Annotated in this window: 60 protein-coding genes (1 of these 60 cut by a window edge); 37 read left to right on the forward strand and 23 right to left on the reverse strand. The window is 36.1% G+C overall.

All coding sequences use genetic code 11. The annotated features are described in order from the left end of the window. Window positions 1-739, forward strand: partial view of a thermosome subunit beta gene (gene thsB / locus VEU72_01265; GenBank protein HYL65763.1) — the end only. It extends 905 nt beyond the left edge of the window; the window shows 739 of its 1,644 coding nt (coding positions 906-1,644); the start codon falls outside the window, past its left edge; the stop codon is at window positions 737-739. Between the two features lie 298 nt (window positions 740-1,037). Here the strand turns inward: thsB and VEU72_01270 are convergent, their stop codons facing one another. Then, entirely contained in the window at window positions 1,038-2,204 is a 1,167-nt protein-coding gene (locus VEU72_01270; GenBank protein ID HYL65764.1) for a CBS domain-containing protein, read from the reverse strand. Window positions 2,205-2,429: 225 nt separating this feature from the next. On the opposite strand from VEU72_01270, the gene VEU72_01275 reads away from it, so the two are divergent. From VEU72_01275 to VEU72_01290, 4 genes are all read left to right on the forward strand, one after another. Then, window positions 2,430-2,855, forward strand: coding sequence for a universal stress protein (locus VEU72_01275; GenBank protein HYL65765.1), 426 nt, complete (start codon window positions 2,430-2,432; stop codon window positions 2,853-2,855). A 9-nt stretch (window positions 2,856-2,864) separates the two neighbouring features. Next, complete coding sequence (locus VEU72_01280) at window positions 2,865-3,260, forward strand: toll/interleukin-1 receptor domain-containing protein (protein ID HYL65766.1); 396 nt, start codon at window positions 2,865-2,867, stop codon at window positions 3,258-3,260. 113 nt (window positions 3,261-3,373) lie between these two features. Next, window positions 3,374-3,799 carry a universal stress protein gene (locus VEU72_01285; protein ID HYL65767.1) on the forward strand — a complete coding sequence of 142 codons (426 nt, stop codon included), beginning with the start codon at window positions 3,374-3,376 and terminating at the stop codon, window positions 3,797-3,799. Window positions 3,800-3,849: 50 nt separating this feature from the next. After that, window positions 3,850-4,701: a lactate dehydrogenase gene (locus VEU72_01290; protein HYL65768.1), complete on the forward strand. Its 852-nt coding sequence runs from the start codon at window positions 3,850-3,852 to the stop codon at window positions 4,699-4,701. A gap of 6 nt (window positions 4,702-4,707) precedes the next feature. On the opposite strand, the gene VEU72_01295 is transcribed toward VEU72_01290, so the two are convergent. Beyond that, the gene (locus tag VEU72_01295; protein ID HYL65769.1) at window positions 4,708-5,196 is read right to left on the reverse strand and encodes an Hsp20/alpha crystallin family protein; all 489 of its coding nucleotides are present in this window, start codon (window positions 5,194-5,196) and stop codon (window positions 4,708-4,710) included. A 168-nt stretch (window positions 5,197-5,364) separates the two neighbouring features. On the opposite strand from VEU72_01295, the gene VEU72_01300 reads away from it, so the two are divergent. The 6 genes from VEU72_01300 to VEU72_01325 all read left to right on the forward strand — a co-directional run bounded on the left by VEU72_01300 (window position 5,365) and on the right by VEU72_01325 (window position 9,906). Then, window positions 5,365-5,853 carry a universal stress protein gene (locus VEU72_01300; GenBank protein ID HYL65770.1) on the forward strand — a complete coding sequence of 163 codons (489 nt, stop codon included), beginning with the start codon at window positions 5,365-5,367 and terminating at the stop codon, window positions 5,851-5,853. Window positions 5,854-5,999: 146 nt separating this feature from the next. Further along, window positions 6,000-6,269 carry a hypothetical protein gene (locus VEU72_01305; protein HYL65771.1) on the forward strand — a complete coding sequence of 90 codons (270 nt, stop codon included), beginning with the start codon at window positions 6,000-6,002 and terminating at the stop codon, window positions 6,267-6,269. Window positions 6,270-6,459: 190 nt separating this feature from the next. Next, window positions 6,460-6,807, forward strand: coding sequence for an ArsR family transcriptional regulator (locus tag VEU72_01310; GenBank protein ID HYL65772.1), 348 nt, complete (start codon window positions 6,460-6,462; stop codon window positions 6,805-6,807). 87 nt (window positions 6,808-6,894) lie between these two features. Beyond that, a complete protein-coding gene (locus tag VEU72_01315; GenBank protein ID HYL65773.1) occupies window positions 6,895-7,758 on the forward strand; it encodes a CBS domain-containing protein in 864 nt (287 codons plus the stop codon). 93 nt (window positions 7,759-7,851) lie between these two features. Continuing rightward, the gene (locus tag VEU72_01320) at window positions 7,852-8,280 is read left to right on the forward strand and encodes a universal stress protein (protein ID HYL65774.1); all 429 of its coding nucleotides are present in this window, start codon (window positions 7,852-7,854) and stop codon (window positions 8,278-8,280) included. 768 nt (window positions 8,281-9,048) lie between these two features. Then, the gene (locus tag VEU72_01325) at window positions 9,049-9,906 is read left to right on the forward strand and encodes a CBS domain-containing protein (GenBank protein ID HYL65775.1); all 858 of its coding nucleotides are present in this window, start codon (window positions 9,049-9,051) and stop codon (window positions 9,904-9,906) included. 101 nt (window positions 9,907-10,007) lie between these two features. Here the strand turns inward: VEU72_01325 and VEU72_01330 are convergent, their stop codons facing one another. Together VEU72_01330 and VEU72_01335 are read right to left on the reverse strand one after the other, a co-directional pair. Then, a complete protein-coding gene (locus VEU72_01330) occupies window positions 10,008-10,169 on the reverse strand; it encodes a hypothetical protein (GenBank protein HYL65776.1) in 162 nt (53 codons plus the stop codon). 81 nt (window positions 10,170-10,250) lie between these two features. Next, window positions 10,251-10,388 carry a hypothetical protein gene (locus VEU72_01335; protein ID HYL65777.1) on the reverse strand — a complete coding sequence of 46 codons (138 nt, stop codon included), beginning with the start codon at window positions 10,386-10,388 and terminating at the stop codon, window positions 10,251-10,253. A gap of 253 nt (window positions 10,389-10,641) precedes the next feature. Here VEU72_01335 and VEU72_01340 point away from each other — a divergent pair, with 253 nt between their 5' ends. Beyond that, window positions 10,642-11,928, forward strand: coding sequence for an MFS transporter (locus VEU72_01340; protein HYL65778.1), 1,287 nt, complete (start codon window positions 10,642-10,644; stop codon window positions 11,926-11,928). A gap of 121 nt (window positions 11,929-12,049) precedes the next feature. Here the strand turns inward: VEU72_01340 and VEU72_01345 are convergent, their stop codons facing one another. The 4 genes from VEU72_01345 to VEU72_01360 form a co-directional block, all read right to left on the reverse strand. Further along, complete coding sequence (locus tag VEU72_01345) at window positions 12,050-12,877, reverse strand: ATP cone domain-containing protein (GenBank protein ID HYL65779.1); 828 nt, start codon at window positions 12,875-12,877, stop codon at window positions 12,050-12,052. Between the two features lie 7 nt (window positions 12,878-12,884). Beyond that, complete coding sequence (locus VEU72_01350) at window positions 12,885-13,667, reverse strand: ABC transporter permease (GenBank protein ID HYL65780.1); 783 nt, start codon at window positions 13,665-13,667, stop codon at window positions 12,885-12,887. Continuing rightward, complete coding sequence (locus VEU72_01355) at window positions 13,645-14,607, reverse strand: ATP-binding cassette domain-containing protein (GenBank protein ID HYL65781.1); 963 nt, start codon at window positions 14,605-14,607, stop codon at window positions 13,645-13,647. The genes VEU72_01350 and VEU72_01355 overlap by 23 nt, the downstream gene beginning before the upstream one ends. A 62-nt stretch (window positions 14,608-14,669) precedes the next feature. Beyond that, window positions 14,670-15,446: an ABC transporter ATP-binding protein gene (locus VEU72_01360; GenBank protein ID HYL65782.1), complete on the reverse strand. Its 777-nt coding sequence runs from the start codon at window positions 15,444-15,446 to the stop codon at window positions 14,670-14,672. A gap of 123 nt (window positions 15,447-15,569) precedes the next feature. On the opposite strand from VEU72_01360, the gene VEU72_01365 reads away from it, so the two are divergent. Both VEU72_01365 and VEU72_01370 read left to right on the forward strand, forming a co-directional pair. Then, window positions 15,570-17,111: an AMP phosphorylase gene (locus VEU72_01365; GenBank protein ID HYL65783.1), complete on the forward strand. Its 1,542-nt coding sequence runs from the start codon at window positions 15,570-15,572 to the stop codon at window positions 17,109-17,111. 123 nt (window positions 17,112-17,234) lie between these two features. Further along, a complete protein-coding gene (locus VEU72_01370; protein HYL65784.1) occupies window positions 17,235-17,576 on the forward strand; it encodes a hypothetical protein in 342 nt (113 codons plus the stop codon). A 39-nt stretch (window positions 17,577-17,615) separates the two neighbouring features. Here the strand turns inward: VEU72_01370 and VEU72_01375 are convergent, their stop codons facing one another. Further along, window positions 17,616-18,086: a universal stress protein gene (locus VEU72_01375; GenBank protein ID HYL65785.1), complete on the reverse strand. Its 471-nt coding sequence runs from the start codon at window positions 18,084-18,086 to the stop codon at window positions 17,616-17,618. A 172-nt stretch (window positions 18,087-18,258) separates the two neighbouring features. On the opposite strand from VEU72_01375, the gene VEU72_01380 reads away from it, so the two are divergent. From VEU72_01380 to VEU72_01395, 4 genes are all read left to right on the forward strand, one after another. Beyond that, entirely contained in the window at window positions 18,259-19,104 is an 846-nt protein-coding gene (locus VEU72_01380; GenBank protein ID HYL65786.1) for a dienelactone hydrolase family protein, read from the forward strand. Continuing rightward, window positions 19,104-19,766: a phosphoribosyltransferase family protein gene (locus VEU72_01385; GenBank protein ID HYL65787.1), complete on the forward strand. Its 663-nt coding sequence runs from the start codon at window positions 19,104-19,106 to the stop codon at window positions 19,764-19,766. Before VEU72_01380 ends, VEU72_01385 begins: the two co-directional genes overlap by 1 nt. Before the next feature lie 10 nt (window positions 19,767-19,776). Continuing rightward, window positions 19,777-20,214 carry an MgtC/SapB family protein gene (locus VEU72_01390; protein HYL65788.1) on the forward strand — a complete coding sequence of 146 codons (438 nt, stop codon included), beginning with the start codon at window positions 19,777-19,779 and terminating at the stop codon, window positions 20,212-20,214. 81 nt (window positions 20,215-20,295) lie between these two features. Next, window positions 20,296-21,576 carry a divalent metal cation transporter gene (locus VEU72_01395; GenBank protein HYL65789.1) on the forward strand — a complete coding sequence of 427 codons (1,281 nt, stop codon included), beginning with the start codon at window positions 20,296-20,298 and terminating at the stop codon, window positions 21,574-21,576. A gap of 26 nt (window positions 21,577-21,602) precedes the next feature. On the opposite strand, the gene VEU72_01400 is transcribed toward VEU72_01395, so the two are convergent. Next, window positions 21,603-23,477, reverse strand: coding sequence for a heavy metal translocating P-type ATPase (locus VEU72_01400; GenBank protein ID HYL65790.1), 1,875 nt, complete (start codon window positions 23,475-23,477; stop codon window positions 21,603-21,605). A gap of 187 nt (window positions 23,478-23,664) precedes the next feature. On the opposite strand from VEU72_01400, the gene VEU72_01405 reads away from it, so the two are divergent. Together VEU72_01405 and VEU72_01410 are read left to right on the forward strand one after the other, a co-directional pair. Further along, a complete protein-coding gene (locus VEU72_01405; protein ID HYL65791.1) occupies window positions 23,665-24,354 on the forward strand; it encodes a hypothetical protein in 690 nt (229 codons plus the stop codon). Between the two features lie 13 nt (window positions 24,355-24,367). Beyond that, complete coding sequence (locus tag VEU72_01410) at window positions 24,368-26,110, forward strand: hypothetical protein (GenBank protein ID HYL65792.1); 1,743 nt, start codon at window positions 24,368-24,370, stop codon at window positions 26,108-26,110. 35 nt (window positions 26,111-26,145) lie between these two features. On the opposite strand, the gene VEU72_01415 is transcribed toward VEU72_01410, so the two are convergent. Both VEU72_01415 and VEU72_01420 read right to left on the reverse strand, forming a co-directional pair. Next, complete coding sequence (locus VEU72_01415; protein ID HYL65793.1) at window positions 26,146-26,271, reverse strand: hypothetical protein; 126 nt, start codon at window positions 26,269-26,271, stop codon at window positions 26,146-26,148. 106 nt (window positions 26,272-26,377) lie between these two features. Continuing rightward, window positions 26,378-26,620 (reverse strand): hypothetical protein, encoded by a 243-nt coding sequence (locus VEU72_01420; GenBank protein HYL65794.1) that lies wholly within the window; start codon window positions 26,618-26,620, stop codon window positions 26,378-26,380. Between the two features lie 185 nt (window positions 26,621-26,805). Here VEU72_01420 and VEU72_01425 point away from each other — a divergent pair, with 185 nt between their 5' ends. Together VEU72_01425 and VEU72_01430 are read left to right on the forward strand one after the other, a co-directional pair. After that, window positions 26,806-27,084, forward strand: coding sequence for a hypothetical protein (locus VEU72_01425; protein ID HYL65795.1), 279 nt, complete (start codon window positions 26,806-26,808; stop codon window positions 27,082-27,084). A 92-nt stretch (window positions 27,085-27,176) separates the two neighbouring features. Beyond that, a complete protein-coding gene (locus VEU72_01430; protein HYL65796.1) occupies window positions 27,177-27,341 on the forward strand; it encodes a hypothetical protein in 165 nt (54 codons plus the stop codon). A 65-nt stretch (window positions 27,342-27,406) separates the two neighbouring features. Here the strand turns inward: VEU72_01430 and VEU72_01435 are convergent, their stop codons facing one another. Then, entirely contained in the window at window positions 27,407-27,721 is a 315-nt protein-coding gene (locus VEU72_01435; GenBank protein ID HYL65797.1) for a winged helix-turn-helix domain-containing protein, read from the reverse strand. A 159-nt stretch (window positions 27,722-27,880) separates the two neighbouring features. Here VEU72_01435 and VEU72_01440 point away from each other — a divergent pair, with 159 nt between their 5' ends. Next, on the forward strand, window positions 27,881-28,042 hold the full coding sequence (locus VEU72_01440) for a hypothetical protein (GenBank protein HYL65798.1): 162 nt from the start codon (window positions 27,881-27,883) through the stop codon (window positions 28,040-28,042). 49 nt (window positions 28,043-28,091) lie between these two features. Here the strand turns inward: VEU72_01440 and VEU72_01445 are convergent, their stop codons facing one another. Continuing rightward, window positions 28,092-28,352: an Lrp/AsnC family transcriptional regulator gene (locus tag VEU72_01445; protein HYL65799.1), complete on the reverse strand. Its 261-nt coding sequence runs from the start codon at window positions 28,350-28,352 to the stop codon at window positions 28,092-28,094. 120 nt (window positions 28,353-28,472) lie between these two features. Here VEU72_01445 and VEU72_01450 point away from each other — a divergent pair, with 120 nt between their 5' ends. Further along, window positions 28,473-29,327 (forward strand): hypothetical protein, encoded by an 855-nt coding sequence (locus VEU72_01450; protein ID HYL65800.1) that lies wholly within the window; start codon window positions 28,473-28,475, stop codon window positions 29,325-29,327. An 84-nt stretch (window positions 29,328-29,411) separates the two neighbouring features. Here VEU72_01450 and VEU72_01455 read toward each other — a convergent pair whose 3' ends face one another. Genes VEU72_01455 through VEU72_01465 form a run of 3 tightly spaced genes read right to left on the reverse strand, consistent with a single transcriptional unit; the run spans window position 29,412 to window position 31,607 of the window. Beyond that, on the reverse strand, window positions 29,412-29,714 hold the full coding sequence (locus tag VEU72_01455; protein HYL65801.1) for a hypothetical protein: 303 nt from the start codon (window positions 29,712-29,714) through the stop codon (window positions 29,412-29,414). Next, on the reverse strand, window positions 29,711-30,874 hold the full coding sequence (locus tag VEU72_01460) for a metallophosphoesterase (protein HYL65802.1): 1,164 nt from the start codon (window positions 30,872-30,874) through the stop codon (window positions 29,711-29,713). The genes VEU72_01455 and VEU72_01460 overlap by 4 nt, the downstream gene beginning before the upstream one ends. Beyond that, complete coding sequence (locus VEU72_01465; protein ID HYL65803.1) at window positions 30,864-31,607, reverse strand: hypothetical protein; 744 nt, start codon at window positions 31,605-31,607, stop codon at window positions 30,864-30,866. Before VEU72_01465 ends, VEU72_01460 begins: the two co-directional genes overlap by 11 nt. 461 nt (window positions 31,608-32,068) lie before the next feature. On the opposite strand from VEU72_01465, the gene VEU72_01470 reads away from it, so the two are divergent. Together VEU72_01470 and VEU72_01475 are read left to right on the forward strand one after the other, a co-directional pair. Further along, on the forward strand, window positions 32,069-33,214 hold the full coding sequence (locus tag VEU72_01470; GenBank protein HYL65804.1) for a PAS domain-containing sensor histidine kinase: 1,146 nt from the start codon (window positions 32,069-32,071) through the stop codon (window positions 33,212-33,214). 171 nt (window positions 33,215-33,385) lie between these two features. Next, on the forward strand, window positions 33,386-33,772 hold the full coding sequence (locus VEU72_01475; protein ID HYL65805.1) for a response regulator: 387 nt from the start codon (window positions 33,386-33,388) through the stop codon (window positions 33,770-33,772). Window positions 33,773-33,917: 145 nt separating this feature from the next. Here VEU72_01475 and VEU72_01480 read toward each other — a convergent pair whose 3' ends face one another. Together VEU72_01480 and VEU72_01485 are read right to left on the reverse strand one after the other, a co-directional pair. After that, window positions 33,918-34,700 (reverse strand): hypothetical protein, encoded by a 783-nt coding sequence (locus VEU72_01480; GenBank protein ID HYL65806.1) that lies wholly within the window; start codon window positions 34,698-34,700, stop codon window positions 33,918-33,920. 179 nt (window positions 34,701-34,879) lie between these two features. Further along, window positions 34,880-35,104 carry a hypothetical protein gene (locus VEU72_01485; protein HYL65807.1) on the reverse strand — a complete coding sequence of 75 codons (225 nt, stop codon included), beginning with the start codon at window positions 35,102-35,104 and terminating at the stop codon, window positions 34,880-34,882. Between the two features lie 237 nt (window positions 35,105-35,341). Between VEU72_01485 and VEU72_01490 the strand changes: the two genes are divergently transcribed. The 4 genes from VEU72_01490 (at window position 35,342) to VEU72_01505 (ending at window position 41,035) form a co-directional block, all read left to right on the forward strand. After that, window positions 35,342-36,334, forward strand: a complete 993-nt coding sequence (locus VEU72_01490; GenBank protein HYL65808.1) for an alcohol dehydrogenase catalytic domain-containing protein — start codon at window positions 35,342-35,344, stop codon at window positions 36,332-36,334. Window positions 36,335-36,498: 164 nt separating this feature from the next. Next, the gene (locus tag VEU72_01495; GenBank protein HYL65809.1) at window positions 36,499-37,467 is read left to right on the forward strand and encodes a trypsin-like peptidase domain-containing protein; all 969 of its coding nucleotides are present in this window, start codon (window positions 36,499-36,501) and stop codon (window positions 37,465-37,467) included. 243 nt (window positions 37,468-37,710) lie between these two features. After that, complete coding sequence (locus tag VEU72_01500; protein ID HYL65810.1) at window positions 37,711-39,285, forward strand: fibronectin type III domain-containing protein; 1,575 nt, start codon at window positions 37,711-37,713, stop codon at window positions 39,283-39,285. A gap of 169 nt (window positions 39,286-39,454) precedes the next feature. Then, window positions 39,455-41,035, forward strand: a complete 1,581-nt coding sequence (locus VEU72_01505; protein HYL65811.1) for a pyridoxal-phosphate dependent enzyme — start codon at window positions 39,455-39,457, stop codon at window positions 41,033-41,035. Between the two features lie 29 nt (window positions 41,036-41,064). Here the strand turns inward: VEU72_01505 and VEU72_01510 are convergent, their stop codons facing one another. The 3 genes from VEU72_01510 to VEU72_01520 all read right to left on the reverse strand — a co-directional run bounded on the left by VEU72_01510 (window position 41,065) and on the right by VEU72_01520 (window position 42,515). Beyond that, window positions 41,065-41,481: a DoxX family protein gene (locus VEU72_01510; protein ID HYL65812.1), complete on the reverse strand. Its 417-nt coding sequence runs from the start codon at window positions 41,479-41,481 to the stop codon at window positions 41,065-41,067. Window positions 41,482-41,665: 184 nt separating this feature from the next. Next, window positions 41,666-42,148, reverse strand: coding sequence for a hypothetical protein (locus VEU72_01515; protein ID HYL65813.1), 483 nt, complete (start codon window positions 42,146-42,148; stop codon window positions 41,666-41,668). A gap of 82 nt (window positions 42,149-42,230) precedes the next feature. Further along, a complete protein-coding gene (locus VEU72_01520; GenBank protein ID HYL65814.1) occupies window positions 42,231-42,515 on the reverse strand; it encodes a hypothetical protein in 285 nt (94 codons plus the stop codon). Window positions 42,516-42,879: 364 nt separating this feature from the next. On the opposite strand from VEU72_01520, the gene VEU72_01525 reads away from it, so the two are divergent. From VEU72_01525 to VEU72_01535, 3 genes are all read left to right on the forward strand, one after another. Then, complete coding sequence (locus VEU72_01525; GenBank protein HYL65815.1) at window positions 42,880-43,149, forward strand: Lrp/AsnC ligand binding domain-containing protein; 270 nt, start codon at window positions 42,880-42,882, stop codon at window positions 43,147-43,149. Window positions 43,150-43,251: 102 nt separating this feature from the next. Beyond that, a complete protein-coding gene (locus VEU72_01530) occupies window positions 43,252-43,509 on the forward strand; it encodes an Lrp/AsnC ligand binding domain-containing protein (GenBank protein HYL65816.1) in 258 nt (85 codons plus the stop codon). Window positions 43,510-43,902: 393 nt separating this feature from the next. Next, window positions 43,903-45,336 carry a hypothetical protein gene (locus tag VEU72_01535; GenBank protein HYL65817.1) on the forward strand — a complete coding sequence of 478 codons (1,434 nt, stop codon included), beginning with the start codon at window positions 43,903-43,905 and terminating at the stop codon, window positions 45,334-45,336. 6 nt (window positions 45,337-45,342) lie between these two features. Here the strand turns inward: VEU72_01535 and VEU72_01540 are convergent, their stop codons facing one another. Continuing rightward, complete coding sequence (locus VEU72_01540; protein HYL65818.1) at window positions 45,343-45,645, reverse strand: hypothetical protein; 303 nt, start codon at window positions 45,643-45,645, stop codon at window positions 45,343-45,345. A gap of 629 nt (window positions 45,646-46,274) precedes the next feature. Here VEU72_01540 and VEU72_01545 point away from each other — a divergent pair. The 4 genes from VEU72_01545 to VEU72_01560 form a co-directional block, all read left to right on the forward strand. Next, window positions 46,275-46,745, forward strand: a complete 471-nt coding sequence (locus VEU72_01545; GenBank protein HYL65819.1) for a VOC family protein — start codon at window positions 46,275-46,277, stop codon at window positions 46,743-46,745. A gap of 121 nt (window positions 46,746-46,866) precedes the next feature. Beyond that, entirely contained in the window at window positions 46,867-48,951 is a 2,085-nt protein-coding gene (locus VEU72_01550) for a fibronectin type III domain-containing protein (protein HYL65820.1), read from the forward strand. A 142-nt stretch (window positions 48,952-49,093) separates the two neighbouring features. Continuing rightward, a complete protein-coding gene (locus VEU72_01555) occupies window positions 49,094-49,669 on the forward strand; it encodes a type VI secretion system tube protein Hcp (protein HYL65821.1) in 576 nt (191 codons plus the stop codon). A gap of 205 nt (window positions 49,670-49,874) precedes the next feature. Next, a partial coding sequence (locus tag VEU72_01560; protein ID HYL65822.1) for a hypothetical protein occupies window positions 49,875-50,226 on the forward strand: 352 nt, incomplete at its 3' end.

A 50,226-nucleotide genomic window follows, 5' to 3' on the forward strand; every position in this document is an offset into this window, starting at 1 on the left:
TGATATTGCACAACATTATCTTTCCAAAGAAGGAATAGTTGCGGTGAGACGAGTCAAAGAAAGTGACATGTCCAAACTTGCAAAAGCAACAGGTGGTCGAATCGTAGGAAGTGTCCATGATCTGACTGGAAAGGATCTAGGTCAGGCACAAAACGTTGAAGAAAAAACAATAGAAAACGATAATTGGGTTTTCATTGAAGGTTGTAAAAATCCAAAAGCTGTTACCCTACTTCTTCGGGGCGGTACTCAGAGAGTAATCGATGAAGCAGAAAGATCAATTCATGATGCGTTGATGGTTGTAAAAGACGTAATTGAAAGACCTTTGATAGTATATGGCGGCGGTGCTCCTGAAATCTATGTTGCAACAAAATTAAGAGCATGGGCGCAATCCTTGTCAGGAAGAGAACAACTCGCAGTTGAAAAGTTCGCCGAAGCTTTAGAATCAATACCAATTGCACTTGCAAGAAATGCCGGAATGAATACAATAGATGCCATAACTCAACTTCGTGCAAAGCATAATGCAGGAGAAAAATGGACTGGAATTGCAGTTATAGACGGCGGCGTGGTAACTGATATGCAAAAATTAGATATTGTTGAACCAGTTAAGGTAAAAGAACAAGTAATCAAGTCAGCGACTGAAACTGCCAACATGATACTTAGAATTGATAATGTTGTAGCATCATCCAAATCCAATATGCCCAACTCTTCTCCTGGGCAAATGCCAAACATGGGCATGTAGTAATTAGTTGAATCTTATTCTCTAATCTTCTTATTTTCGTGACGTCGTTTCACTATTGAGAATAATGTCTGCTATTCTTATACCATAAAGACTGTTAAATGATTATGACAATATGGAAATGTTATAGATGCGGTCTGACATTTAAAGAGGAAAATCACGTGATTATACACAAAGATATATCAGCACATAATCCAAGAAAACTATAATTGGTAATGCGTTAACTCAAAAGATTTTCTATCAATTACTCTGTATATGGTTTGATTTAACAACGATTTTACGATTGATATTTGAGTTGTAACTAGAATATTTGATTCTTGTCTATTTTTCTAATAGACATCTTCCAACGTTTTTTACTTCGCTTTGACAGATTTCGAATTATTTTTTGTCCTAATATGTCAAACACTTTTGAAAGATCCCATCCCATTTCTATATAGCTATGAGTATTATACGGTGTAATTATTCTCACAGCAACTTCGTAATTCTTTCTTTCTCCACGAGCATCATGAATTATCTTTATTGATGCTCTTGCCTCTTCAACTTCAGGAAAGACTTTGGTTAGATTCCTGATTATTTTTTGAAATTTAGTCTTCACAATCTCAGCATTATTCAAATCTTCTGGAAGTCCCATGACGTAGAGTGGAACATCACTTGAAATTTTTTTCTCAAGTAGGCCAATTATGTCCTTGTATGTTATTATTCCATGGAGATTTCCCCACAGTGTTAATAAACAACAGGTTGTGTTTGCTTTTAACATAGATTCTATTACCGTGCTAAGCGAGTCATTTGTATTGCATTGAGGAATGCGTGCACTTCCGATATTACCTATTTGTGATGCCATTCTTCTTGAGGGATTGACTCCTCTTTGATCACTACCTATTCTTTCTGATGGAGTTAGCAATGGAAGTATGTGCATTGATGTCAGAACATTTGAGACTTTACCCTCATCAAGTACAGGTATGTGATCTATCCTTTTTGACATCATTATTTTTTTGGCTTTGACAAGTTCTTCCTTACCATCTACTGTGATTGGATTTGGTGTTAGAATGGTATTAGCTTTAATCCAATTCAAGCTGTGTCTAGACAATAATTCTATAATTTTTTTTGCTGTAACTACTCCCACTATCTGATTTTTATCAACTAATGGAACTGCGCGCATTCTATAATGTGCAAGCATTGTAGCTGCCTCTCCAACAGTGGCATTTTTTGATAGGGGTGTAATTCGGCGTAATAATGAATCAACTTTCATCTGAGGAATGTCTCTTGTTGCTAAAAGATCCCGTGCATTAATTGTGAAAACTGAGTTACCCTTCATACAAAAGACATCATAAGCATCATTTTCATTCATGACACTGATGACCCGAGAGATCGTAGATGAAGGATCTATAGTTACAGCTTTACTTAATAGCTGACCTGCTTTGGTCTCACGAACTATCTTTAGATGATCATAAGTTACATTTGCATTCATCTAGTATGCACCTTTGAGTTTTGGTTTAAAATGCTTGTCATATTGTTCTACCTGAATGGCTTTTGTCTACTATAAAAGAGGTTAAACTGATTTTCAAGAATAATAATTAGGTTCGATAATTGTATTTTGTAGGGATTAGAAAGTTATCTGCAAAAAACGGTGTATAATTATCAACGGTGATATTGTTGATAAGATATTAAATCAACCATTTTGAGGTAATATTTTATGATCAAGGAAAAAATTAAGAAGATCCTAGTTCCCTTGGATGGCTCAAAGAACTCGTTTAGAGGACTGGATACTGGGATATATCTTGCAAGACAGTGCGGAGCTACACTTACAGGACTGTTTGTTATGTCAATCTATCCAAGATCATTTATGCCAATAACATATGATAAGAAATACCTGACAAAAGCTACCAAGGAGTTTATGGAGAATGCAAAAAAACGGGCTGCTCAAAACGGCATTGTCTTTGTCGGAAAAACAATTGTTGGAAATGAATCGTCTGAGATAGTTGATTTTGCTGCGAAAAACAAATTTGACATCATAGTTATAGGAGCACGAGGTCTTGGCAGTGTAAAGGAAGCATTTCTTGGCAGCGTATCACATGGAGTGGTTCACAAATCAAAGATTCCTGTCTTGATTGTCAAATAGCAGAATATCATGATACATAAAATCTTCATAAGTTACGCAACTGGAGATGAGTCTCATATAAGAGAACTCTATGACGCACTTTCAAAATTAAGGAAAGTCGACGTTTACATTCCTGAATGGGATCACGCTATTGATGTAAGTTATGAATCTAAAGTTAAAGAAGGAATTAATTCTTGTAGTGCAGTAATTGTTCTTTTAACTTATAACAGTACAAACACAATATGGTTAAACCAAGAAATTGGTTATGCGACAGCCAAGAACACTCCGATAATTCCTATAGTAGAACAAGGAATTGATGTTTTAGGATTTTTAGAGGGGAAAGATTTTTTTGTTTTCAACCGCGGCGATTTTAGTTATAATGTACAACAAGTACTTACAAGACTACAGTCAATTCTAACCATCTGAATTTTATTTTCAAATTAAAAGATGATTTTATTGACAAAAATAATGAAATTAGATATTATCAATAATGGTATTATGAGAAATATATTAAATGAGCGACTTCCCAGTTTGATCTTATGATTAAACCAATTAAAAAAATACTAGTACCAATAGATGGTTCCAAGACCTCTTTTAAAGCATTGAATGAGGCGATTTATCTTGCAAGGCAATGCGGAGCTACAATAACTGGGTTGTGTGTAATTCCTCTCTACACAATAAACTTGGGCAGGTTGCTGACATCACTTAAAAATCAATCAATTAAAGAAGCAAAAAAATTCATGGCTAATGCAAAAACCATTTCTGCACAAAATGGTGTTGTATTTAATGAAAAAATAATTTATGGTAATGAAGTATGGGAAATAACTGAATTTGCCAGTTACAAAAAATTTGATCTTATTGTCATTGGTTCTCGTGGGATTGGACCTATAAAAGAGACGTTTCTTGGTAGCGTGGCAAACGCCGTTGTCCATAAATCTAAGGTACCGGTGCTTTTAGTCAAGTAGAGTGAATTGACATTTTATCTATAATAGGAACAGGACGAGTAGGTTCGGCCATAGGATTTCTTGCTGCATCTACATCTCTTGATGACATTGTTTTGGTAAATAGGACTAGGAATAAGGCCATAGGGGAGACACTAGATATTGTAAATACAATTCGGGATTCATCAATAACTGTAATTGGTACGGATGATTTTGCACATATTGCTGGTTCTGATGTAATAATAATCACTGCAAGCGCTGGTCAAATAATCACTAGTAGAGAAGATTTGCTACCATACAATATTCCTATTGCAAAGGAAATTTCAAAAAATATTAAAAAATATGCTAATAATTCCAAAGTCATAGTGGTGACAAACCCTGTTGACGTAATTACTTATTGTATCTTAAAAGAAAGTGGTTTGCCAAGAAAAAACGTAATAGGTGTAGGTTCTAGTCTTGATTCTAGCAGATTCAGGTACTTGCTTTCTAAACTGTTACGAACAAATCATTCAAAGATAGCTGGAATGGTACTAGGCGAACATGGAAATTCTATGGTTCCAATATTTTCAACGGCAAAGTTTAATGGAAAACCAATCAATCTTGAGAAAAACCAAATTGACCAAACTACTTCTGAATTGAGAAATTATTGGAAGCCTATGCAGGAATTCAAAGGCGCATCTGTTTTCGGAGCTGCAAAACATTCCTATGATATTGCAAAAGCAATAATAAACAATGAAAAATTAAAAGTTTCGTCTTCAGTATTAGTGAATGGGGAATTTGGTTTGTCAGATGTTTGTATTGGAGTGCCTGTAATCATTGATAAGAATGGTGCATCAACAATTGAGGAAATAAATCTCGATAAATCAGAATTAAAGTCACTTGATACATCAGCTGAAATAATCAAAAAAAATATTAAAAAAATTTGAGAAGAGTTATTGTACTGGTATTGACGCGCTTTTAGGCTTGGGGGTCGGTGTTGTTTTTGGAATTTCTATATTTAAAATTCCGTTGTTAATCTTTGCTTTTGCCTTGGACGAGTCTACTTTTTCAGGAATAGGCAGTGTTCTATAATAGGACACTTCTTTTCGTTCCTTTCGTAGATAGTTTTTCTTCTTTTCTTCCTCTTCTTCTTTGTGTTGTGCAGAAATTTCTACTGCATTATCAGTTACATTCAACTTGACGTCTTCTTTCTGAATACCTGGCATGTCTGCGTTTATGACATACTTGTCTCCTTCATCCATGATATCACATGACATTGAGGATGTGGGAAGGGATGGAAAACTTATGGCAGGAAATGAGGACAGGGTGCGCTCAAAGTCTCTTCTAAAATTGTCGAACACTCTGTCTAGATCTGACCAACCAGTTTTCCAAAAAGGAGTTATCTCGTGTGATGCCTCTGATTTTTTTTGAGGTTTATCCATGACTTTTTTTACACTGAGGTCTATTTGAGTATCTGAGACGATTCTCTTTCATGATAATCATCTTAGAATATTCAAATTGTCTGTTCTGGTTTTGATAATGACCTTTGTTTGATTATCAGACATGAAATTTACAAGTTAATTTAAGTACGTTTTATTCAAAAACAGAGTATGGCTAATATTTTCAAACCTACTATTTTCAAAAAGATACTGGTACCTTATGACGGTTCAAAGTACTCAAGGCACGCCTTAATACATGCTATTCATGTAGCAAAGAAATTTGGTTCAAAAATATTTCTAGTTACAGAAGTTGACACATCTGATTTTCCACCAGGTATGTTACTTGGTTTATTAAAAAAAGATAAGAGGCTGGAGCAATCAATTAGCGAATTTATGGTTGCAATAAAATCTCAGACTAGAAAGGAACTCCTTGCTGAAGTTGCAGTTTGTAAAGCAAATGGTGTTGATGCATATTATGATATCATAGCTGGGACAAGCCCAGTTGAGGCGCTTCTCAAGTTTGCACGTGGAAGGAAGATTGATCTAATAGTAATTGGAAGTCAGGGGTTGCACGGAATTGACAAAATAAAGGCACTTGGTAGCGTTAGTAGGAAAATTTCCGAATTAGCTACATGTCCAGTTTTGATTGTTCATGAATAAATCTTGACATTTTTTATACGGTTCTGTTATCTTATCTACTAATTCTCTTGAATTTTGAGTATTATCTTTGGTTGATATTCTGGATTGAAACTCAGACTTGATAATCTAGTACCATCTTCTTAATGTCAAAATAATACTTGCAATCAATGAAAACATTAAGTAAGAATCAAACCAACACCTCCATACTTTGTCTTTTGGCAATAGTTGTTGTTGTAACAATAGCTCCGCATGCTTTTGCACAACAGAACCCAGCTGGTCAAGGGCAACAAAATGGAATCCCTCTTGGTGGAAACTATGGCGTTACTACGCAACAAATTCAACCAGATCAAGGACAATCTCTTGGATGGGGAGCAGGAATAGGGGCAGCTGCATTAGCAACTGGTGTTGGAATGTGGTCAATAGTAAAACGTAGATGAGATTAGATACTGGATTTCCAAAATTCTAGTCACTTTCTTTTTTATTTTTATCAACCTACTTTTTACAGAGAAAATATCAAACAATAAGGTAATACTCACTATTATGCGCAATCTAGACATGGAATAGATTGTATGCACTGCACGGCAATGCAGTCCTGCTCATTATATCATATTAAAAAATACTTCATTCATGCAAGTATTACTACAAGGAAAACAGGTTCAAGAACAGACCTCAAAAGACGTACTGCTTAGAATTCTAGCTGACAAGTATTCAAGAACAATACTTGAGGCAACAATGGATTCACCAAAATCTGCAATAGAACTTAGTGCTGAGTGTCAAATACCTATCAGCACAGCATACAGAAGAGTACAAGAATTACATGACAACAAACTCTTGGGAATATCAGGTTCTATCAATGATGATGGTAAAAAGTACTTTTTGTACAAATCCAAGATCAAAGCAATAATGACCTGTTTTAAAGGAAATTCACTAGAAGTAGAAATAGTCCCTAATACATTGGCAATACCAGCGAATTAGGACTTCCCATTTTTCTAAAAATATCTGAGAATCAAACTTGAAAATCAGACTCCCCTTTTAAATTCGGTATATCGGATTAGTATCATGATGAGAACTCAAGTACACCAGTTTACATCTCCTGTGATTACACTGGAACCAGAAAATACAATACATGATGCGTTATTTCTGATGCAAAAAAATGACGTTAAACGAATTATAGTTGTTAAAAATAACGTTCCAGTAGGAATTGTAACTGAACGTGATCTAGGCAGGTTTTTAGAAATCGATAAGACTGTGAGGGCTTTGGACAAAATACTGCTTGAGGAGATTATGAATAGAAGTCCTGTGACTATTACAATTGGTCAACATGATCACATAGAACAATGCGCAATACGTATGGTAACATTTCAGATATCCTCAATTATTGTTGTAGATGATGAGGGAAAATTGGTTGGTATTACAACAAAATCCGATCTCGTAAAAAATTTTTCTAATTTATACACAGGAGTTTACAAAGTCAAAGACTACATGAGCAAAAAAGTGGTTACCTGCAGAAAATCTGATTCTCTGCCGTTTGCTTTAAACATGTTAAACAGAAACAAGATTTCAAGACTGGTTGTGACAGATAATACTGGAAAACCAATTGGGGTAATATCATATGATACATTTTTGAGAAACAGTGAATACTTTAAGATTGGAAAACAAGATACAAGAGAATATCTCTTGCCAAATGCATCTGCCAAAGAATTGAAAGTTGGTAATTTAATAGCCGACGAGCTTCTAACAATAGAGTCTGAGGATGATCTTTCAAAGGCAGCAAAATTAATGACAAAATATAAGGTGAGTGGAATTCCTACCGTTGACAAGAATGGAAACTTGGAAGGTATAATTAGCTCAACGGATATTGTTCTTGCTTATAATGAAGTAGAAACTCATCTTAGATTGATAAAAAAAGACCCACATTTCTCATAAGGTGTTTTTCAAATGAATTCGATGACTAGAAGGTAATTATCAAAATTGAAATTCGAAATACCTATTTTAAGTGAAATCAACTGGTAATACAATATGGTAAAACACATACTTGTTCCATACGACAGCTCAGATCCTGCCAATAGAGCATTTGAATTTGCTACAGAACTAGCAAAACTATACAAAGCAAGCGTTACTGTAGTCACTTGTATAGTCATATATGCCCCTGTAGATCCAGTTTTAGGTGTGGCTTTCTTGGAGACTATGAAACTACAAAAAGAAGATGCCAAGAAATCCCTATTAAAGTTAGAGCCAAAATTAAAGGAACGTGGGATACAATTCAAAACTGAGGTATTAGAAGCAGTTTCAATTACAGATGTTCTAATATCGTATGCTGAATCTCATGATGTGGATTTTATAATTATTGGCTCGCGAGGATTAGGAGGATTCAAAAAATTACTTCTTGGCAGCGTGGCGTCTGGCGTATCTCAGCATTCAAAATGTCCTGTTTTGATTGTAAAGTAATAATTTTTTTGGTAAAAAACTTAAATTCATTCAGACTCTGAATGATTATCTATTTTTGCCAAAAGCGCCTAAATGATCCGGCATACAGCATTTACATTCTTTATTAAAACACTCTTCAACAGTTTCATGTCCACAGGAACCACATTCACAATTTTTTGTCATTTTCTTATTATTGTACAATATTAGCTATAGATAAATTCAATTATCATTATCGATCATGATTTCCAAGAAGAATTGCTTATAATTATCAAATATGATAATCATGTTACAAAATTAAATACAATATTGACGCACAATAGTTACCGGAAACGGGGGTATTAACCCTGAATGTTGGATACGCAGGTATGTGACTTTAACACGTTTCCGGATTTTTACATTAAATTAATGCAAGTTTAATTAAATATTTGTAATTGACAAAAAACTTTCTAAATAAAGAACTACTCCATTGTATTGAAAGAAGAGATCCTTCTCATTGGGTTCAGACCTGTGAGGTTTTAAAATCTGAAATAATTTTAAACTTTAAATGATGATTTTCAACACTGAGAATGTTCCTCCTGTTCTTATATTACAAAAAGTTATGATTAATGTTGAATGCAATAGTTTGGAAATGTTATAGATGTAATCTGACATTTAAGGAAGAAAATATCGTAGATTTACATAAAGAAATTTCTAAACATTCTAGTAGGAAAATTGAGTCATTTAGTAATGACAACTATACTTGTTCCATATACATGTGGCAAATGTAAAAATATGGCCCGAGGCTAGAAAATGGTAAACGATGTAAAATCTGAAAAGAACTTACCAATCTCTAATTATTCACTTTACGAACTTTTGAGTAGAACACTGACAACTGTGCCAGCAGTAAGTACTACGATCTATGACAGAGTGTGGGAAACAACTGGTATGTTAGTACACCATCTTGAATCCTTTACAGATTCACTTGTTGTTACAGATGAAACACATCCGGTGGGACTTATTGGAGGAGTTGAGATAATGTCTGGAACTTTGAAAAACCCTGCCTTTGATTTTTTTAATAACACTCTTGTTGGAAAAATTAAAAATGATGGCCTTGTCATAACTACACCAGAAACTAAACTTTCAGATTTATTGAAACAATGGAAACAGACAGGAAGAGCGTTTGCGATCATCCCGAATCAATATCATGGTTATTCCGCCATCTCCTCACGAAAATTACTAGAAGTAGGAGTGTTGTGCAATACTGATATCAAAGTTGATGATATTCCGAAAAAAAGGATGGTGACTTTCAAGCAAAATCAAACAGTTAGAGAGATCATAAATGCCATGTTTGAAAATAAAACTAGAAGATTGATTCTAGAAAACACGACGCAGTTTCTTAGTGATAGAATTATAATAGAAAAAATTGCTACAGATTTAAATTATCTACGCGACGTGGATAATTTTCTAGATATGAAAGCAAGCATTTTCAAACTAGAAAGTGCAAAAACGATTTCTCCAGATATGAAGATTCCAGAAGTATGTAAAATAATGTATGGTATGTTGCATCCTTATGTGATTACAACTGATCAAGTGATTAGTCCATGGGATCTCATAATGGTTTTAACTTCAAAAGAATTAACAAGCTACAAGTGGCAAAAAACTAATTAGTTTCTGAATTTCTTGTCATATAGTCAAAGAACAATTTCATGAACAAAGCGAGTCTAAAATGACCACGATAATACCTGATCCACCGCGCATTCTTGATCTTTTCACTCGAGTCCTTTTTCCATCTTTGAAATTAATTTTTCAAGCTTTTCCTCGTCAATTTCGATATCTTGACTGATACCTCCCAGAGGACAAGCTGAAATTGAGAATCTTAGAACTGCTGCTATCGTCTTGATTTCTTCTTCATTAAGTTCTATTGCTGTCATGATTAGTTCGTGAAATCATTTGATATAAAGTGAGGCATAATTCTCATTTACAGACATGGTAGAACCCTGACATTTGTTCGACTAATCCTGAGACTCTTCGAATTTTTCGTCTTGCTTGTAACCCATCTCTAATTCTGCTTGATGGATCTCTTCTTTTGCTTCTTCATGTTCCGACTCCTTTTTTTCTTCATCGATCTTCTTTGACTTTTTACTTTTCATGATATCATGTGAGCGCTGTTTAATATTAGAACAATCTAGATTATCAGAGATGAAAATCATCCTGCATTGGTTTGATGTCTCACCAGACTACATTTTAGATGGAATTCTGTAATTGATCATCAGATTTAATACTCCAAGAGATTATTTCCATTTTGCATTCATAATCATGCTTAAAAAAGAGATTAATTATGTGTAACAATCATTTTAGCGTGATCTTCAATCCTTGTAATGTTGTAATCAGGCAGATTAGAAAATGTTAAGTCTTTCTAGACAGCAACGGTCAGTACTTTTAGGTTCCTTTCTTGGATGGTCTCTTGACGGTTACGATCTTGTGTTGATGTTGCTTGTAATCCCCCTGATAAGCAAACTCTTTTTTCCTACAAGCAATCTGACTCTGTCTCTTCTTGCTACTTTTGCTGCATATGTTGTAACACTGGTAATGCGTCCAGTTGGAGGCGCAATTTTTGGAAACTTTGGCGATAAGATAGGAAGAAAAAAAACAATGCTGATTACCATAATAGGATTTTCTGCTGCGACATTTTCAACCGGCTTGTTACCTACTTGGGACATGGTTGGAGTGCTTGCTCCTGTATTGTTAGTGGCATTAAGATTTACACAGGGCTTTTTTGCTGGTGGCGAGTGGGGAAGTGGTGCTGTAATTACAATGGAGACTGCCCCCAAGTCTTCAAGAGGATTACTTTCTGGCATTCTCCAAAGTGGCTATAACTTTGGGTTTATGATGGCATCAATTGTGTATTTTTTTGTATACGCTGCACTTCCAGAATCTCAGTTCATAGATATAGGATGGAGAATAATGTTTTTTACAGGAATAATTCCAGGCCTGATAGCACTTTTTGTAAGATACAGAATGGAAGAATCTGAGGCTTGGCTTGAAAAGGTTCGTCAAAAGAAAATAGAACGTACCCCTCTTAGAAAAATATTTTCTGACAAAGAAAATAGAAGACGTTTCTTCTTGGCACTAGTAATTACTACTGGACTGATGTATGCTTACTATACCACAATGGGATTCTTTCCAACATTTCTTCAGAATTATGTAAACGTAGACAAATCAGAAGTACCTATTTTGATGATTGTTGCAACGATAACTTCCTTTTTTGGTCAGATGTTTGCAGGATATCTAAGTCAGATAATTGGTAGAAAAAAGACACTTATGGTCTTTGCAATATCTGCCATCATTATTGCGATACCCGCCCTTTATGGATTGTATCACGCTACCTCGTTTTACTCTAGATCTTTGTATACTGTAATTTTGATCTTTGCTGCAACATCGGGATTTGGTCCAATACCTGCATTTTTATCAGAAAGATTTTCAACTGAGGTAAGAAACAGTGCAAGCGGATTTGTTTACAATGGAGGTTTGCTAATTGGTTCTTGGGCTCCATTGATAGCCGTTACTATCTTGCCTCATGGAGAAAATTTAGTGCCAGTACTTTTGGGAATCAATGTGATTGTAGGTTCTGCCATACTATTGGTTGGTGTTAAGATCAATCCAGAGACAAAAGACGCAGAGATAAAATAAAAAATTGGGTCCTGATTGTAAAAATAGAGGAGCAGATTATATCAGACTATTTTTCGTATGATTATTCTCTTGGAAGAAAGGTAATAGTACTGGATTCAAAACTTATTCAACTAACTTATCATCACTGAGTGATTTGTTTTGCAAGATTTTGCAAGCTTTCGATTCTACGTAATGGTATTTTGATTTGTTGAGACAATTGATATAAATCAACATTGAGAAGATCTTTTACTAACATCATGTTGTTTTGTGATAGACTTTGCAATTCTTTTTTATTAAGACCCAGAATCGTAATAGGATACAAGCCCTTTGATTCAATCATTTTTTCTAGTCCGTTGTTAGTTGGATAGCGCCATGATATGATTTCTTGACCGATACATTTTCCATAAGTTATGGCATCATCAGAGACTTTAGTGTTGCACACAAGCATTTCTTTATCAAATTGTTCTTTTAGATCCAAGAATCTTGCATGCGTGTATAACGCTTCTTTAATCCCAGTGTATATTCCAGGAAGATTGTGAAACTTGCATTCTATCATATATCTGGCATTTGTGTTTTCTTTGCTTGCTACTATATCTATTTCATGAGTGACACAAATTCCCTTGATTTTTACTCTCTTTGATTTAATGCGAAATCCATGTTCTGCAAGTATTGAGCTGACATAATTTTCAAATGGGAATCCTGCTGGACCCATTAACATAATAGACTCTTTTAAGCGATATCTGTGTCTTATTGCTTGACTTTTATCTTCAATTGCCAGAGTATCTAAAACCATATTGTAAATTTTACGTGTAGTTATTCCATCGTATATCTTATCTGAAATTCTCTTTGCTACGTATGTTGCTAGTTTATTGCTTGCTCCAGCTCTGATACATGTTGCTCTTACTTTACCAAAACTAAATGGAACAGTTCTTCCATCATTTTTGATAACGTATTTTATTTTTCTTGTCATGATTTTATCATATTGCCTTCATTCTTCTAAATGAAAGTGTTCCCAATAATCCAAGACCTACAGTATAAAGAGTAAGAATTAACATGTCAATTCCAAGAGGAATACTTCCAATTCCCAAAATTATATTCCTTAAGGCATCCACACTATATGTAGCAGGATCAATTGTTGTTAAAATTGAAAGCCAAGCAGGAAGCTTGTCAAGAGGAAATAATGCACCACTTAGGAAGAAAAGTGGAAAGACAACGAAGCTTACAATCATCTGAAAACCTTCCAAACTTGTCATGTAGCTTCCTATAGTAAGACCAAGTGAAGTAAGAGCAAATGAAAGAAGCAAAATCACTGCAACGGTTTCTATTATTCCAAGTGGAGTAAATTGCATTCCTATTATGACTCCAACTACCAAAAGTATGCCAGTCTGAATCAAAGAATTTGTCATGCCGCCAAGTACTTTTCCAGTAAAAATTGTACCCCTTGAGACTGGAGCTACCATGACACTTTTTAGAAAATCAAATTTTCTATCCCAAATTATGTATGAGCCAAAAAATACCGCTGAAAATATTACAGACATACAAATGATTCCTGGAAAGATGAATTTCTGATAATCTAATGCATGAAAAGCAGTCGATGAAGTTGAGGAACCAAATCCATTGCCTATCACAAATAGCCAAAGAAGTGGAGTAAAAGTTGATGCTACAAGTCTACTTTTCTCACGAAAGAATACCTTAAACTCCCTTAACCAAAGGGCATAGATTTTTCCAAAATAAATGCTAGCGTCTATCGTATTGGACATATCTCTCCATGAACCCTCCTTCAGCTTGTTGTTCTTTGATATTTTTTCCTGTTAATTTTAAAAATACATCATTTAAAGTTGGACTGGTATATTCTACAGATTCTACTTCTATGTGCTTGAGAATTTCAGGAATGTTTCTTTTTGCATCATCTACGATCAAGACTACATACCCATTAACAAATTCTATTTTGCGCACAAAATCGAGATTTCTTAATGGTGTGATGTTTGCATTGTCAACTTTAGTTTTTAGTCGTAAAGTATCTCCACTTAGCTTAGATTTGAGTTCAGATGGAGAACCTAGTGCAATTATCTTTCCTCTATCTATGATGCCAATTCTGTTACACAATAGATCTGCTTCCTCCATGTAATGTGTAGTGAGTATTATTGTCAGCTTTTTCTCTTTGACCAACTGTTGTATGTATTCCCACATTGTCTCCCTGCTTGAAGGATCAAGACCAAGTGTTGGTTCATCAAGAAATAAGACACTGGGTTCATGAATTAATCCTCTTGCTATTTCCAACCTTCTGCGCATGCCCCCCGAGTATTTCTTAACTTGGTCATTCTTTCTTTCAGTTAAACCAACAAGCTCTAAAGCATCTTTGATTCGTTTTTCTCTGATATCTGAAGATACACCATAAAGAAATGCATGAATTTTTAGATTTTCATATCCTGTTAGCAAGTCGTCACTACTTGGTACTTGAAAAACAATCCCTATACTTGATCTAACTTTGGCTGGCTGCGAAATTATATCAAAACCATTTACTATTGCTGAACCAGAAGTTGGTTTGAGTAGCGTGGCCAGCATGTGGATCACGGTAGTTTTGCCTGCACCGTTTGGACCTAGAAGGCCAAAAATCTCATTTTCTTGTATGTCTAACGATAAATTATCAACAGCAATCAATTTTTCATATCTTTTTGTAAGATTGTGAATTTTTATCAAATAATAATTAGATGAGATATTACAGGCATATTATGTTTTGAAGAACATTCATTATTGATATTTCAATGCAGATTGATTGTTTCTTTTTCAATTTTGCCATCTTTGATCAGAATTGTTCTGTCAGTTGCTTCTGCAAGCTCTGGATTGTGGGTAACCATTATTACCGTACGGTGAAATTTGTTTGATAGAGTTTTTAACATGCTAAAGATGTCTGCCCCTGTCTTTGTATCTAAATTACCTGTCGGTTCATCTGCCAAAATTATTGAAGGATCGTTAATCAAACATCTTGCTATCGCTACTCTTTGCTGTTGTCCTCCACTTAGATTTGATACCTTATGTTTTGCCTTGTCCTCTATTCCTAATGCATGCAAAATTTTCAGAGAACGTCTGTTTCTGTCAGTACTTGACATTCCTGATATGATCGCAGGAAGCTCTACATTTTTTTGTACAGTGGCTCTGTTAATCAAATTATATGACTGGAAAACAAAACCAATAAGACTATTTCGCATGGTTGCAATTTCAGTGTCTTTTAGGGAAAAGATATCAATTCCATCAATGAAGACCTTGCCAATAGTTGGCCTGTCTAGTGCTCCTATCATATTGAGAAGTGTAGACTTTCCACTTCCTGATGGACCCATGATGGATACGAATTCTCCTCTTTTTACGGTAAAATTAATGTCTCTTAACGCAACAACTTTTCCTGCTGCCGAATCAAATATTTTGGTTACATTCTCTGTCTTTAATACGATGCTATCGTCAATTTGCGGCGATTTTGTAGTGGTATCCGTAATAGGAGTATTAGTATGACCATGATCAGATTCCTGCTTTAGTATATTCAATACGTATATTTCACTTCGTATCTATTTTAGAGTCTATTGTAATTATCGTTTTTGAAAATCAGCCTAATATCATTCCTGAAAATTATGCGCTGCCATATATTCCACTATGTGCAAAAAATATCAATGCAACTAAAGGCTGATATTTTAGGAATTGATTCAGGTGGGAAACCTATTGTTTTTCTCAACAAACTAGACGCAGATGAAATTGGTGTTACTGCATCTGGAAGAATAAGAATCACATTAAAGAATAATGCCATTACTGCCATGGTTGGAATAGCTACTACTGTAAAGAAGGGTTTTGTTGGAATTAGTGAGGAAGTTCTCAAAGTATTAAAATTAAAACAACATGCATTAGTTGATATCGACATTGCACCATTTCCAAAATCACTTCAATTTATTCACAACAAGCTGACTGGTAAGAGATTGCTATATGATGAAATTCATGAAATTGTAAAAGACGTTGTTCAGGGAAATCTAAACGAAAGTGAGATATCTGCATTTGTAACCACTCTGCATCTGCAAGGTTTAGATCTTGATGAGGCCACAAGCTTGGCCATATCTATGGTAAATACAGGTAAACAACTAAACCTTCGCAAAAAAATTATTGTTGATAAGCACAGCATTGGAGGAGTGCCTGGAGATAAAACAACACTTTTGGTGGTACCAATTATTGCTGCCGCAGGACTAGTAATTCCAAAAGCATCATCACGCGCAATCACTTCTGCAGCTGGCACAGCTGATAGAGCTGAATCTATGATGCCGGTAGATCTTGATATTGAAGAGATGAAAAAAGTTGTACAAAAATGCAACGGCTGTATTGTATGGGGCGGTTCACTAGAGCTTGCTCCAGCTGATGATATTTTTGTTAGAACAGAGTATTCATTATACATTGATCCTCTGCTTCTGCCTTCTATTATGAGTAAAAAGAAAGCTGTTGGTGCTACTCATCTTGTTGTTGACATTCCTACAGGGCGTGGTGCAAAGATGAAGAGTACTGGAGAATCAGATCTTCTTGCTAAGGATATAATCGAGCTTGGCAGAAGACTTGGCATACATACACAGTGTGTAGTAACACATGGTGAACAACCAATAGGTTATTCATTAGGCGCATCACTTGAAGCAAGAGAAGCCTTTGGCGTATTGATGAATAAAACCAATGTTCCAGATTTGGTAGACAAGGCATGCCATCTCGCTGGATCTATTTTTGAAATGGTAGGAAAAAAGAACGGTTATTATCTTGCAAAAGAGATTTTACGAACAGGTAAGGCAGAAAAAAAATTACGGGAAATAATATCACTACAAGGTGGAAATTCAAAAATGAGTCTTGATGATTTCGAAATAGGACAAGATATTATTCATATTAAAGCAAAGAAACCTGGTCAGGTTTTATGGATGGATAATAATGCACTAGTTGAAATCGCAAGAGCCACAGGTTCTCCTAAGGACAAAGGAGCTGGTATAGTATTAAACAAAAAACTAGGAGACAAGGTAAAAATCGGAGATACTTTATTTACCATTCACGCAGAAAAGACCCGCAAACTTTCAAGAGCCGAGGAAGTACTTCGAGAACTAGAACCTGTAGGTGTAGGGGCACGAACGGAGATGTTCATACACAAAATCAAAGAATCGCCAATAGTTAGAAGGTCTTTTGTGTTAGACAGGTAATTTTTCTAATTTACAATGTCATTCTTAGAATTAAAGAGAACCACACAAATTACAAACCAATTGTGAAAATCAATACTGAGAATCTATGAATGCATTATTAAATAAAAAAGACAACACATCATATTGAATAATAAATACGTGTGGATTGGAATTACTGCAGGTGTATTTTTTGTTGGATTGGGTATAGGATCTGCAATTTTTATGAACTCATACAATCCTTACATGATGCAAAATCCTACAATGTTCAATCAAATGATGGGAAGAAATCCACAGTTTGTAAGCCAGTATATGGGATACATGATACAAGACCCACAACTAAGACAACAGATGTATGATTATATGTTTCAAAACAAAGATTTTATGTATGATATGATGGGAAATCAAAACTTTCAAAATCAGTACATGGGACCTTGGATGATGAAAAATAATTTTACTGGACATGGCATGATGTACGATAAAAAATAATTAAAACAATTTTGGTATAGCTATTTTATGATTTTAGATCTAATGTATTATTAAGACGGGACAGTTACTCATCTCTGAAATTCTTCTACTGGCACTTCCTAGTGCTTTTATTTTACTGAATCCTGAAAGTCCATGACTTCCTATAACTACAAGATCAATATCATATTTTTTGATTAACTTTAGTATAATGTCAGAAGGTGTCCCTTCTAGAATATCATAATGAGAATCTATCCCTGCGTTTTTACAAACTGATGTTTTTTTCAATAATATCTTTTCAGCTTCGTATTTTGCAGCAGATTTGATTACATCAAGTGATTTTACTATCATCTTCTTTTGCGAACCAAGAAGGGCACCGGGTGGACTAACACTGCTAATATCTATTATTGTAACAAGGTAAAGTGAGGCACCAAATTTTTTAGATATCTCAATCGCAGTTTCTAATGCATTTTGAGAGAACTTGGAACCATCAAAGGGAACCATTATTTTCTTGTAATCTGCTTTTGTTACCATTTGATAAAAATATGACACAAAGCAATTAAATCAACTCCTGAATATCGATTTTGATAATTATGATGGATAACTATATCCAGATAATTATTAGATTAAGTGTTATCGGTACTGATAATCAGGTTTCGAGTTAAAATATCCTTTACAGAAATATTGTTCATGGAAAGATATGGTAATGAATAAACAATCCGTTCCACTAGATCAAGTCTCACGTGATACTGTATGTACGTGTCAAGAATGTAATCATAACTTGGCAAGAGATTGTATAAAATTAAAATGTGATTGTTGTAACGCGGATGCGCATTCTATGATTTTGGATGGAATGATAGGTTACGGAACTGCACACAAAAAATTTGAGAAGGATTTCAAAGATGAAGTACAGGTAAATATAGATTCGGTAAAATTAGAGGGCAATATTTTCATTCCAAAAAATGCACACGGTATAGTACTTTTTGCACACGGAAGTGGTAGTAGTAGACACAGTCCAAGAAACAAGTATGTTGCTGAAGTACTCAACAAAGCTGGCCTTGCCACTCTCTTAATTGATCTGCTAACACAAGAAGAAGAAAAAATAGATGATCAGACAGCACATCTTAGATTTGATATTGATTTTTTAGCACAAAGACTAGTAGGTGCTACTGATTGGCTTTTGAAAAACAATGAAACAAAAAGTCTCAATATAGGATATTTTGGTGCTAGCACTGGTGCAGCGGCAGCTCTTGTTGCAGCCTCTCATCATCCAAACGTGGTCAAAGCAATTGTCTCAAGAGGAGGAAGGCCTGACCTTGCTGGCCCAGTTTTGCATAAGGTAAAATCTCCAACTCTTCTCATAGTAGGAGGAAATGATTATCCTGTAATAGACATGAATCAAGAGGCGTTTGATAAACTAAAAACTGAGAAAAAAATGGTAATTGTACCTGGTGCTACTCATCTTTTTGAAGAACGGGGAACCCTTGAAGTGGTAGCGCGACTTGCAGCTGACTGGTTTGTAATTCATTTAGCAAAACAGAGTGGAAAATAATGAGCGTGATTTTCAAAGATAGAGTAGATGCAGCAAAAAAACTTGCAGAGAAATTGTTATGGTTAAAAAAAGAGAATCCGATAATTCTTGCAATACCTAGAGGCGGAGCAATTACTGGTGATGTAATTTCTTCTATTTTAGGTTGTAAATTGGATATTATAGTTTCAAGAAAGGTAGGCGCTCCAGATAATCCCGAACTTGCAATAGGTGCAGTAATGCATGATGGAAGTTATTTTCCTAATATCGAAATCACTAGAATACTAAATGTTCCAGAAAGTTTTGTTGAAGAAGAGATTGTAAGACAGAGAAAGGAAATAGAGCGCAGATTAATAAAATTTAGAGGAAGTAAGGAATATGATTTATCTGGAAAGACTGTTGTTATAGTTGATGATGGAATTGCTACAGGTGCAACCATGTTTGTAGCTGCTAGATGGGTAAAAAAACAAAAGCCAAAGAAACTCATCATAGCAATACCTGTTGGACCTCAAGAAACCATAACTAAACTAAATCAAATCGCAGATGAGGTGGTGGTTTTACAATCTCCGTATATCTTCAATGCGGTAGGTGAATTTTATCAAGTATTTGATCAAGTCAGTGACGACGAAGTACAAGAAATCATGAGCAAACACTCCTTTGTTACTGAAAATAGAAATCCAGGATAGGATAGAACGCATGGCTTTTGAAACTATTTTACATGATCTGAATTTTGAGATTATCCTACGTTTACTTGTTGCAATAGGGTTGGGTGCAGTCATTGGTTTTGAACGTGAGCTAAAGAATAGACCGGCTGGTCTCCGTACTCATATGTTAGTCTGTCTAGGATCTGCAATATTTACTACCATAGGGCTTGGTCTTGAACCTAATACTTCCAGAATTGCTGAGGCAATTGTAACAGGTATCGGCTTCTTAGGTGCAGGTGCAATAATTGCAAGTGGTGGCCAAGTCAGAGGAATAACAAGTGCGGCTACTCTTTGGGTGGTTGCATCTGTTGGACTTGTTGTAGGTGTTGGACAGTATCCAATTGCTATAATAATTACTGGGTTAATTTTCGGTATATTACAGATTGATCGAATAAAGCGATTCTCTCAAAGAGGTATGTATGATCAGTAGTGTTATCATGTACATCAAATGTATAAAATTTGTAGAACTAGTATCTGACTTAATACACAGCAGATATTGAAATTAAGATTATTGAAAATCAAATCATTTTTCAAATTTCTAGGGCCCGGCCTGATAACGGGAGCGGCTGATGATGATCCATCAGGGATAGCGACATATTCTCAAGCGGGAGCACAGTTTGGTCTTGGAACTCTATGGCTTGCATTATTTCAATTACCAATGATGATAGCAGTTCAAGAAATGTGTGCTAGAATTGGACTAGTCACAGGAAGTGGTCTTGCTGGAATAATTAAGAAAAGATATTCTAAAAAAACAGTTTATCCAATCATCAGTCTTCTTCTTATTGCAAATACGATAAACATTGGTGCAGATATTGGTGCAATGTCAGCATCAGTAAAACTTGTTTTGCCTCAATTACCGATAGTTGCTGTAACTGTTCTTTTTACTGCACTTATTATTTGTGCAGAAATTTTTATTCCATATAGAAAATATGTGACCATACTCAAGTATCTGACTTTGAGTTTACTTGCCTATATGATTACGGCAATCATTGTTGGAGAGAATTGGACTACGATATTAATTGCAAGTATAGTTCCACATTTTGAATTTACTCCTGCTTTTGTAATGATATTTGTTGCAATCTTTGGTACTACAATATCCCCGTATCTGTTTTTTTGGCAAACCTCTGAAGAAGCTGAAGAAGACGTTGCAAAAAATAAGATAAAAGACATTGGAGAGGGCAAACCAAAAATTCGAAAAAAGGAGATCATGATAATGAGAAAAGATGTTGCAGTCGGCATGGCATTTTCTCAGGCAATCATGTGGTTTATTATAATGACCACTTCAGGAACACTTCATGTTAATGGTTTGACCGATATAGCTACGGCAGATCAGGCCGCAAAAGCACTAGAGCCTCTAGTGAAAACATTTCCTCATGCAGGGGAACTGGCAAAAACCATCTTTGCAATAGGAATCATTGGAACTGGATTGCTTGCAATACCTGTACTGGCAGGCTCATCAGCATATGCATTATCGGAAGAGTTTGGGTGGAAACAGGGCTTGAGTAAAAAACTCAAACAAGCAAAGGGATTTTACTTGATTATAGCGGCATCCACCATAATAGGACTCTGGATAAATTTTACTAATATTGATCCAATTAAAGCTCTCATCTATGCAGCTGTAATTAATGGAATTATTGCTGTTCCACTTCTTATAGCAATTATGAAAATTGGCAATGATAAAAAAATTCTTGAGGGCAGAATTAATGGAAAAATATCTAACATTGTGGGTTGGATTACTGTTTTAGTTATGGGGTTCTCAGTTGCAATCATGTTTCTGACTTGGATAAAATGAATTTGTGGAAATAAAGATTACAAACATTACCTTGCACGTAATGCATTTAAAATGACACCAATATCAAGTGCTTCTTGGAGTAGTGCGCCTATTGCTGGCGGTATATACCCGAGACTCGCTATTGCCATAAAAACAAAGCTTACTCCTAACCCAATAAAGATACTCTGTTTTGCAACACGTAATGTTTTTTGACCAATCTCTATTGTGGTAGACACTTTTGAAATGTCATCAACTAACAGTACGACATCTGCAGCTTCTGCTGATATTGCAGTACCATGGGCACCCATGGCAACTCCTACTGTAGATGCGGCTAAGGCGGGAGCATCGTTAATACCATCTCCGACCATTACCACATTTTCAAACTCTTGCTTCAGTTTTTTTACAGCTAATACTTTTTGTTCAGGCAGTAGATTAGCTTCGATATTTGTTATACCAGCTTGCTTAGCAATACTTTTTGCATTATCTCGATTGTCACCTGTTAACATGATGGTCTGTTTGACTCCAAGTTCATTGAGATATTTGATCATGGTATTAACATCGGGACGTATCTTGTCTTCAAACACAATTACACCAGCAGGTTTGTTGTTAATGCCTACAAACGCCAACATCTTTCCTTCTGAGTTGATTTGTCTTTTTACCTCTTGAATATATTTGGCAAATCCCGAATCTGTGAAATTTTCAAAAACACTCTGAGAACCAATCACTATGTGCTCGCCTTCAACATCTCCACTCACTCCAGCTCCTGATAACTCGTGAAAGTTTGTTGGAATTGACAGTTTTCCAAACCTCTCTTGTCCTTTTTTTACTAATACGCTAGCTGCTGGGTGTGAAGATAACTGCTCTACGCTTGCAGCCTTACGCAAAAGATCATCAGAATTGATATTATTTGTTGATATGACTTTCTCTACTGTTGGAATCCCAAATGTGATGGTTCCTGTTTTATCAAAAACTACCGCCTGGGTTTTTCCAACTTGCTCAATAGCTGCTCCTGTTTTGATGATTATGTTAGATTTTGCGGCTTTATTTATTCCACTTATGATGGCAACAGGTGTTGCAAATATTAGTGGACAGGGAGTTGCAACAACAAGTACTGCAAGTATGGTCTCCACATTGTTTGTTAATAACCATCCAAGCAAGCTGATGCAAATTGTCATGGGAGTAAACCACACCGCATAACGGTCTGCAAGTCTTTGAATCGGTGCTTTTTCTTGTTGAGCCTTTCTGACAAGCTGCACTATTTTTGCATATTGGCTTTCACCACTAATTTTATTGGCTCTCATTTCAAATGCATCTCCAACGTTTATTGTTCCACTAAATACATATTCGCCCATTTTTTTTATTTTGGGCAGAGGCTCTCCTGTGAGAGATGATTCATCTACTTCAGCTTGTTCATAAATTATTTCACCATCTACTGGAATAAGATCCCCCGGTCGTACCAAAAGTAAATCTCCGACTCTGACATCTGCTACATTGATTTCTTCCAAGTCATGATCTTTTTTTCTATGCGCCAACCGCGGTGAATGTGCAAGAAGTGCATCAAGGGAGGAAGACGCTCTCTTGAATGCGTGATCCTCTAAAGCTTTCCCACCAGACTGCATAAGAACAATTACTAAACCTGGAAATGCATTATTCATCAATATTGCAGCAATTATAGCTAAAAGTGCTACAATATCTGATGCAAAATGACGGTGAAGCATATCTCGTATGGTCTGCCAAATAATAGGTGCCCCGCCAACAACTAATGTAACAAACCAAACCCAGTGGCCTAATTCTTGTTGATTTGGGGTCCAATGAAATATGCCACCTACAAATAAACCAACTATGGCAAAAACAGGTATTGGATAATTTTTTACAAACACTGTGATTCTATTATGTTTATGAATATCATGATTGTTTATCATCACTTAATTTATTTTTTTAAAAAATTTATAACAATATGCTCAGTATCAGAATTGATAACTACTATTGAGAAATATTATACTAAACTAACTGAACAATTCTTCTAGTGAGTATACAGGATTCAGACCTACAAACCAGAACAAAGCTACGCCAATTTTTTAAGTGATACCAGTACCATACACATCAGTCATGAGGATTGTATATTTTTCAATAATGGTAATTCTTGGTGCAAGTATTGTTCTTGTTAACAATAATGTCTTTGCCCAATCATCTGGAACAGAGCCAATTAAGGAGGATATAGAGAAATCCCAAAAGACTGTAGTTATAGAGCCATTATTCACTCAGGCAGCTTATGCCCAGCCTGGATTTTACAACTATTATACCAACCAATGTTCAAGATGCTTGACAATTCATCTTCCATACAACTTTGTAGGATCATTTGTTTCAAGTGGAAAGGCAGATTCTGTATTAAAACAAAGCTATGATTTTGTAACAGATCTTGACGTAGATAAAAATCCAAAGATATTGAAAAAATACGACAAGGTGATAGTACTGCACAATGAATATGTCACCATAAAAGAATTCGATGCCATCACAAACCATCCTCATGTTATTTACCTGTATCCTAATGCCTTGTATGCCCAAGTCTCAGTTGATTATAACAAACACACCCTTCTCCTAATTAGAGGACATGGTTATCCACACCCGCACATTTCAAATGGTTTTAACTGGAAATTTGATAATTCAAAATTGGAATATGATACAAATTGTCAAAACTGGAGTTTCCATAAAATTAACAACGGCATGATGCTTAACTGTTATCCTGAAAAAATAATAAAATCTGATGAATCAATTATGGATGCAATAGAAAGCTTCTAAAATTATAGATAAGATGAAAGCTCTACATTATTCCATAATTGTAATTCTTGTAACAAGTTTACTATTTTCCGGAACGTCTTTGTCTATTTGGGCAGATATCAACATGGTTCCTTCAAAAGCCAACGAAAATTTTCAGCTCAAGATTAACCAAACAGCATATCTCAAATCAGAAAACCTCAAGATAACACTTCTAAACATACAAGACTCTAGATGTCCTTCTGGTGTAGTCTGTGTGTGGGAGGGAGTAGCAAAGGCCTGGGTTAACATACTGTATGATAATCAAAATCTAGGAAATTTCAATTTGACAAGCAAAAATTCTCAAAGTGGGCTGGGAGTGTTGCAATTCAAGAACCATGCACTTGAACTAGTTGATGTTGAGCCATATCCACAAAAAGGGCATAACATTGCGCTCTCAAATTATTCTGTAACCTTTATGGTTACAAATAGCATGTTGTCTCCACTACAACAATTCAAATCAGGAATTGCGGCAAATGATATAAAATGTGACAATAATTTTCAACTTGTAATAAAATCAGAAGATGGTTCTCCTGCTTGTGTAAAAGCACAAACAGCACAGAAATTTGTAGAGCGTGGATGGGGATGGGCAATGCAATCGACAGATTCCATCAAACCATTACAACCAAACAAGATCCCAGGCTTGGAAAATGATACAGGACTAGTTACCTTGGGAAATCAGACCTATTATTTTGAAACACCAAACTATACCAATACTGCTTATTCTAATCCAATGCAAGTTTCATTTCATGATGTGGTATTTACCTTGTTTCCACCAGGATTTCGTGGAGGACTGCCAACTAGTGTTGGTTGTGGAAACGTTGCTGTAGGTCAATTAATAACCGGTAGTGGTAGCTACTATTGGAATAATGCCAAGTTTTCAGATGGCACTCATGAATTATTACACATCTTTGCAGATTCTCCACCATGTCCTGAAAATCCCACACCAACTTATTTTAGCAATCATACAAATCCGCAGGCAGGTTTGACATTTTATGATGGAAAAATGAAATTACTAGTAAGTGAGAACAATCCAAAACTTTCATTCATGAACATCAAGGTTTTCAGTTCGTATACTCCTAGCTCTTTGGTAGACCATTTCCTTACTGGCAATCTTTATTCTACTGCAGGACCAATACAAAATGGCAACATAACCATAACAGTAAATGGACTAGTCATGGGCACAGCAGAAACTTATCCAAACGGTTGCTTCCAATTTAACAACTGGAATGACAGCAAATTGGCAGATCAAATAAACAAATCACGCTCTCTTGGAATGTCTTCAGCTGAGTTAACCTTTCAAACGCAGTATTTTGGTGACAGTAATCATAATCCTGTAAATGCGTCTGCAGGATCCTATCTTGGATTTTATGCGGTTCCACTTGCTCCTTCACAGTATAACACAAGTCTTTCTCCGTCATCTGAAATCAATATCACACAAGGAAACTTTACACAGTTTCATGTTACAGTAAAACCATTTTCCAAATACTGGGAAGTACAACATATGAAATTGAATCTTCAGCGTACGCCATGCGGTCTTTCATATCACATATCACCTGTAGACAACAATGATTCTGTATTGGTAAACAATACGGCTAGTTTTGATGTGGTTTTGAATACGACTAGTTATACGCCATCAGGAAAATATTGGATATCTATAGATCAAGATGTGTCTGGAATTAGCGAACCAAACATTGGTGCTGAAGTTGGAGCATTTGATTTGAATGTTTTAAAAAAATGAGTTGTTAGAAAATGAAAACTCTACAAATATGATTATCAAGCATAGTCCAATATCTTTCCTGTGTTTAGATCAATTCGTACTTTTTTTACATCATTCTTTGATAGTCCGACTATTGCCGTAACAAGCCATATCTCACCTTCTAAAACGGCATTTATGTTCAATATTGAATGATGCTGTTCTAGAAATTTTCTTGCAATTTCTATTGATTTACGGTTATCAATCTTGGCAGATTTTCCAATCCAGCTGATTCTTCTTCACCTGCATCTCTCATGCCATTATAGCATACGTGTTTTCTATCATAGAATGCCTTGTCTGATATACATCAAGATGCACATGGCACTGGTGTAACATCAGATCAGATCTGAGACCGCACTGTACACAGATGTGTTGCATGGCTTGCTTGCATATCGCACATAGTGAGTATTTTGCAAGATCTCCTCCGCATCGCCTACATGATTCATTTGACAAATTCCACTGTTGCACATTTTTTATCTGAGATAATTCTCTCATTTCAATTTGTTCTGGTATGATGATTATTAAGTGACACTCACTGTAGCAATATGTTGGATTACTAGCTAGAAATATTCTATAAGATCAATTCATATTAGAAATTCTACAACAATTTTTTAAGTTCGAATTATAAAATAATAGCAAAATTTGAAAACTTTTCATCTTTTCAACAACAGGAGAAAAAATTGTCGGAAGAATATTATGTAAAAATAGTTTTAGGCAAATGGTTTGATCCACGTCTCAAAAAAGTAATGGGTGTCTATGCGCTTACTCATGAAATGACACAAGGACCTCCCAGAGAAAAAATACTGACCATGGAACTTTTGCAAGATTTTCCAGATGCTGGACGTTTTAATTACTATGATGAGCAAAAAGAAGAATATGTAGAAGGAATGACTGTATATCCTGAAATAAAGATTGGAAGTGAAAATACAAGAAAGGTCACTAATGACTCTCAATGGTGAAAAATTATCTCAAAACAATAACTGGATCATTCAGGACTTGAACTTATGCTGAAAACTAGAATATGGAACCATCTTCCCTCAAGTTCTAATACTTGGATTTGCCAAAATCAAATGACTTGGTATTAGAGGGAATTAAGAAAGATACACTACGTGTATGTGGATTCTGTGGAGTTGTTTATTCGATAAACGTACCAGAACACAGCGGCAGATGCCCTAATTGTAAAAGCAGGATTCAAAAAATTATTCTAGATAGCTGAAAACCCCAAAACCTTACATCTAGAATTTATCATTGTTTCCTCAATTTTCTGAAATGCCATACTATTCAATACCTTATCTTTATTTCCTTGATATACTCAAGGAACTTTTGAAATTCTTTAAAGAACACTATACCTTTTTCAGTGATTGTAAAAATATGTTTTCCTTCTTTTCTAATAGATCTTATCATGCTTGCATCAATTAATTTCTGACAATTGTTCATGGTTGTGCCGTATGACAGATTTGCTTTTTGTGATATCTTAGATACTAGTATACCATCAATACCTGCATCCATGCAAATTTGCAGAATATCTGCCGATATGCCAAATGTGGATCTATGTTGATGTTTTAGGTTTGGTTTGCTTGTGGATAGTTGATCCAAAGTATTTGTTAAAGTCAAAGAATTTTTTTAACCATATCTTTCTATTATATGTAATCGAAAAATTCTAGCTAGAAATTTTAGGATAGTTCGATTATGAAGATCAATTCAGTTTATGAATTCTACGTCAACTTTTTAAGAAAGACATTCACGCATTTTTTCATGGATCAAAGATTAACCTGTGGAAACCATTCTGATGAAGAGCTAGTTCTTGATCAAATAGGATGGAATAACTTTATCTGTCCAAAATGTGGAAATGATTACTCCATTGGAAGAAAGGTAGTAATGCTTGATCCAAAACCTGCCCAAAGATCAAACAAATAACAGACGTAACTCTCAATTTATTCCAGTATTTGTCAGGATTTAGCTGGTCTTATGCAGCTTCTACCAATTCGTTTAATCTTAGAACGTTTGTTAAACGAACCTTGTCATTATGGCGAATCTCTCCAATTACTTTATCGAGGTCTTCCATATCAGGAGATGTTACCTTTGCAATAAAGTCATAATGGCCTACAGTAGGTTGGATCTCACGTATTGTATCTTTTCGATTAAGCTTGCTCATTATCTTTCCTTCAGCACCTTCTTCACACCTTATGAGAACAAACGCAGTTGGCAAGACTTGATCATCTCTCATACCAACTAATAAGACGCGCTCACTGCAGGAGTAAGTAACAATTCTCACTAGAATTCTTTGAATACCATTTACAGAAGAAATCTAAGTAATCTCTAAAAACTCAGCAAACTGAAAATTAATGTGAAAACTCTACATCTTTCAATAATAATTTTCTCATTGGCATTGGTGCCAATTTTATCAAATGCTGCCTTTGGTTCTGAACCATGTCCAACAGGTGGTTATATTCACTATGGTCCATCGCGTCAGTCCATTCCATGTTATCTTGTTTCGTCTCCATCGAATCCAACTTTGGAAGAACAGTTTGGTCATATGACACAAACCAAACTGATACACGATAATGCGATACTAATTCTTAATCAGACAACAAAAAAATTGGCATACCAAAGTGGTGAAGATATTATCGTCATTCCAGAATTGATAAACATTGGAAACAAAAAAGTAGAAATTGCTTATTGTGAACCTTTGTTTGTTCTTGAAATTAAAAATCAGACTGGTGATGTAGTGTGGCCTCAATCTACTGGTGTGGTCTGTGTTCCAGAGTTTCATGGCAATATAACATTAGAACCAGGAGAACAATTTGGTACACAACCATGGGGACCAAATATTTTCCCTCAATTATCTATTCCAGGAAACTATACTCTCACATCAGTAGCATTATTTTCATTTAACACAAATGCTGAAAGTTGGGTTTCCATTGAATCTCTTTGGTCAAAACCTATTCAGATTACCATACTTCCAGAAAAATATGTACAAAATGAAACTGTATCATGCTATGGTTATGGTTGTGGTCAAAACTCATCTGCACTAAAACAAGCGTTACTTGCAAAACAACTTGGATTAACAGGACCTCCAAGGGGCTCATTGTCACCACATGACAATGAAAATAATTCTTGGTTAACTGTAGTAGAAATTGGTAGTATTGCTGGAGGAGTAGCAGTTGGAATTTCGGTATATGTGATAAGGATTAGAAAATGAAAACTCTACACAACTTGACAGTTCAATTATGACAAGATTTTTACAGATTAGATCCAAGTTCTGCCACACAATTATATGAACAAATTATTTTTCAGTTACTTTATTAAAAATAGCCGTGACCGAGCCGGCAAATCCAATATTAAACGGCCTTCCAGAAATCTCTCCAGTAAATATCAATTGTGAAAGCTCAAACCCGTCTGGTATGCGCTCTGCAATCTTTTTTGCAATAAACTTTGGAAGAAATCTTTGTATGGTCTCTTCGTTAGGACTGTCGTCTTCTCCAAGGGTTCTTGTGGTAACTCCGGCATGTTGAATGATGAAATTTTTCAGCTCTTGCTCATCAACAGAAATATCAAGTAACGCCTTGTCCTTTTTTTCAAATTTCATGGCAACACCAAGTTTTTTGCAAGTGTGTGAGTTTTTAGATTCAGCTCAAAACTATCAATCAACTGTGGTGGTGCACGCCAGGATTCCTGTGGTCGTGATACTGCATAGTATTGTCCTGATATGATATTTTGTGATACCTTTAGAAGCATGTATCCGTGCCTGTCCTCGCAGTAACTTTCTAGTGTCACACCAGTGTCTGTCATTTTATATGGCACCTGAATAGGACTGCCGTCTGGCAGTTTTTGCATGTAGTGCAGGTGCCAGTATCCTCCTGCCCCTGCCACGATGTATGGTATCTGGCGCCCGCCAAGTTTTCTTGTAAAGCGCTGATAGTTGTGCACATGTCCTGTAAAAACAATATCTGCATATCTCCCAGATTTTTTAAATGCATCATCAAGTGTCTGCTCTATTATCTTGCTTCCACTATGATACTGATCAACAGAATATGCAGGATGATGGACAGATACGATCAACGCCTTGTTTTTTGGTGCATCTTCTAGTTCTTTTGTAAACCAAGAGATCTGGTCTTTATCAAACTGGCCACCTTCTGGCACGTTAGAGTACAATCCTATTATGGTGGCAAATGGCGTATCTAGTGTCCAGTAAACATTTGGTATAGTCATGGTATGGCGCGGAGAGTCTCCGGCATCAGGTGATGTCTGTGATACACTGGAACAAAAATTTCTTACAAATGCCTTAAGGGAGGTAGTCAGGTCTCCTGGTGCCACATCGCCGTCATGATTTCCAGGTATTGCAAATATTGGGGCAGGATAGTGCACATATGGGTCGTAGAACTGGGAATAATATTCTGATGATTCCCCATAATAGTATACAACATCACCAAGATGATAAAAAAATGCTGGATTGGAATTGTTAAAATCAGATTCCATTGCCATTGCAACAATTTGTTGTGGCACTGGATTTTTTATTCCACCCGTATCGCCTACTATGTGAAATATTATTTCTCCACTTTTTTGGATAGATGAGATTTGATCTTTTGATAGCACATCGTCTAATGACAAGTGATATGGAAAAACTCCAGTGGGAAATGGCAATGGATAAAACTTTTGGTTTCCAATTGGGCTTTGTAGTATGTTTGATTTTAGTCCAGTGGGTCTTGCTTGATGAAATGATCTTTTCAAGATTTTTCTAGTGTGCATGTTTTAAAATGACAGGCTGGCTTTTGAGCCACTGGTTTCTTGGATTCCTACTCTCTCTTCTGCTGCGAAAACGTGGTCTCAACTCATATCTGCCAGGTTTTTTGTCTGCAGTTATCTGATGCCAGCCTGTGCCAGCAGTAACATCAAAGGCGCCAATGTAGCCACCTGGTAAAAGCTTGAATGGACCATCAATGTTTTTTCCATAATCAAATTGAGTATTGTCTTTTTGCCTAAATGGCTCAAACCAAGCTGGATAAACAAAGTCTGAGACCAAAACGCCATCAATTTTGTAACCATATTGGTCAGCCTCACATGCATCGCATATCTCATACGCGTATAATGTTCCAGTTGTTTCATCTTTTTTTACAAATACTGTCAAGTTGATGTCTGGATCAGCTAACATCTCAAGCAACTCGTGGCTTGTTGTTATGGTCCAGTTGTATCCATGTTTCATGTCACTTGCAGCAAATACCTTTCCTAGAGGCAGTCCATCCTGTGTAAGATCATGATATCCTAGTGCACCTGCCTGATCAGAATCGTCAAGTATTGCTATCCACCACATGCCAGGTGATGGACTTTTTCCATTTGGAACAAAGGAAAGATCAGCGTCTATTCCCCATACTGGTGCAAAGTCTCGATGTACCTGAGTTTGCAAAGCTGGCACTGCGGCTTTGACTTGATCGTCAGTCAGTACTGTGCTTGAATTTATTATACATATCTTGATGTTTGCCATCTGTAATAATATTCTAAATTAAACTTAAAGCATTTACGATGGATTGTTCTTTTTTGATATAAATTATTCCAGCAAAACTTGTATGTAATATTGTAACAATACAGAAATAATTTTTCTAATTGATTTTTTTAATTCCTTTTATAATTATTACTTATGCTAAATTTTTGGATTCAGATTGCAAGAATTTGAATCTTAAAGGATAACTCCAATAATACTTTGAAATGGTATAGATGCAATACCATTCAAATCAAGTAATGTTTTACAAGAATAGCCTCAAATTCTAGGAAATGTATGAACCACTCCTACAGTCGTTATTGTTAACTTGAAAAAGGGGTTTGTACAAATTTGTGACACACACACCTTATTTAAGAAAAAAATGTCTTTTGATGTCGATACAATGTATACAATAATCATCATTTTATCAAGAGATCGCCTCGTGAGATGAAATGGAGGTAGGTTTATTGAGGAAATCTGAAGAGCTTTACTCTCGTTCTGAAAAAAAATACAGAGAACTCTATGAAAATTCACCAGCTCTGTATCGCACAATTGATACGCAGGGAATCATAATTGATTGTAATAAATCGTATGCAGAACGTTTGGGATATACAAAAGAAGAAGTTATCGGAAAATCAATATTCATGCATGCGTCTGATGATGACATTGACGCCATGAAAGAATCATTTGAAACATGGAAAAATACAGGAAATGTTAAGGACAAAGAAGTTTGGTTCAAGACTAAAGATGGAACAGTTTTTCCTACGCTTATTAGTGCAAATAATCTTTATGATGAAAATGGCATCTTGATTGGAAGTAACACCATCATCAAAGACATGTCAGAAATTTTTGAAGCAAGAAAAAAAATAGAAAGTGAAGCCATAATGAGATTGCAATTTGAGGAGATTAAAAAGGTGGAGAAATTAAAGGATGAGTTTGCTTCAATGATTACTCATGAACTAAAATCCCCGCTTACCCCAATAATGGGTCGCTGTGACATGCTAAGAGAACCAGGTTTACTTGGGGATCTTAACTCGCTTCAACTAGATTCAGTCAATAATATTAAAAAAAATGCTCATAGGTTGGAACGATTAATTCGAGATATATTGGAAGCCCAAAAGCTAGAAATGGGTCGCATGAAGTTTGATAAAGAAAAAATCGATGTGGCTGAATTTATGACAGAGATTCATAGAGAATATTTGTCACTAATGAAAGAAAAACAAATTGACTTTGTAGATTCTACAGAAGAAAAATTGATTCTAACAAGTGATAAGGACAGAATTAGGCAAGTAGTAGATAACTTGGTTTTAAACGCTGCAGACTTTACCAACAAAAAAGAAGCAAAGATCGAGATTGGTGCAAGAAATGAAGATGACAAGATTATTTTTTATGTAAAAGATAATGGTACAGGTATTCCAAAAGAGATGCAGCCAGACATGTTTAAAAAATTCTTCCAGGCAGATACCTCACTTACAAGAAAGCATCCGGGTACAGGCCTTGGGCTGGTAGTCTGTAAAGGAATAGTAGAAGGTTTAGGGGGCAAAATATGGTTTGAAAGTCAATCAGGAATAGGTACGAGTTTTTATTTCACACTTCCAAAAAAGCTTGATTAAAGTTTAGATAATCATCAAAAAAGAGTTTTAATAGTTTCACTAGATGCAAATTGTAATTTCTCTGAAAAATAACCGATGTTAGTTTGTTTTTTTACATACAAATCCTTTATTGATTAGGCTTGAAATTCGAAATGTGGAAATTAAAAAAGGATTTGTGAAGGAGTTTATGACATGAAAGTTTTGTTGATTGATGACAATGTAGAAATCACTGAAATGTTGTCACAATATTTGAAACTAAAAAAATGTGATTGTACTGTTATAAATAATGGAAGGGACGGACTAGATCAAATTTTGAGTAAAAAGCACGATGTTGTAATATTAGATATAGCCATGCCAGAATTCAGCGGAGTTGATCTAATAAATTCTCTTGAAAAAAAGGGCAAACTAAAAGAACATAAAATAATTTTGTTGACTGCATCCTCTATTACTGATGAAGAATTGGCAAATATTTTAGACAAGGGAGTAGTTACGGCCTTGAAGAAGCCAGTTGATCTAAACCGTCTTTTTGAAGTCGTTAGAATTTGTTCTCGACTAAAAGCCCCATACAGTGCCAATTGAGAATATTTGAGCTAGATTTACCATTGAGATAAAGACGGAATAAATAATTATTTTTTGATATATTTTAAAATGAGTGTACTAAACCAAGTGAACAAAACACCTAGATGGGTTTTGAATTGAAAATAAAAAAGTGGGTTACTGCGCTCTAAAGATTCTGTACGCAGCGTCCAAGGGAGATTGAGTTACCTATTGTTGCACCGTTTGCATCTTGGAATTGCAAGGAGATAAACGGATTACCTCCAACACCACCAAGTGAGGGCTGTTTTGGAAACGTGATTGATATCCCTGAAGGTATTACCGTTGCTTTCACAAACTGATCATTTGTATGGGTTCCTTTGTCATTGTTGGTAAAGATTATCTTGGCATTCAATCCGCTCATGACAAGGTTTCCAGTAAGGTCAATGTCAGAATTTGTATTGGAACACTCAAGTGCAGAGACATCTGCCATCAATGTTGCAGGAACTGAAACGGTTTGTGATATGTCAGAGAGTCCCTGAACACACCTTCCTAGGAAGACTGGAGAGCTCAATGGATTTCCATTGTTGTCTTCAAATTGTATCCAGATATATGGATTGCCACCAACGCCCCCAAGTACTGGTTGCTTGGGTATCTGTATTGTATCTCCTTGATTTATCACAGTTGTGGTAACAGTTGATGTGTACATGTGGGTCCCTTTGTCATTGTTCTGGAATGTAAACTGGGCTCCTATTTGGGTTAGAGCTACTACTCCATTGAGAGTAATGTATGGTCCAGGACTATTTGTACAGTCAGATGCAGAGACTGAGCCTTGTACGTTAACAGGTATCATGCCACTGGTACTGACTTGTTGGTCTGCAAATGCAGGTGCAAGTGTGTAGCTTAGCACAAACACAGCAAGTATATATGCAGTTAGGTGCTTTTTGTTGATAGATGTTACATCTAATGTCATTGTACTGACTTGTCTTTAATTGATTAAGTAACTATGCTGTCACTGATTTAGAACAAAACTAAATATGATTTTTCAATACGACTAGTCTTTGCAGTACTAGCGGTGTAGATCTTTATGAATTGAAAATAAAAAATTGGAAGGGTTGTACGACCAACCCAAGAGATGGCATGTGTTGTCTTTTAGTGTGCTCTGACAGGTTCTACTGCTTTAGGAGGTTGAGGTATTTCTCCGGGAGCACACTTGTGGTCTCCACATACAAAGCCAGGATCCCACGTTGCTGTTACATGTGTATGGGAGTATTGACCTTCTTGATCATCGGCAAAGGCAATACCTGAAAAATTTAGGCCTGGTACTAGTGCAAACATTGCTATTGCAAATAATGCCATGTAGTTTGTCTTAGCCATACGTTCTCCCACAGATCCCACATTGCCAGTGGTGCGATACAACTGCCCATTTGTGTTCGTGTTGTTTTTGTGACATCATATTACTTTCTTATAGTTACTATACAAAGTATAGTATATAAAATGAAAAGTAACTAAACTGAAAGTAACTGAGATCTTGTTAATCTAATACCTGTGGTCTCTCATATTTTTATAATTGATAACCGTATTGATCATAATGAATTTGGGAGATATTTTATAATGCGTGCAGCTGTTGTTCCCAAAATTAATGGAAAATGGGAGGTAAAGGAAGTTCCTACTCCAAAACCAAGTGCAAATCAGGTTTTGATAAAAATCCATGCTAGTGGTCTGTGTTATACTGATGTACACATAACAAAAGGCGAGCTACCCTTGCCAATTGAGTTTCCAAGAACCATAGGGCACGAGCCTGTTGGTGAAATTGTTGAGCTTGGAGTTGGTGTAACTACGCGCAGAATTGGCGATAGGGTGGGTGTTCCATGGATACAAGCATCATGTGGAAGATGCGAGTGGTGTGAGCGCGGCAAGCAGTTATTTTGTCAACAACAAATAGGAACTGGAATTGGAACTCAGGGTAGTCATGCCGAATACATGTTGGCTTATGCTGATTCTACAATGCTTCTTCCAAAAGAGATAACATACGAACAGGCAGCTCCAGTCTTTTGTGCTGGTTATACCGTATACAGCGGTTTAAGGTTTGCAGATCCAAAACCACATGAGAAAATTGCCATAGTTGGCATAGGGGGATTGGGTCATCTTGGAATCCAGTATTCAAAGGCTTGTGGATTTGAAACAATAGCTGTGACTCATTCTAAAGACAAAGAAGAGCTATCCTACAAGCTAGGAGCAGACAAGGTTGTTGCAAACGGTGAAGAATTAATGAAGGCAGGAGGTGCTGATGTCATACTTGCTACAGGAAACTCTACAAAATCCATGACTGATTCTCTAAAGGGAATACGACCTGATGGGAGAATGATGGTAATGGGAGTTTCAAACGAAGAACCTATTCATGTCTCAACTGAGATTTTGTTTAATCGTGCAAGAATAATAGGTTCCACACAAAACAGCAGAGAATATCTTTTTGAGGCACTAGATTACGTTGCTAAAGGCAAAGTAAAAGTAATTACTGAAACCTATAGCTTGGATGATATTTCACAAGCATATGACAGAGTAGCTGATGGCAAGGTTAGATTTCGAGCTGTAATAAAAAATTAGAATAAACTTTCTTTTTACAATAAATGGATCTGAAATGTGACCAAGTATTTTGATAGTTAATCAACTTATCTTAGATTGGTTTTACATAATTTGTGCAAAGAATAAAAAAAATTAGAATAATAACATTGATTCAAAGTATGACCCGTAAAATGGAGAAGACTTAGGTGGTTCCTGTTTCAGATGAGATTCTAATTAATGCTGTAGAAAAAATCAGCAAAAGTGTAGTAAACATTGCCAGTGTTAGGATGATTCAGGATCAGATCTTTCGAGTATTTCCTGTGGAAGGAGTAGGCTCTGGTGTAATTATTGACAAGCGAGGATACATACTTACAAACAATCACGTAATTGAAGAATCTGAAAGGTTGAGAATTACTTTAAGCGATGGAAGAATATTTAATGGAAAAGTTGTTGGAGCTGATGAGGCAACTGATCTAGCTGTTGTCAAAATTGAACCAAAAGAAGACATACCTGTAGCCGTTCTAGGTGATTCTGACAAACTAAAGATGGGACAGATAGTAATTGCAGTAGGAAATCCATTTGGTTTGACTGGAGGTCCCACAGTGACTTTGGGTATAATAAGTTCGTTGAATAGAAGCATTCAAACACAAACTGGTGTACTAGATCTAATTCAAACTGATGCAGCTATAAATCTAGGAAATTCAGGAGGTCCTCTAGCAAACACTGCTGGTGCAGTCATTGCCATTAACACTGCCAAGATGCCATATGCTCAAGGTATAGGATTTGCAGTGCCTATTAGCACAGCTAAATCCATACTAAAAGAGCTAATTGAGAAGGGGCGAGTAAGCAGGCCATGGATTGGAATTCATTCAATCAAGATGACGCCGCAATTGAGGCAATACTATGGATTACCAATGGGTGATGGTGCACTAGTGGTTCAGGTTGAACCCTACAGTCCTGCTGATAATTCTGGACTACGAAGAGGAGACATTATAGAAAATATTGACAAAAACAGAATCGTAGAGCCATCACAAATTGCCACATATATTAGAAAAAAACATGTAGGTGATACCATATCCCTTACCGTAAACAGAAATACAAGACGACTAGAAATTGCAATAACACTAGAAGAAAACGATACTGATCTTTATGTAAAATCTTCTGGGCTACCATGATTGCAGTTATCAAAATTTAGTTTGTAGTGAATCAGGCCATATCCTCGTAGTCCTATACAAGATTACGCATTTGTGTTCGTAATCATTATAGAAACTACGCAATAGAGAATAATTGTCTGAATTGATCTTATAGAATAGTTTTAGCATATTCAGATATGCAATACGTCTATAATTTAGACATTGTATATACTGAAAAGTATCAGTGGTAGAAATCACTGGCTAATACTGATTTTTGCGCCACTATTGTTAGTATCACTTGGCATTATCCTACAAAATGTTTCTGCAGAACAAGTGGTATCTACAATACCTTTAGGAAGCTACCCATCCCATGTTGGAATAAATCCTAGCACAAATATGATTTACGTAGGTCAAAACGGTGGAAATCTTCTCTATATAATTAACGGTACAACTAACACTCTTTCAGACACTTTAACAATTGGACCTTCTACTGGATACAGCACTGTGCTGCAGATCGCAGTAAATCCAAATACAAACAAGATTTATGCTCTTACACAAACTGGTAGTGGCGGCATCTTAGTAGTAATTGATGGGTCTACTAATAGTATTGTAACTAAAATTCCAGTGAGCGTATATAATGTGCAAGGTGTTGCAGTAAATCCAAATACAAACAAAATTTACGTTGGTGATATCGTACTTCATGTTGTTTACGTAATTGATGGTGCAACCAACAATATTGTAACTAGTGTGCCAGTAACCAATGATCCTGTTGACATAGCACTCAATCCAGTCACCAACAAGATTTATGCGGCCATTGATCACAGTACTGTCGTAGATGTAATTGATGGTTCAACTAATACTGTGATAAATCACATAGGTGTGGAATCTCATTCTGAAAACGTAGCAGTCAATCCAATTACAAACAGGATTTATGTGGCAGCAGCCGGTACTGCCTTTGAAAATCCAAACCTGTACGTAGTTGATGGTTCAACAGATAATGTGATAGACGTCATACCAAAACTATTTTCTCAGGAAATGGGAATAAATCCAGATACCAATAGAGTTTATGTGCCTTACAATAATACCATTTCAATAATCAACGGTTCAACTAATAATCTGATAGGTACTATTTCAGACGGAAGTGACCCCTCTTATGCAGCGGTAAATTCTGCAACAAATATGATTTACGTAAGTAATGTGTATGGCAACTCTGTCACCGTAATAGACGGAAGGATTGTTGCTTCTTCTGCTCCACAGAATCTACAGGCAACTGCAACTTCATCCTCACAAATCAATCTATCATGGACTGCCCCATCAAACAATGGAGGCTCTGCAATAACTGGTTATGAAATTGAAAGGTCTACCGATGGCGGTTCAACTTGGTCTGCGATTGTATCTAACACTGGAAATACTGCAATAACTTATTCTGACACTGGATTAACACACAGTACAACTTACACATACAGAGTATCTGCAATAAATCAAATAGGGACTAGTCAACCATCCAATACTGCATCTGCAACTACCTTCAATACAGTACCATCACAACCCATAGGTCTTACAGCTACTGCTCAAACTCTTCAGATAAACCTAAGATGGAATGCACCAAGTGATAATGGCGGAACTCCAATAACTGGTTACAAAATAGAAAGATCAACTAACAATGGAAATACATGGTCAACTATTGTTTCCAACACCGGCAGTACAGGAACAACATATTCTGATAAAAATATCCTTCCACTTACGACCTATACTTACCGTGTCTCTGCAATAAATGATATCGGAACTGGAAATTCATCAAATACTGCATCAGCATCAACTCTGTCAGTTGGACCAGTAACTCCTCCATCTCTTCCATAAAATTAAATTTTGTCTTTTATAAAATAGTTTAGCGAAATAGGTAACTTCATAGTCCTATACAAGACCGCAGAAATATAGACGGCATTTTTACTAGGAAGATAAAGTGACAGGTTTGGGTTCTACCAGACTAGAATTTTGGAAGCTTATATTTTATAAGACGTTGTTTCACATGATAGCAGAGCGAAAAAGATTGCAAGAAAATAAAGAAAGTAACGCTGACACTGTTCTGCTTGAGAATTTTCAGCGAGAGATATGGAGTAAGGTTCCCCATTTAGAAAAAAAATCAGACGGAGTGAGAGTTGTCAACGCAACACCACTAATTGATATTACTAAAGATCTGATAGAGTGTGCAAAAAAAGAATACAATCTGGATCTTACAAATTCAGATCTGCAAGTTTTTGGCAAGTTTGATTCAAACTTGCTGGCAGGCTCTATCAAAGTAAGACCTGCAGTCCACATTATTCATGATGCCATTATATCAGGAAAACTCAGACAAGGACAGACAATATTTGAAGCAACATCAGGTAACTTTGGAATAGCTCTAGGACAGATAGCAAAGATTGGACTGGATGTTGTCACACTTGTCTCTAGAAGACTACAAGAAGGAGTCTTTGAGGAACTAAGAAACGAGAAAACGCGAATCATAAATCTTGACATGGACATCTGTCCTGCTCCTGGCATGAAAGACAACCCAAATCTTTTGGCTGCCAAAGCAACTGCATTTAACATTAGATCACAACTCTCCGAATTGGGATTTGATCAATCTGTTTTTGATAAATCACTCCCTGAGATAGAAGCAGTTCTTGCAAAACAAGATATAATAAACTTGGCAAAACTCCTTGCAAAAATATACGGATGTTTCTGTCCAGAACAGTACGACAATGATCTAAACATTGATGTACACAAGACAGTGACTGGAGCAGAAATAGACCAGCAATTACATGAACAAGGGCGTTCGCTTGCAGATTTTAGAATTGTTTGTACGTTTGGTACAGGTGGCACCTCTGGTGGCTTGAGCAGATACTTGATGGAAAAATATCAAAAAAAATCACTACATGTAGTATTTCCACTAGGTGATCAAGATGTTGCAGGAATTAGGACTAAAGCCAAGGCAACAGGCTTGAAATTCTACGAGCCTGAAAAATATGCAGGACAGCATGAAGTAGATTTTAGTCAGGCAAAACGTCTGCTAAAGTTTTTTGTAGACAAGGGTCATGACATGGGAGAAAGCAGTGCACTTGCACTTTATGCAGTGATGCAGATGGCAAACTTTGGTGAGCATGGAGGAAAGTTTGTCGTAATAGTTGCAGATGGAATTCAAAAATACAAAAAGAATTTGATAACAGAAAAACAGAACCGCATAAAAGTTGACCTGCAAGAAGCTCTATCCAATATAGGAGACTATGACAGAGTTGTCTGGATTCATACCCAGTATACTCCAAAAAAAGAAGGAATAGAGCTAATTGCAAATGCACTGGGTGTTGATCAAAGCAAGGTCTTTGTCCCAAAGGCAAGAGATGTGGAGAAGCTTTTGATGACACAAGAGATTCCAAAAGAATTGGATAGCGCATTAGGAGGACATGACAGTAAAACACTGCTTGTTTGCATGATGGGAAACACATCTCTTATGGTTGCTCAAGAGCTTGCAAAAAAAGGAATGGTATCTGAAAGTTTGAATGGAGGAATAAATGCACTTTCTCAAGGAAAAGGAAAGCACATTTCTGAATTAATACAAATAGCTAGAGAATGATATATTCTGGTATGATAGAATCATACGGATCATTGTAGATAACGCGGAATTTTTTTAACTAGATATGATATAGATATTTTTCCCGGACCAATTGTTATTATGACTAGCGAGCCTGCAAGAAGTATTACTGGAAGATCAGCACCGTTTGGACCTATGAATTGCGATGCTTTATAGATGTAAAATATTACGCCAAGCATCACAAGGGAGAGAACCGATGCGGAAATTCTTGTCAATACACCAATTATTATCAAAATGCCAGGAACAAATTCCTCTATTGCAAAAAGATACTGCAGATGTACCGGAAGGCCAAACTGTGGTAGATAAGTAGCAAAGCCAGGATCAAACTTTGCATAGCCACCCGCAATAAAGATAACACCTATTGTCAATCGTAGTCCAAAATGAGAGATGTCATGGAACTTGCTTTGACGTATTTGTGCATCTGTCAAGATATGGTATTTTTTAATTGAGGTTAACTTAAGGGTATAGTAATTTTGTTAAATGATTAGAGTAATTACAAACCAGACAACTGGATTTTTTATTTTTGATATTGTTTAGTAATGACTAATGAGTCATCTAAAAACATCTTTGAGATTCCAAATGGATCCAAAATAAGATCGTGCACTTCTCAATTTATCTTGTGAAATAACTTGATTTCTTACCTATCACATTTACTAAAACAATGAAAACTGCCCATGCTATAAGAGAACTTGCCATGGCTGCTTGATATGGCTGCATTGTATAGTGGAGAAATTGGTAGTGTGAAAAGATCTTTGTCACAGCATAGAATGCTTCTGAGACAGAAATTGCAATTACGAGATTTTTTATGTTCTGCTTGGAAAATGCTGGATTTTTTTTGCCTACTATTGGATCACGATGAGCATATTTGTTGTCAATATAAAACGTAATTACAAAGAATGGAATATCAACACAGTATTCTGATAGCAAGGCAACTATGGCATTTACAAGCATATTGTTGTCATACATGGAATAAAGTTGAGCCCCAAGTGCACCTGAAAAATAACCAGCAATGCCAGATATGATGAGATTCCTGTTAAACAACACCATATCTCTATACTTGTTAAAAAATTTGTCTAGTGGTTCTATTGATGTCAAACATAGAGACTATAACAGTCAGAAATTATAGGACTGACATGTATTTTCTAATTACTTACTCGATAATTCCCATTTAAAGTGATTATTTTAACAAGACCGTTAAAAATGTCTCTGTTTTATTCTTGTAAGCAAACTCGGATAGTTGTTGTTCTATGGAATGGACAATTACTCTATGTGATGCTCCGTATAGTTCCTCTAAGATTTCCTTTAGATATTCTGGTTTTTCAAAACAATCAGGTATGTAACAGTGATATTTTTTGTATAGCTTACTTGTTACTTTGTCATATACTGGCTTTCCAATATCAAGCAGTGTTTTTGCAATGACAATAGTTGTCAATGCCTTCATGGTATCAGGTGGATCAATCATTGAGCGAATCCCTCTAGATATCTCATATAGACTAGAGGAACCTAGAGTCTATTAGATCGCGCATGTCATATTTTTTCACACGCACCTTTTCAAACGGTAAAATTGTGCTCAAAAGTAGGGTTCCCTGTTTGTTAATAAAACCAGCAAACTCAACTCCATGCCCTAAAAGATGACTTTCAAAAGACTTCAAGTCTATACTTTGGACCATGTCAAATCATTGTAATGAGTACGTCGCCGTAACTAATAAGAAAGCTCATTTGATTTCTAAAGGTCTTATAATTTACTTTCAAAATGCAACTTTCATGTTTTTAAGAATTTGAAATTCTATCACAAGTCTTTTTGCTTACAATCACCAATATGTTGTATGGTAGGTAAGGAAACAGCTTACATTATGATAAATTGCGAAGTAGGTTACGAAGAATCCATAATAGAGCAGTTAAAAACAATAGAAGGTGTCAAGTATGTACAAGGCGTACTTGGAAATTTCGATATTTTAGCAAGGATCGAAGTGGTATCAATAGATGCCTTGAGAGAAATAATAACCTCGAAAATTCGCAAAATCCAAAAAATTCGTTGCACTACAACAGTAATTTGTAGTAAAAATGGCAGATCTGATGAAGATGATGCTTGTTAAAATTCACATAACCGTTTATTGTTATCAAGAATTCCTGTTGTAATAGATTGATCTAGTCTGCAAATAATTCATACTCATATACAATGGGCGCGTAATAATATTATGCCAACAGCATACATTTTGCTAAATGTCAAACCTGAATCAGAGCTAGAAGTGATAAAACAAATCAAAAACACTGTAAAAACTGAGGATGAATCTCTAAGATATGAGATTCAAGGAGTATACGGTGTCTATGACATTATAGTAAAAATAGAATCAGAAAACATGGATGATGTGAAAAACATACTAGGTAAAATCAGAAGAATTGACAAAATATCCTCAACCATCACAATGCTGGTCATAGAAGAACAAGAAGTATAGATTCAATGCTAATGATCTTTCGATGTGAGTCCAAAATAGTTTGGTTAAACAAAAAAACCAAATAACAAATTAGTGACTTGATCAGCACACGGGAGTACATCCCAGTGAATCAGCGTTTGTGCGCCTCACTTACTCGTTGGTTGCTGACAAGTCATGCAGTTACAGAACCACTCTGCAATACTAAATACGTGTTTGTCTTACTTAAGGCATAGGGAAGAATCTTCTATGAGTCGTGTTTGGTACAGATATGAAGAATTTAGAATTATCAAATATGATCAATATCATGTTATTCTGATCTGCAAAACACTGAATCAAAAAAGAGAATTGTTCTATTAATTGATTACTTATCATAGAGAAGTATGCCCTAAATACTTTTGAAACAAAATCATACCCATGCTAAGGGATTACATATCTCTTACACTGGGAGTACTGACTCTTCTGATCGCTTCAGGCGCAGTCTATGGAATATTAACTATCAACACACAGATTCAGGCAAAACCAGAAACCACTATTCCAGATTATTCAAGCGAATTAGCTTCATTAAAATCTCAAATTAATTCTATGAACTCGCAAATTGGTTCGATGAGCTCTAGTCTTAGTTCTATGAATGGCAACCTTTCTACTCTTGATTCAGTAAAAAATGGTTTGATTGATGTTAACGCAAAATTAATTGAACTAGAAAAAAACACCAACCAAGCTTCACCTAGCGTACAGACTGCAAATTCACAACTCTCTGTTCTTTTAGACAAGCCTGTTTATCTCCAAGGTGATACAATAAAAATAGCGGCTATTGGAGCCACTCCCCAAAAGATAGTTCAAGTGGAATTAATTGATAGTTCAGGATACATCATAACCAACGGTCAGACATATGCAGATTCTGCAGGCAAAGTATCTTACAATATACAAATACCAAGCTCACAGATTTCAGGAAATTATCAGGTAAAGCTAGTCTCAGATCAACAGATATCATCAACACCAATCATTATACAATCTAGTACAAGCTCAACATCTAACACATCTACATTTACTGCACAGACTGACAAGACAACTTACTATACAAATGATCTAGTTCAGGTGACTGGAACAGCCCAGCCAAATACTGCTGTCACAGCAGTCTTTACAAGTGCGTCGGGATATACAGCTACCTCTAGTACAACTGCAAACGGTGATGGAAGTTATACCCTAATCTTTGACATCCTATCATCATATCAAACAGGAACCTGGACCATAACTTTGACTAATGTAGCACAAACAAAATCACTTTCTATATACATCCAATCGGGAAGCTCAAATACATTTACTGCACAAACTTCAAAATCAACTTACAACTCGGGAGATACAATTCAGATTTCTGGAACAGGTCAGCCAAACACTGCTGTCACAGGAGTTCTTACCAGCCCAACAGGCAGGACATACAATTCTGGCTCTACTGTAAGCACTGGCGGCAGCTATACTGTCTATTTTTCCAGTCTGCAGTATTATGAAACAGGAACATGGTCTGTTACTATGAATAATGCAGGACAATCAAAGACAATTACATTTTACATGCAGTCAACAAGCTCTACTACATTTACTGCACAAACCACCCAGTCCACCTATTCAAGGGGTGCAGTAATCGAGGTCACTGGTACAGGACAACCTAACACAATTGTAAATGAAGTGCTTACCAGTCCTTCAGGAGGTACATACAGTGCATCATCAACTATACAATCTGACGGCACATATGCTATATTCTTTCAAACATCAGCGTCATATCAAGCAGGAACATGGACCATATCTGTGAGCAACTCTTCACAATCAAAGACTCTGTACGTTATGTTACAATAAAATAACTTACTCCATTTTATTCTGGCCTACAAACTCCCGCATCAAAACCAAAATAAATGATAGGGTTCGAATGTTTTCCTGAGTGTAACTAAAGTGCTTAAATCTCAAATTCTCATCTAGTGTCAATCCCTTGTTCCAAATCTTGTGCATCTCTGATCTCTCTATAGTCCATACAGAATTTTGTGTGGTGATGTGAACTCTGCCTCCCAAGTACTTTGCTTGAAATTCACCTGTCTGGGATAAGGACTGGAACTGTCTTGATTCTGAAAGATCCTTTACTAGAATGTTCCAAAGATCTTCGAATTTCAACCATATCTGATATTATACAACTCTGATTTAACCAAATCTCTATCTATTTTGTTGCATAATTTGTAAAGACAAATTTGGAATGCTGTCTTTTCATAATACATACGATAATTATTAATAATAAATTTATAGTGGCAAATGTGGAAAGCAAAGCAAGAACTCTAGTTAGAACAATAAGTTTTCGCATAATTATAGTTATTATTTCTACCGTGATATTCTGGAATGCCACGCAGAATGTTTTACAAACCACTTTGTCATCTGTAATATTTAATGTTGCAGCTACGGCAGCTTATTACATTCACGAAAGAATATGGATCAGAATAAAGTGGGACCCAATGAAAAAAGATAGTTCCAAATCGGATTTCCGTCAAAATGATTTAATGAAATAAATTTATTTTGTAGTTACTACACCTATATCCATGAATTGATTTCATACTGTGAGAAGAGAAACAAATGACTGAAACATTAGAAAACCGCAAGATAGTTTCCGAGAAAGAATGGACAGAGGCACGTAAACAATTCCTTATCAAAGAAAAAGAGTTTACACGCTTTATATCAATTTTTTAAATGAATTATGAAAATATGGAAATCATTGTGGAAAATATTAAATATGCATCTGAAACACATCACACATGGTAAAACCAATCCCAGATGGATACCACTCTGTTACTCCAACGTTGACCATAAGTGGAGCATCTGATGCAATAGAGTTTTACAAGAAAGCCTTTGATGCAAAAGAAGTTTACAGATTTCCAGGACCAGACGGTAAATCAATAATGCATGCAGAAATCAGAATTGGAGATTCTCCAATCATGCTCTGTGATGAAATGCCACAAATGGGATGCCTGTCCCCAAAATCAATAGGCGGACCAAGCGGTTCAATATACCTGTATGTCAATGATGCAGACTCTGTCTTTAACAAGGCTGTTTCTGCAGGGGCAAAACCAATGATGGCAATGATGGATGGATTTTGGGGAGATAGGATAGGTGCACTCTCAGATCCTTTTGGTCACAGGTGGACAATAGCTACCAGAAAAAAAGACATGTCAAAAGAAGAAGTAGAAAAAGCTGGCAAAGAATTCATGAAAAACATGTGCCAGTAAACTTTGGTTTTCCAAAAATTATAGAAAAAAGTTTTGTAGCTAGTCTTACAGGATTAGAATCAATGCAATTTATCAGCAATCCCTAAAAATGATAACGTATGATTCAGGATAGTTGAGTCATGTGATTAAAAATGGTACCAGAAAAAAAGAATCTAAAATACCAGTTCTACTAACCATAATGACATCATCATGTCTTTTATTTCTGGTTGGGTATGATGCACAAGCATCAACAGTTCCTGATCCACCAGCTAGTCTTTCTGCAATACCTATCTCTCCTACTGTGGTTAGTCTGTCCTGGTCTCCGCCACAATACAATGGCAGTTCAGCAATCACACACTATAAAATAGAATCCAAAACTGCAACTACAAGCTATAGTACCTTAACCACACTAGGCAATGTTACCAAATACAACAACACAGGTCTTGTCACTGGTACGACCTACATATACAGAGTCTCTGCGATAAACTCTATTGGTACCAGTAATCCGTCATACGAGGCTGTGGCAACACCAAAAAGCACATCAGTACCACCCAAAAATATACCGCCTAGTCCGCCAACTGGCCTGACTGCCACAACATCTTCTGGAACCCAGATAAACCTCTCATGGAACCCGCCTGCAGGTAATGGCGGACCACCTGTCACAGGATACCAGATCCAATACCAATTAGATTCTGGCAGCTTTGTAAACCTTGTATCAAATACAAGAACTGCAGCCACCGGTTATTCTCATGTGGGATTGTCTGCTGGACATACTTATACTTACATAGTTTTTGCGATAAACTCAGTTGGAACAAGTAATTCATCAAACACATCTTCTGCAGTACCAATGCAGATTTCTTCAGCACCGTATCCACCAACAGGTCTTGTTGCAAATCCAGCTTCTCCAACAAGTATCAGTCTGTCATGGACTGCGCCGTCAAACAATGGTGGTTCAGATATCACTGGATATTTGGTAGAATACAAAGTCGGCACTGGCACATATTCTGTCTTGATTCCAAATAATGTTTCAACAACATACTTGCAGACGGGATTGATAACTGGTACAACTTACACTTATCGTGTTTCTGCAATAAATTCCATTGGCACTAGTGCTCCATCAAATGAAGCATCTGCGGTACCGATAAAAACATACATACCAACAGGTGTTACCGCAGTTGCTGATTCTCCAACTATGGTATATTTATCATGGATACCGCCTTCAGAAACTTTTGGACAATCAATTGCAGGATACAGAATTGATCAGAGACTTTCCTCAAATGTTTTCAATACTATGGTGGATAATACTGGCATAATTACAAATTATTCTATCAGTAACTTGTCTACTGGTAAGACCTATACTTTTGTTGTTGTTACACTTTTTACAGGAGGTACAGAGAGCAATCCTTCCTCAGAAGTTTCTGTAACACCAACGAGCACCTCTGCTCCGCCGCCTACCTCCACAACACCTAACCCAACACCTACTCCAACAACACAATCGTCTCTACCAAATTCTCCAACAGGTCTTAATGTCACCAAAGTTTCTCCATCAAGTGTACAGATTTCCTGGATTGCTCCATCAAACAATGGTAAACCTTCTGTAACAGGATATTATATTGAATACAAGGTTGGTTCAGGTGCATGGTCAGTTCTTACAGCAAATACTGGTATCAGCACATCCTATGTACACACGGGATTGGCAGTTGGCACATTCACTTATCGTGTTTCTGCCATAAATTCTGCTGGTACAGGAAGCCCCTCAACCGAAGCCTCCATTACACTTGTAAATAACACTCCCACTCCGCCGCCTGTAATCGAGTCCTCTGGTGGCATGATAAATGTCATCAATACTGATTATACAATAAGCTACAATATCATTGGTGGAAAATTACTTGGAATTAGCGCTGATCAAGCCACGTTTTCTTTACAAGTACAGCTCCAATCGAAAAGTGACGGAGTTTTGTCATTGAATTTGCCACGAGAATTAATTGATGCAAAAAAAGCAAATGGCACTGATGATGATTACATAGTAGCTTCAAATAATCAAATGTTCAAGTTTACTGAAACAAAAAATAGTGCTGTAAGAACTCTTGTAATTAGCTATCCTGCAGAAACCAATGAGATATCAATTTATGGAACCCACATTGTTCCAGAATTTCCAACTGCCTTGCTAGTCATGTTAATTGCTGTCACTTTGACAGTTGTGTTTTATAGAATTATGCCAATCTAGTTTTTTCTTTCTACGATCTTTTTTCATCTTTGGTCTTTCAAATTTCATTCCTGATATAGATCAGAAAATTTTCTAAGACAAATGATGCAAACTAAATCTAATTACATAAAACTTATCTAGATGATTATTGTTTTCAGAACAAATGAAACTTGCAATCATTCTGGTTGTAGTACTGGGATTGATTATAGCTAGCTCAAGTGCTTTTGCTGAAACAGATTCACACAAGATTTCTGGTGATCCTATCTACCTGAATTATGCTGGCATATCAGGTAACTCAAATGCAGGCGGCTGTAGTGGCATCCAACTTGATAGTTTCCAGTGGGGTGCTGGCACACAAACTGGAACACAAAGTAGCGGTTCAGGAGGAGGAGCAGGTAAAGTAAGATTTAATGAATTTACCATTACAAAAACAACGGATAAAGCATCTCCATTGTTTTTCAACCAGCTAGTGTCTGGAAAATCTGGACCAGCACAAATTACTCTCTGCAGAAAAGCAGGCGGTGAACAGCAGCCTTATCTCCAGTTCACATTAGGGAATACATTGATTTCATCATACAATATATCATCAGGCGGTGACCGTCCCTCCGAAAGTCTTACTCTAAACTTTCAAACATTAACTTTCATATGGTTTGAACAAAGTCCTAACGGTACTCCTACACCAATTTCTTCTGTATGTTTTGACGTCTTCACAAACAACGCTTGCTCATCTAATTCATAAATATCTGGAAAACATTTTTAGATTCTAGGATCGAAAGTTAGTACAAGTCATACAGGATTCAAATCAAAATTATGAATGAATCAATTGCCTATTTTGTTGAATTATTTTGAGAAAAGCAAGATTTGAAGTGCAAGTTTGCAAGCTTTCCAAAAATGAAAGATCATCTGTAAATACTATTAATTTTTACTTACCGTGGGTCTGGATAGTGAAAAAAATTCACACTCTTCCGATATTTGCGATTCTAGTATTTGTTCTATCATTCTCAATTCAAGATGCACATGCTATAGGCGGAACCATCTCTGATGGACCATCATGTGTATCAATAGGTGGTACATTTGATGCCCTTAACACATGTACTGTATCATCTTTGACAATTAATTCTGGAGAGACACTTACCATATCTGGAATAGAATTGAACATCATAGGCACCATCACTAACTCTGGTGACATTCTTGTCAACGGTGGCAGCGTTACTGTCAACGGTGGCGGTACACTTGACAACGGCGGAGGCGTTACTGTCAACGGCGTTGGCACAGCTCTTAACGGCGGCGTTACTG

The organism is Nitrosopumilaceae archaeon (genome assembly GCA_035631875.1).
Classification (GTDB): Archaea; Thermoproteota; Nitrososphaeria; order Nitrososphaerales; family Nitrosopumilaceae; genus TA-20.

What these genes read in the sequence shown, in the direction of transcription:
- VEU72_01535 (HYL65817.1), top strand. Translation starts at nt 43,903, where the DNA reads ATGCTAAGGGATTACATATCTCTTACACTGGGAGTACTGACTCTTCTG.
- VEU72_01285 (HYL65767.1), top strand. Translation starts at nt 3,374, where the DNA reads ATGATTAAACCAATTAAAAAAATACTAGTACCAATAGATGGTTCCAAG.
- VEU72_01295 (HYL65769.1), bottom strand. Translation starts at nt 5,196, where the DNA reads ATGGATAAACCTCAAAAAAAATCAGAGGCATCACACGAGATAACTCCT.
- VEU72_01270 (HYL65764.1), bottom strand. Translation starts at nt 2,204, where the DNA reads ATGAATGCAAATGTAACTTATGATCATCTAAAGATAGTTCGTGAGACC.
- VEU72_01300 (HYL65770.1), top strand. Translation starts at nt 5,365, where the DNA reads ATGGCTAATATTTTCAAACCTACTATTTTCAAAAAGATACTGGTACCT.
- VEU72_01385 (HYL65787.1), top strand. Translation starts at nt 19,104, where the DNA reads ATGAGCGTGATTTTCAAAGATAGAGTAGATGCAGCAAAAAAACTTGCA.
- VEU72_01485 (HYL65807.1), bottom strand. Translation starts at nt 35,104, where the DNA reads ATGGCTAAGACAAACTACATGGCATTATTTGCAATAGCAATGTTTGCA.
- VEU72_01405 (HYL65791.1), top strand. Translation starts at nt 23,665, where the DNA reads ATGAGGATTGTATATTTTTCAATAATGGTAATTCTTGGTGCAAGTATT.
- VEU72_01455 (HYL65801.1), bottom strand. Translation starts at nt 29,714, where the DNA reads ATGAAATTTGAAAAAAAGGACAAGGCGTTACTTGATATTTCTGTTGAT.
- VEU72_01325 (HYL65775.1), top strand. Translation starts at nt 9,049, where the DNA reads ATGGTAAACGATGTAAAATCTGAAAAGAACTTACCAATCTCTAATTAT.
- VEU72_01555 (HYL65821.1), top strand. Translation starts at nt 49,094, where the DNA reads ATGAAACTTGCAATCATTCTGGTTGTAGTACTGGGATTGATTATAGCT.
- VEU72_01420 (HYL65794.1), bottom strand. Translation starts at nt 26,620, where the DNA reads ATGAGAGAATTATCTCAGATAAAAAATGTGCAACAGTGGAATTTGTCA.
- VEU72_01275 (HYL65765.1), top strand. Translation starts at nt 2,430, where the DNA reads ATGATCAAGGAAAAAATTAAGAAGATCCTAGTTCCCTTGGATGGCTCA.
- VEU72_01520 (HYL65814.1), bottom strand. Translation starts at nt 42,515, where the DNA reads ATGATTGATCCACCTGATACCATGAAGGCATTGACAACTATTGTCATT.
- VEU72_01340 (HYL65778.1), top strand. Translation starts at nt 10,642, where the DNA reads ATGTTAAGTCTTTCTAGACAGCAACGGTCAGTACTTTTAGGTTCCTTT.
- VEU72_01390 (HYL65788.1), top strand. Translation starts at nt 19,777, where the DNA reads ATGGCTTTTGAAACTATTTTACATGATCTGAATTTTGAGATTATCCTA.
- VEU72_01480 (HYL65806.1), bottom strand. Translation starts at nt 34,700, where the DNA reads ATGACATTAGATGTAACATCTATCAACAAAAAGCACCTAACTGCATAT.
- VEU72_01525 (HYL65815.1), top strand. Translation starts at nt 42,880, where the DNA reads ATGGTAGGTAAGGAAACAGCTTACATTATGATAAATTGCGAAGTAGGT.
- VEU72_01365 (HYL65783.1), top strand. Translation starts at nt 15,570, where the DNA reads ATGCAACTAAAGGCTGATATTTTAGGAATTGATTCAGGTGGGAAACCT.
- VEU72_01475 (HYL65805.1), top strand. Translation starts at nt 33,386, where the DNA reads ATGAAAGTTTTGTTGATTGATGACAATGTAGAAATCACTGAAATGTTG.
- VEU72_01280 (HYL65766.1), top strand. Translation starts at nt 2,865, where the DNA reads ATGATACATAAAATCTTCATAAGTTACGCAACTGGAGATGAGTCTCAT.
- VEU72_01315 (HYL65773.1), top strand. Translation starts at nt 6,895, where the DNA reads ATGAGAACTCAAGTACACCAGTTTACATCTCCTGTGATTACACTGGAA.
- VEU72_01410 (HYL65792.1), top strand. Translation starts at nt 24,368, where the DNA reads ATGAAAGCTCTACATTATTCCATAATTGTAATTCTTGTAACAAGTTTA.
- VEU72_01310 (HYL65772.1), top strand. Translation starts at nt 6,460, where the DNA reads ATGCAAGTATTACTACAAGGAAAACAGGTTCAAGAACAGACCTCAAAA.
- VEU72_01545 (HYL65819.1), top strand. Translation starts at nt 46,275, where the DNA reads ATGGTAAAACCAATCCCAGATGGATACCACTCTGTTACTCCAACGTTG.
- VEU72_01375 (HYL65785.1), bottom strand. Translation starts at nt 18,086, where the DNA reads ATGGTAACAAAAGCAGATTACAAGAAAATAATGGTTCCCTTTGATGGT.
- VEU72_01400 (HYL65790.1), bottom strand. Translation starts at nt 23,477, where the DNA reads ATGATAAACAATCATGATATTCATAAACATAATAGAATCACAGTGTTT.
- VEU72_01460 (HYL65802.1), bottom strand. Translation starts at nt 30,874, where the DNA reads ATGCACACTAGAAAAATCTTGAAAAGATCATTTCATCAAGCAAGACCC.
- VEU72_01320 (HYL65774.1), top strand. Translation starts at nt 7,852, where the DNA reads ATGGTAAAACACATACTTGTTCCATACGACAGCTCAGATCCTGCCAAT.
- VEU72_01505 (HYL65811.1), top strand. Translation starts at nt 39,455, where the DNA reads ATGATAGCAGAGCGAAAAAGATTGCAAGAAAATAAAGAAAGTAACGCT.
- VEU72_01345 (HYL65779.1), bottom strand. Translation starts at nt 12,877, where the DNA reads ATGACAAGAAAAATAAAATACGTTATCAAAAATGATGGAAGAACTGTT.
- VEU72_01330 (HYL65776.1), bottom strand. Translation starts at nt 10,169, where the DNA reads ATGACAGCAATAGAACTTAATGAAGAAGAAATCAAGACGATAGCAGCA.
- VEU72_01440 (HYL65798.1), top strand. Translation starts at nt 27,881, where the DNA reads ATGGATCAAAGATTAACCTGTGGAAACCATTCTGATGAAGAGCTAGTT.
- VEU72_01530 (HYL65816.1), top strand. Translation starts at nt 43,252, where the DNA reads ATGCCAACAGCATACATTTTGCTAAATGTCAAACCTGAATCAGAGCTA.
- VEU72_01380 (HYL65786.1), top strand. Translation starts at nt 18,259, where the DNA reads ATGAATAAACAATCCGTTCCACTAGATCAAGTCTCACGTGATACTGTA.
- VEU72_01445 (HYL65799.1), bottom strand. Translation starts at nt 28,352, where the DNA reads ATGAGAGATGATCAAGTCTTGCCAACTGCGTTTGTTCTCATAAGGTGT.
- VEU72_01465 (HYL65803.1), bottom strand. Translation starts at nt 31,607, where the DNA reads ATGGCAAACATCAAGATATGTATAATAAATTCAAGCACAGTACTGACT.
- VEU72_01350 (HYL65780.1), bottom strand. Translation starts at nt 13,667, where the DNA reads ATGTCCAATACGATAGACGCTAGCATTTATTTTGGAAAAATCTATGCC.
- VEU72_01335 (HYL65777.1), bottom strand. Translation starts at nt 10,388, where the DNA reads ATGAAAAGTAAAAAGTCAAAGAAGATCGATGAAGAAAAAAAGGAGTCG.
- VEU72_01305 (HYL65771.1), top strand. Translation starts at nt 6,000, where the DNA reads ATGAAAACATTAAGTAAGAATCAAACCAACACCTCCATACTTTGTCTT.
- VEU72_01490 (HYL65808.1), top strand. Translation starts at nt 35,342, where the DNA reads ATGCGTGCAGCTGTTGTTCCCAAAATTAATGGAAAATGGGAGGTAAAG.